Annotated in this window: 43 protein-coding genes and 4 pseudogenes (1 of these 47 only partly in view); 23 read left to right on the forward strand and 24 right to left on the reverse strand. The window is 73.4% G+C overall.

The annotated features are described in order from the left end of the window. The 5 genes from ACH4F2_RS23145 to ACH4F2_RS23165 all read right to left on the reverse strand — a co-directional run. A protein-coding gene (locus tag ACH4F2_RS23145) for a serine/threonine-protein kinase (protein ID WP_398134614.1) crosses the window boundary here: on the reverse strand, window positions 1-712 show its beginning. 893 nt of this gene lie to the left of the window's left edge; only the first 712 of its 1,605 coding nucleotides appear in the window; its start codon is at window positions 710-712; its stop codon lies off the left edge, out of view. A 142-nt stretch (window positions 713-854) separates the two neighbouring features. Next, window positions 855-1,805: a cytochrome c oxidase assembly protein gene (locus tag ACH4F2_RS23150; protein ID WP_398134615.1), complete on the reverse strand. Its 951-nt coding sequence runs from the start codon at window positions 1,803-1,805 to the stop codon at window positions 855-857. 105 nt (window positions 1,806-1,910) lie between these two features. After that, window positions 1,911-2,936 carry a 6-phosphofructokinase gene (locus tag ACH4F2_RS23155; protein WP_398134616.1) on the reverse strand — a complete coding sequence of 342 codons (1,026 nt, stop codon included), beginning with the start codon at window positions 2,934-2,936 and terminating at the stop codon, window positions 1,911-1,913. A gap of 245 nt (window positions 2,937-3,181) precedes the next feature. After that, on the reverse strand, window positions 3,182-3,910 hold the full coding sequence (locus ACH4F2_RS23160) for a type 1 glutamine amidotransferase (RefSeq protein WP_398134617.1): 729 nt from the start codon (window positions 3,908-3,910) through the stop codon (window positions 3,182-3,184). Between the two features lie 23 nt (window positions 3,911-3,933). Then, complete coding sequence (locus ACH4F2_RS23165) at window positions 3,934-5,172, reverse strand: MurT ligase domain-containing protein (RefSeq protein ID WP_398134618.1); 1,239 nt, start codon at window positions 5,170-5,172, stop codon at window positions 3,934-3,936. Between the two features lie 169 nt (window positions 5,173-5,341). Here ACH4F2_RS23165 and def point away from each other — a divergent pair, with 169 nt between their 5' ends. Next, entirely contained in the window at window positions 5,342-5,881 is a 540-nt protein-coding gene (gene def, locus ACH4F2_RS23170; protein ID WP_398134619.1) for a peptide deformylase, read from the forward strand. Between the two features lie 285 nt (window positions 5,882-6,166). Here the strand turns inward: def and ACH4F2_RS23175 are convergent, their stop codons facing one another. Then, window positions 6,167-6,823 carry a TetR family transcriptional regulator gene (locus tag ACH4F2_RS23175; RefSeq protein WP_398134620.1) on the reverse strand — a complete coding sequence of 219 codons (657 nt, stop codon included), beginning with the start codon at window positions 6,821-6,823 and terminating at the stop codon, window positions 6,167-6,169. A gap of 169 nt (window positions 6,824-6,992) precedes the next feature. Here ACH4F2_RS23175 and ACH4F2_RS23180 point away from each other — a divergent pair, with 169 nt between their 5' ends. Next, entirely contained in the window at window positions 6,993-8,219 is a 1,227-nt protein-coding gene (locus tag ACH4F2_RS23180) for an acyl-CoA dehydrogenase family protein (protein ID WP_398134621.1), read from the forward strand. On the opposite strand, the pseudogene ACH4F2_RS23185 reads toward ACH4F2_RS23180, so the two are convergent. The 8 genes and pseudogenes from ACH4F2_RS23185 to ACH4F2_RS23220 all read right to left on the reverse strand — a co-directional run bounded on the left by ACH4F2_RS23185 (window position 8,141) and on the right by ACH4F2_RS23220 (window position 15,507). Beyond that, window positions 8,141-8,747: pseudogene (locus tag ACH4F2_RS23185) on the reverse strand (cupin domain-containing protein). The gene ACH4F2_RS23180 and the pseudogene ACH4F2_RS23185 sit on opposite strands and share 79 nt — an antisense overlap. After that, complete coding sequence (locus ACH4F2_RS23190) at window positions 8,744-9,958, reverse strand: cytochrome P450 (RefSeq protein ID WP_398134663.1); 1,215 nt, start codon at window positions 9,956-9,958, stop codon at window positions 8,744-8,746. Before ACH4F2_RS23190 ends, ACH4F2_RS23185 begins: the two are co-directional and overlap by 4 nt. 219 nt (window positions 9,959-10,177) lie before the next feature. Beyond that, a pseudogene (locus ACH4F2_RS23195) lies at window positions 10,178-10,439 on the reverse strand (type III polyketide synthase); the annotation flags it as partial. A gap of 161 nt (window positions 10,440-10,600) precedes the next feature. After that, entirely contained in the window at window positions 10,601-10,837 is a 237-nt protein-coding gene (locus ACH4F2_RS23200; RefSeq protein ID WP_193776641.1) for a DUF6213 family protein, read from the reverse strand. 25 nt (window positions 10,838-10,862) lie between these two features. Next, complete coding sequence (locus ACH4F2_RS23205; protein WP_398134622.1) at window positions 10,863-12,248, reverse strand: NADP-dependent succinic semialdehyde dehydrogenase; 1,386 nt, start codon at window positions 12,246-12,248, stop codon at window positions 10,863-10,865. A gap of 131 nt (window positions 12,249-12,379) precedes the next feature. Then, the gene (locus ACH4F2_RS23210) at window positions 12,380-12,850 is read right to left on the reverse strand and encodes an NUDIX domain-containing protein (RefSeq protein ID WP_398134623.1); all 471 of its coding nucleotides are present in this window, start codon (window positions 12,848-12,850) and stop codon (window positions 12,380-12,382) included. Beyond that, complete coding sequence (locus ACH4F2_RS23215; RefSeq protein WP_398134624.1) at window positions 12,847-14,385, reverse strand: ATP-dependent DNA ligase; 1,539 nt, start codon at window positions 14,383-14,385, stop codon at window positions 12,847-12,849. Before ACH4F2_RS23215 ends, ACH4F2_RS23210 begins: the two co-directional genes overlap by 4 nt. Before the next feature lie 159 nt (window positions 14,386-14,544). Further along, a complete protein-coding gene (locus ACH4F2_RS23220; protein WP_398134625.1) occupies window positions 14,545-15,507 on the reverse strand; it encodes an NAD(P)/FAD-dependent oxidoreductase in 963 nt (320 codons plus the stop codon). 62 nt (window positions 15,508-15,569) lie between these two features. On the opposite strand from ACH4F2_RS23220, the gene ACH4F2_RS23225 reads away from it, so the two are divergent. From ACH4F2_RS23225 to ACH4F2_RS23250, 6 genes are all read left to right on the forward strand, one after another. Next, on the forward strand, window positions 15,570-16,145 hold the full coding sequence (locus ACH4F2_RS23225; protein ID WP_398134626.1) for a helix-turn-helix domain-containing protein: 576 nt from the start codon (window positions 15,570-15,572) through the stop codon (window positions 16,143-16,145). Between the two features lie 219 nt (window positions 16,146-16,364). Beyond that, the gene (locus ACH4F2_RS23230; RefSeq protein WP_398134627.1) at window positions 16,365-17,345 is read left to right on the forward strand and encodes an NADPH:quinone oxidoreductase family protein; all 981 of its coding nucleotides are present in this window, start codon (window positions 16,365-16,367) and stop codon (window positions 17,343-17,345) included. Next, window positions 17,342-18,523: an acyl-CoA dehydrogenase family protein gene (locus tag ACH4F2_RS23235; RefSeq protein WP_398134628.1), complete on the forward strand. Its 1,182-nt coding sequence runs from the start codon at window positions 17,342-17,344 to the stop codon at window positions 18,521-18,523. The genes ACH4F2_RS23230 and ACH4F2_RS23235 overlap by 4 nt, the downstream gene beginning before the upstream one ends. Further along, the gene (locus ACH4F2_RS23240) at window positions 18,520-19,608 is read left to right on the forward strand and encodes an acyl-CoA dehydrogenase family protein (protein ID WP_398134629.1); all 1,089 of its coding nucleotides are present in this window, start codon (window positions 18,520-18,522) and stop codon (window positions 19,606-19,608) included. Before ACH4F2_RS23235 ends, ACH4F2_RS23240 begins: the two co-directional genes overlap by 4 nt. A 183-nt stretch (window positions 19,609-19,791) precedes the next feature. Continuing rightward, complete coding sequence (locus ACH4F2_RS23245; RefSeq protein ID WP_398134630.1) at window positions 19,792-20,655, forward strand: phosphatidylinositol-specific phospholipase C/glycerophosphodiester phosphodiesterase family protein; 864 nt, start codon at window positions 19,792-19,794, stop codon at window positions 20,653-20,655. A 115-nt stretch (window positions 20,656-20,770) separates the two neighbouring features. Then, a complete protein-coding gene (locus ACH4F2_RS23250) occupies window positions 20,771-20,965 on the forward strand; it encodes a hypothetical protein (RefSeq protein WP_279563426.1) in 195 nt (64 codons plus the stop codon). Here the strand turns inward: ACH4F2_RS23250 and ACH4F2_RS23255 are convergent. After that, window positions 20,955-21,380 carry a DUF779 domain-containing protein gene (locus ACH4F2_RS23255; protein ID WP_398134631.1) on the reverse strand — a complete coding sequence of 142 codons (426 nt, stop codon included), beginning with the start codon at window positions 21,378-21,380 and terminating at the stop codon, window positions 20,955-20,957. The two genes, ACH4F2_RS23250 and ACH4F2_RS23255, sit on opposite strands and share 11 nt — an antisense overlap. Window positions 21,381-21,475: 95 nt before the next feature. On the opposite strand from ACH4F2_RS23255, the gene ACH4F2_RS23260 reads away from it, so the two are divergent. Continuing rightward, window positions 21,476-21,949 carry a MarR family winged helix-turn-helix transcriptional regulator gene (locus ACH4F2_RS23260; RefSeq protein ID WP_398134632.1) on the forward strand — a complete coding sequence of 158 codons (474 nt, stop codon included), beginning with the start codon at window positions 21,476-21,478 and terminating at the stop codon, window positions 21,947-21,949. A 129-nt stretch (window positions 21,950-22,078) separates the two neighbouring features. Then, window positions 22,079-23,668, forward strand: coding sequence for an MFS transporter (locus ACH4F2_RS23265; RefSeq protein ID WP_398134633.1), 1,590 nt, complete (start codon window positions 22,079-22,081; stop codon window positions 23,666-23,668). A gap of 52 nt (window positions 23,669-23,720) precedes the next feature. On the opposite strand, the gene ACH4F2_RS23270 is transcribed toward ACH4F2_RS23265, so the two are convergent. The 8 genes and pseudogenes from ACH4F2_RS23270 to ACH4F2_RS23305 all read right to left on the reverse strand — a co-directional run bounded on the left by ACH4F2_RS23270 (window position 23,721) and on the right by ACH4F2_RS23305 (window position 31,333). Next, window positions 23,721-24,110 carry a luciferase family protein gene (locus ACH4F2_RS23270; RefSeq protein WP_398134634.1) on the reverse strand — a complete coding sequence of 130 codons (390 nt, stop codon included), beginning with the start codon at window positions 24,108-24,110 and terminating at the stop codon, window positions 23,721-23,723. Between the two features lie 137 nt (window positions 24,111-24,247). Continuing rightward, window positions 24,248-25,330, reverse strand: a complete 1,083-nt coding sequence (locus ACH4F2_RS23275; protein WP_398134635.1) for a lytic polysaccharide monooxygenase — start codon at window positions 25,328-25,330, stop codon at window positions 24,248-24,250. A 243-nt stretch (window positions 25,331-25,573) separates the two neighbouring features. Further along, entirely contained in the window at window positions 25,574-26,713 is a 1,140-nt protein-coding gene (locus ACH4F2_RS23280; RefSeq protein WP_398134636.1) for a cellulose binding domain-containing protein, read from the reverse strand. 219 nt (window positions 26,714-26,932) lie between these two features. Continuing rightward, window positions 26,933-27,958 carry a LacI family DNA-binding transcriptional regulator gene (locus tag ACH4F2_RS23285; protein ID WP_398134637.1) on the reverse strand — a complete coding sequence of 342 codons (1,026 nt, stop codon included), beginning with the start codon at window positions 27,956-27,958 and terminating at the stop codon, window positions 26,933-26,935. Between the two features lie 80 nt (window positions 27,959-28,038). Next, on the reverse strand, window positions 28,039-28,863 hold the full coding sequence (locus ACH4F2_RS23290) for a hypothetical protein (RefSeq protein WP_398134638.1): 825 nt from the start codon (window positions 28,861-28,863) through the stop codon (window positions 28,039-28,041). Beyond that, a pseudogene (locus tag ACH4F2_RS23295) lies at window positions 28,800-29,973 on the reverse strand (DUF5682 family protein); the annotation flags it as partial. The pseudogene ACH4F2_RS23295 and the gene ACH4F2_RS23290, both read right to left, overlap by 64 nt. Then, window positions 29,922-30,146 (reverse strand): annotated as a pseudogene (locus ACH4F2_RS23300) (DUF4132 domain-containing protein); the annotation flags it as partial. The pseudogenes ACH4F2_RS23295 and ACH4F2_RS23300, both read right to left, overlap by 52 nt. A 101-nt stretch (window positions 30,147-30,247) precedes the next feature. Next, window positions 30,248-31,333 (reverse strand): MerR family transcriptional regulator, encoded by a 1,086-nt coding sequence (locus ACH4F2_RS23305; RefSeq protein WP_398134639.1) that lies wholly within the window; start codon window positions 31,331-31,333, stop codon window positions 30,248-30,250. Window positions 31,334-31,575: 242 nt separating this feature from the next. Between ACH4F2_RS23305 and ACH4F2_RS23310 the strand changes: the two genes are divergently transcribed. Continuing rightward, window positions 31,576-32,325 carry a YqjF family protein gene (locus ACH4F2_RS23310; RefSeq protein WP_398134640.1) on the forward strand — a complete coding sequence of 250 codons (750 nt, stop codon included), beginning with the start codon at window positions 31,576-31,578 and terminating at the stop codon, window positions 32,323-32,325. 34 nt (window positions 32,326-32,359) lie between these two features. After that, window positions 32,360-32,773 carry an SgcJ/EcaC family oxidoreductase gene (locus tag ACH4F2_RS23315; protein WP_398134641.1) on the forward strand — a complete coding sequence of 138 codons (414 nt, stop codon included), beginning with the start codon at window positions 32,360-32,362 and terminating at the stop codon, window positions 32,771-32,773. Between the two features lie 20 nt (window positions 32,774-32,793). Here the strand turns inward: ACH4F2_RS23315 and ACH4F2_RS23320 are convergent, their stop codons facing one another. Continuing rightward, on the reverse strand, window positions 32,794-33,990 hold the full coding sequence (locus tag ACH4F2_RS23320; RefSeq protein ID WP_398134642.1) for a hypothetical protein: 1,197 nt from the start codon (window positions 33,988-33,990) through the stop codon (window positions 32,794-32,796). A 108-nt stretch (window positions 33,991-34,098) separates the two neighbouring features. Here ACH4F2_RS23320 and ACH4F2_RS23325 point away from each other — a divergent pair, with 108 nt between their 5' ends. The 11 genes from ACH4F2_RS23325 (at window position 34,099) to ACH4F2_RS23375 (ending at window position 46,966) form a co-directional block, all read left to right on the forward strand. Further along, the gene (locus tag ACH4F2_RS23325; protein ID WP_398134643.1) at window positions 34,099-35,079 is read left to right on the forward strand and encodes an ABC transporter substrate-binding protein; all 981 of its coding nucleotides are present in this window, start codon (window positions 34,099-34,101) and stop codon (window positions 35,077-35,079) included. A 158-nt stretch (window positions 35,080-35,237) separates the two neighbouring features. Further along, window positions 35,238-36,254, forward strand: coding sequence for a FecCD family ABC transporter permease (locus ACH4F2_RS23330; protein WP_398134664.1), 1,017 nt, complete (start codon window positions 35,238-35,240; stop codon window positions 36,252-36,254). Window positions 36,255-36,280: 26 nt separating this feature from the next. Beyond that, complete coding sequence (locus ACH4F2_RS23335; RefSeq protein WP_398134644.1) at window positions 36,281-37,288, forward strand: FecCD family ABC transporter permease; 1,008 nt, start codon at window positions 36,281-36,283, stop codon at window positions 37,286-37,288. Window positions 37,289-37,367: 79 nt separating this feature from the next. Next, window positions 37,368-38,198: an ABC transporter ATP-binding protein gene (locus tag ACH4F2_RS23340; RefSeq protein WP_398134645.1), complete on the forward strand. Its 831-nt coding sequence runs from the start codon at window positions 37,368-37,370 to the stop codon at window positions 38,196-38,198. A gap of 56 nt (window positions 38,199-38,254) precedes the next feature. Then, entirely contained in the window at window positions 38,255-38,368 is a 114-nt protein-coding gene (amiA, locus tag ACH4F2_RS23345; RefSeq protein WP_240661371.1) for a streptamidine family RiPP, read from the forward strand. 105 nt (window positions 38,369-38,473) lie between these two features. Continuing rightward, on the forward strand, window positions 38,474-39,451 hold the full coding sequence (locus tag ACH4F2_RS23350; RefSeq protein WP_398134646.1) for a hypothetical protein: 978 nt from the start codon (window positions 38,474-38,476) through the stop codon (window positions 39,449-39,451). Next, entirely contained in the window at window positions 39,448-40,929 is a 1,482-nt protein-coding gene (locus tag ACH4F2_RS23355) for a CocE/NonD family hydrolase (protein WP_398134647.1), read from the forward strand. The genes ACH4F2_RS23350 and ACH4F2_RS23355 overlap by 4 nt, the downstream gene beginning before the upstream one ends. Further along, window positions 40,926-42,305 (forward strand): YcaO-like family protein, encoded by a 1,380-nt coding sequence (locus ACH4F2_RS23360; protein WP_398134648.1) that lies wholly within the window; start codon window positions 40,926-40,928, stop codon window positions 42,303-42,305. Before ACH4F2_RS23355 ends, ACH4F2_RS23360 begins: the two co-directional genes overlap by 4 nt. 10 nt (window positions 42,306-42,315) lie before the next feature. Beyond that, entirely contained in the window at window positions 42,316-43,398 is a 1,083-nt protein-coding gene (locus ACH4F2_RS23365) for a SagB/ThcOx family dehydrogenase (RefSeq protein WP_398134649.1), read from the forward strand. Beyond that, complete coding sequence (locus ACH4F2_RS23370) at window positions 43,395-45,134, forward strand: ABC transporter ATP-binding protein/permease (protein ID WP_398134650.1); 1,740 nt, start codon at window positions 43,395-43,397, stop codon at window positions 45,132-45,134. Before ACH4F2_RS23365 ends, ACH4F2_RS23370 begins: the two co-directional genes overlap by 4 nt. After that, window positions 45,131-46,966: an ABC transporter ATP-binding protein gene (locus ACH4F2_RS23375; RefSeq protein ID WP_398134651.1), complete on the forward strand. Its 1,836-nt coding sequence runs from the start codon at window positions 45,131-45,133 to the stop codon at window positions 46,964-46,966. The genes ACH4F2_RS23370 and ACH4F2_RS23375 overlap by 4 nt, the downstream gene beginning before the upstream one ends. Window positions 46,967-47,459: the final 493 nt, after the last annotated feature.

Genomic DNA, 47,459 nt, shown 5'->3' on the forward strand with positions numbered 1-47,459 from the left:
CGGACCAGGGCGGTTGCGATTCCGGGTCGGTCCGCGGCCGGACGTACGTCTCGGTCTGCGGCGTGACGATCCACGCCAGTTCCGCCTCCGCCTCGGCCACCGTGCCGCGACGCGCCCGGTCCCCGGCGAGGAGCCGCTCCAGCAGGGGCCCGAGCGCACCGGCCCGTACGGGCGGAACGAGCACCTCCCGGTCGGGGGGCTCGCGCCCTTCGACGGCGTAGTGGAGCGTGCGGCCCAGGGCGAGGAGACCGTCACCGTCCCCGGACCGGGCGACGCCGTGCTCCAGGAGCAGGATCCTGCCGTACGGCGCGCCACCGCGGTCCGGGGCCAGCAGGATGTCGGCCGGCTCCACCCGCCGGTGCGGCACACTTCGCTCGGGCCCGGCGGCCGGCGCGGCGAGCACCGCGAGCCCGATCCGGGCGCAGTCGGCCGGGGCCAGCGGACCGCGCCGGGCCACCAGCTCCCCGAGGTCGACGGCGCCCGCCACGTACTCCATGACGATCCACGGCACGCCCTCGTGCTCAGCCACGTCGTGAACGGTCACCACGTGCGGATGGCCGGGCGGCCGTGGCGGGTTCCGGAAATCGGCGCGGGCGGCCTTCAGTGCGACCTCGCGGCTCAGCAGCTGGTCGTGGGCGAGCCACACCCGGCGCGGCCCGCCGTCGCCGAGCGGGCGCAGCAGCAGATACCGGCCGGCGACGACCCGGCCCACTCCCGGCCCCTGTGACTCCGGCCCCTGTGATCCCGGGCCCTGTGATCCCGGCCCCTGTGACTCCGAGAACGCGTGGTGCGCCATACCGCTCCCCCCGGGCGGTTCCCCCGACGCGCCACATGCTACTGAACGGAGCCGCCGTTCAGCCGCCGCGTGTGTTCAGTGAGGCCAGATAGGCGTTGTATGCCTCAAGTTCCTTGTCGCCGTCGCGGTCGGCGGCCCGGTCGCTGCGCCGGGCCTGCCGCTCCTCCGAGGCGTACCACTGGAACAGCAGCGCCAGCAGTACCAGCACGGACGGGACCTCGCTGAAGGCCCAGGCGATGCCGCCGGCCGCGTTCTGGTCGGAGAGCGCGTCGATGCCGAGCGACGCGGGCGGGTTCTCGAACGTCTCGACCATGGGCCCGGACGCCATCATCAGCGCGATGCCGAAGAACGCGTGGAACGGCATGCCCGCGAACAGCTCCAGCATCCGCATCACGTAGCCCGGCCGGTGCGGGCCCGGGTCCACGCCCATGATCGGCCAGAAGAACACCAGCCCGACGGCGAGGAAGTGCACCATCATCCCGATGTGCCCGACCTGGGAGCCCATCAGGAAATCGAAGAGGGGCGTGAAGTACAGCGCGTACAGGCTCGCGATGAACAACGGGATCGTGAACGCGGGATGCGTGATGATCCGCAGGTAGCGGCTGTGCAGCAGCATCAGCAGCACCTCGCGGGGGCCCTTGCGGCCGCGGCCCGCCGTGGGCAGCGCGCGCAGCGTCAGGGTGATCGGCGCGCCGAGCAGCAGCAGGATCGGCGACACCATGCTGATGATCATGTGCTGCACCATGTGCACGCTGAACATGACCATGCCGTAGTCGTTGAGCTTGGTGCACATCATCAGCCCGACGCTCAGCACGCCGGCCACGAAGGACACGGTCCGGCCCACCGGCCACTTGTCGCCGCGCCGGGTCAGCCGGAGGACGCCCCAGCCGTACAGCGCCAGGCCCAGGAGGCAGGCGATCAGGAAGAAGGGGTCCGCCGACCACGCGAGACCTCGCCCCAGCGTGAACGGCGGCAGATCCATCGTCATGCCGTGCCCGCTGTGATCCATCCGCCGGCTCCTGTTTCGTGGGGGTTGAGCGCTGTCTGTCCGCACCAGAGTAGAACCGCCCCCGGTCGCGGCTGCGACCGGGGGCGGCTTGTCGTCGGGTACGCCTCAGAGAACGCACTCCGCCTCGTCGTAGCGCTCCACCGGCACCGTCTTCAGCGTCTTCACGGCCTCGGCCAGCGACACCATCGTGATGTCGGTTCCGCGCAGGGCCGTCATCATCCCGAACTCCCCGCGGTGCACGGCCTCCACCGCGTGCCAGCCGAACCGGGTGGCCAGCACCCGGTCGTACGCCGTCGGCGTGCCGCCGCGCTGGACGTGTCCGAGTATCACCGGCCGGGCCTCCTTGCCGAGGCGCTCCTCCAGCTCGATCGAGAGCTGACGGGCGATCCCGGCGAAGCGCTCGTGGCCGTAGACGTCCTTGCCGCCCTCGTCGAAGTCCATGGTGCCGGCCTTCGGCTTGGCGCCCTCCGCGGCCACCACGATCGCGAACCGCTTGCCCGCCGAGAAGCGCTCGCCGACCTTGGCGGTCAGCTCGTCGATGTCGAAGGGCCGCTCCGGGACGACGACGGCGTGGGCGCCGGCCGCCATGCCCGAGTGCAGCGCGATCCAGCCGGTGTGACGGCCCATGACCTCGACGATCAGCACCCGCTGGTGCGACTCGGCGGTGGTCTTCAGCCGGTCCAGGGCCTCGGTGGCGACGGTGACGGCCGTGTCGAAGCCGAACGTGACGTCCGTGACAGCGATGTCGTTGTCGATGGTCTTCGGCACGCCCACGATCGGCAGGCCGTTGTCGGACAGCAGCCGGGCCGCCTTCAGCGTGCCCTCACCACCGATCGGGATGATCGCGTCCAGACCGAGTTCCTCGACGTGCCCCCGAGCGCGCTCGACGCCGTCCCGCAGATGCTCGGGACGGACCCGGGAGGAGCCGAGGATGGTGCCGCCGCGGGCCAGGATGCCACCGACCGCGTCGAGGTCGAGCTTGAGGTAGTCGCACTCCAGGAGGCCCTTCCAGCCGTCCCGGAAGCCGATGACCTCGTCGCCGTGGTCGACGACGGCGCGGTGCACGACGGACCGTATGACGGCGTTCAGGCCGGGGCAGTCACCGCCGGACGTGAGGACACCAATGCGCATAGCCCGGAATACCTTCTCAAGTGGCACGGGGGCCGGACCGCGCTGTCCGGCTCGATTCCCGCCACCCTAGCGGCATCGGGGGGCGGGACCGAACCACGCGTCCGCCTACTGGACGTGCCCGCTCACCTGTGCGGATGAGTCATCAGACGGGCCGGTCCCGCGGAGCGCGGGCAGGCGACGGCGTGCCGCCGTGTCCGTGCGGGCTGCTGCGCCGCGAGGTCTGCGCGGGCTGCTGCGCCGCGTGTCTACGCGGGCTGCTGCGCCGCCGCGATGCGCTCGTTGCGGAGCGCCTCGTACCAGCGGTCGTCGGTCGGCGGCAGTGCGTTCACGTCGAGGGCCAGCTTCAGCAGCAGGTCCGCGATCAGCGGGTTGCGCGCCAGCACCGGGCCGTGCATGTACGTGCCGAAGACCGTGTCGTTGTACGCGCCCTCCGTGCCGTCGCCCGTGCCGTTGCCGTTGCCGAAGCGGACCTGGGCGAACGGGCGGGCGCCGGGGCCGATGTGGGTGACGCCCTGGTGGTTCTCGAAGCCGGTCAGCGGCGGCAGACCCAGGCGCGGGTCGATGTCGCCGAGGACGTCACCGACGCACCGGGCGCCCTCCCCGCGGGTGGAGACCACGTCGAGCAGGCCGAGGCCCGGTTCGCGCTGGCCCAGGTCGTTGATGAACTCCTGGCCGAGGATCTGGTAGCCGGCGCAGACGGAGAAGACGATCGCGCCGTTCTCCACCGCCCGGTACAGGCCGCCGTCCCGGCGCAGCCGCTCGGCCGCGAGCCGCTGCGGCCGGTCCTCACCGCCGCCGATCAGGTAGATGTCGCCGGAGGTCGGGATCGGCTGGTCGCTGCGCACGTCGAGCCGGGCCACGTCGAGGCCGCGCTGGCGGGCCCGGCGTTCCACGACGAGGGCGTTGCCCTGGTCGCCGTACGTGCTGAGGAGGTCCGGGTAGATCCAGACGATCCGCAGTTGGTTGTCGCTCACGAGAGTCCCCTGAAGTTACGCGGTCAGTTGCCGACGCGGCGGCGCAGGTCCTGGAAGGCGGTGTAGTTCGCGATGACCTCGATGCGTCCCGGCGGGCACAGCTGCACCGCCTGGTCGATGTCCTCGCACACCTGGAACTGCTGGTTCGCGACCTCCAGGCGCACCGCGAGGTCCAGCTTCCGGTCGCCGATGACACAGATCGGGTGGCCGGTCAGCCGGGTGTAGTCCACGTCCCACAGCCAGGAGGTGTCGGTGCCGTCGGCGCCGCGCGCGTTCACCGAGAGGATCACCGGGGTCGGCGGCGGGTCGATCAGGGAGAAGGTCTCCAGCCAGCCCGCCGGGTTCTTGGCGAGCAGCAGACGCAGGTCACGGCCCTGGAACTGCACGACGTCGTAGCGTCCGGCGACCGCCTGCACCTGGTACATGCGCTCCAGGGCGACCTGCGGCGGCACCCCGAACACGGCGGCGACGGCGGCCGAGGAGGCGGCGTTGGCCTTGTTGGCGCGGCCCGGCAGCTGGAGGTGGATCGGCCAGGCGGAGCCGTGCGGGTCGAGGACGTGGTCGCCGGACAGGGCCCAGCTCGGCGTGGGCCGGCGGAAGCCGCACTCGCCGCAGAACCAGTCGTCGCCCGGACGCTGCATCACGCCGCCGCAGGACGGGCAGGACCAGGCGTCGTCCTTCCACATCTGCCCGGCGGCGACCCAGATCACGTTGGGGGAGGAGGACGCGGCCCACACCACCAGCGGGTCGTCGGCGTTGGCGACGATCACGGCCTTCGAACCGGCCAGGCCCTCGCGCCAGTTCTCGGCGAGCATGCGGGTCTCGGCGGCGCGGTCCAGCTGGTCGCGGGAGAGGTTGAGCAGGGCGATGCACTTGGGATCGGTGTCCCGGGCGACGCCGGCGAGGTACTTCTCGTCGACCTCGATGACGCCGTACCGGGCCTCCGAGCCGCCCGCGAGCGCCGACGTGATGCCGGCCGGCATGTTGGCGCCGAGCGCGTTGGACACGACCGGCCCGGCCGCCTTGAGCGCCTCGGCGATGAGCCGGGTGGTGGTGGTCTTGCCGTTGGTCGCCGAGACGAGCGTCACGTCCAGGTGCTGGGCGAGCCGTGCGAGGAGGTCGGGATCGAGTCTCAGCGCGACCTTGCCGCCGATCACCGAACCGCTGCCGCGCCCCGCGGCACGAGATGCCGCCGCGACCGCCTTGCCCGCGGTCACGGCGATCTTGGCCCGGGGCGTGAGCGGGTCCGAGTTGCCTGCCATCAGTTCTCGATCCTCCTTGCGTACGCGCCGCGCCTGAAGCCTGACGGCCACGTGGTGTGGACCTCAGCCTATCGAGATCCGTTCACACTCCCGAATCGCGGCACCGGTCACGGCGTTCCGGCGGTGGGCGCGAGCCGCCGGGGGACACAGGGACCCTACTCTTGCCGCCATGCGACAAGGTTCCATCCCGGGCGCCCGCGGGCGCGTCCGACCCCTCAGTCTCCTCGGCGACCCCGTCCTGCACGCCCCCTGCGAGGAGGTGACGGACTTCGGTCCGGAACTCGCGGCCCTCGTGGAGGACTTGTTCGCGACCATGTACGCCGCGCGGGGCGTGGGTCTGGCCGCGAACCAGATCGGTGAGCCGGTGCGCGTCTTCGTGTACGACTGCCCGGACGACGAGGACGAGCGTCACCTCGGCCACGTGGTGAACCCGCGGCTCGTCGAGGCCGACGGGGTGGTGGTGCGAGGGCCGGAGGGCTGTCTGTCGCTGCCGGGGCTGGAGGCCGGAACCGAGCGTCACGACCACGCGGTCGTGTCGGGCTTCACAGTGACCGGGGAGCCGGTCACCGTGCACGGGACGGGGTTCTTCGCCCGCTGCCTCCAGCACGAGTGCGACCACCTGGAGGGCCGGGTGTACGCCGATCGCCTGGCAGGCAGGCGTCACCGGAAGCTGATGCGGCAGGTGGCGCGGGCGTCCTGGCGCCGCTGAGCGCGTGCCGGCCGGAGCGCGGGAGTGGACCCAGCGGGAGGCTCAGCCGGTCGGGGCGTGGGGCTGCGCCCGGTGGGTGGTTCCGGCGCACGGGGGCGTGGGGTGGTACTCAGCGGGAGGCTCAGCCGGCAGGGGTGTGGGGCTGTGCCCGGTGGGTGGTTCCGGCGTACGGGGCGCGGGGCCGTGTCCAGCGGGAGGCAGCGCCGGTCGGGGGTACGAGGGCGTACCCGGCGGGCGGCTGCGCCGCACGGGCGCGTCCGGTCCACAGGCGTGGCCCGCCGGCCGTCAGAAGCCCGGGCCGCCCGCCTTGTCGCCGGCCGCGGCGAGGCGGCCCCACAACAGGTCGGCGAGGCTGCGTACCAACTCCGCCCGAGGGCAGGGGCGTTCACCCAGCCACCAGTCACCGGCGGCGTGCATCATGCCGACGATGCCGTGGCCCCACACCCGGGCCAGCTGCTGGGTACCCGGTCCGACGTCGAGGCGCTCCTCGATGACCTGGGCCAGTTCCTCGCCCATGCGGCGCAGCAGCGGTGCCGAGTGTTTGCCGACGTCGAAGCCCTGCTCGGCCTGGTCGCCCGGTGGGGTGCTGCCCTCCGCCGGATGCATCAGGAAGCGGTACACCTGCGGGCGCGCCTCGATGGCCGCCAGGTAGGTGTCCAAGGTGGCCTCGACGCGTTCCCGCCGTTCCGCCGGAGCGTCCAGGGCGGCCCGCAGCGAGGAGAGGAGTGCGTCCGTGTGCCGCCTGGCGAGGGCGGCGTAGAGTCCGCTCTTGTCGCCGAAGTGGCGGTAGAGGATCGGCTTGGTGATGCCGGCCTCGGCGGCGATGGCGTTCATCGAGGCCTGTGGGCCGTCGCGCAGCACCACCCGGTCGGCGGCCTCCAGCAGCTCGCGCCGGCGGCGGTCGGCGGACCGCTGTTGATCGGTCCGCTGCGTGGTGTCCATGTGCTCTCCCCACCCGTGCTGTTTCGGTGACGCCTGCGCAAACTAACACCCAGCGGGGACCGGACATCGAACGGGAGGGTGGCGGGGCCTCGGGAGTTGACTTTTCCTACCCGTCGGTAACAGACTCGGGTTACCGTAAGTAACATGCACGTGCGTCACTGGAGGGGACATGGCCGAGTTCACCATGGAGCTGAGCGACGAACAGAAGGAGGTCCGGGACTGGCTGCACGGCTTCGCCGCCGACGTCATCCGTCCCGCCGCCGCCGAATGGGACGAGCGTGAGGAGACTCCCTGGCCGGTCATCCAGGAGGCCGCCAAGGTCGGCATCTACTCCCTCGACTTCTACGCCCAGCAGTACTTCGACTCCACCGGCCTCGGCATCCCCATGGCGATGGAGGAGCTGTTCTGGGGTGACGCCGGCATCGCGCTGTCCATCGTCGGCACCGGTCTGGCCGCCGTCGGCGTCCTCGCCAACGGGACCGAGGAACAGATCGGCACCTGGATCCCCCAGATGTACGGCGACGCCAATGACGTGAAGGTCGCCGCCTTCTGCTCCTCCGAGCCCGACGCCGGCTCGGACGTCGCCTCCATGCGCACGCGTGCCGTGTACGACGAGGCCAAGGACGAGTGGGTGCTCAACGGCACCAAGACCTGGGCGACCAACGGCGGCATCGCGAACGTCCACGTCGTCGTCGCGGTCGTCGACGCGGAGCTGGGCTCCAAGGGGCACGCCTCCTTCATCGTCCCGCCGGACACCCCCGGCCTGTCCCAGGGCCAGAAGTTCAAGAAGCACGGCATCCGCGCCTCGCACACCGCCGAGGTGATCCTCGACAACGTGCGCGTCCCCGGTTCCTGCCTGCTCGGCGGCAAGGAGAAGCTGGACGCCCGGCTGGCCCGTGCCCGGGAGAAGGCCAGGAAGGGCGGCGAGCGCGTGAAGAACGCCGCGATGGCCACGTTCGAGGCATCCCGCCCGGCCGTCGGTGCCATGGCCGTGGGTACGGCCCGTGCCGCCTACGAGGTGGCGCTGGAGTACGCCCAGACGCGCGAGCAGTTCGGCCGCCCGATCATCGACAACCAGGGCGTCGCCTTCCAGCTCGCCGACATGCGGACGTCCATCGACGCGGCGCGGCTGCTGGTGTGGCGGGCCTCGTGGATGGCGATCAACGGCAAGCCGTTCACGGCGGCCGAGGGGTCGATGTCCAAGCTGTTCGCGAGCGAGACGGCCAAGAAGGTGACCGCCCAGGCGATCCAGATCCTGGGCGGCAACGGCTACACGCGGGAGTACCCGGTGGAGCGGATGCACCGGGACTCCGCGATCTACACGATCTTCGAGGGCACGAGTGAGATCCAGCGGCTCGTCATCGCGCGGACGCTGGCGGGGATGCCGATCCGCTGACGGTGCCTGAGCGGCGTCAGCGGATCGATGCCGTACCTGGCCCTCCGTGCTTCGATCGCCTCGTGGTCCGGCGGGCCGCCCTCACCGAGGATCGCCAGGAGCTCCTCGAAGCAGCGCTCGTGGTCCGGGGGCGGGCTCGCCCGGAAGAACATCTTGGCGGGCTCGCCCGCCGGGTTGGCGAAGGCGTGGGGGCAGCCGGGGGTACGACGATGACCGTGCCCGGGGTCGCGCGCACCACCCGGTTGCCCGAAGCCGGCCCCCACGTCTGCCAGTTGTCGGGGTGCGGACCCTCGGTCCGGGGGCGAGCACGTCCAGCTCGCCCCCGAGCACGCGGAACAGCTCCTCGCTGCGGCTGTGGACGTGGGCGCCGATGTCGAAGCCCGGCGGCATGATGACCTCGCAGGTGGAGGCCATGCGCGAGTGCGAACCGGTCACCTTGAAGGTCACGTGCCGGGCGGGCGCCTGCACGACCCTGCCGTGCCCCGGCGGCACCAGCAGCCCCTCCGACGCCGCCGCCAGTCCGTTCACCAGGTCACCGGCAGGGCCTCGGGCCCGCGGATCAGCGCGCCCTTCCTGAACGGCACATCCTCGGGAGGCACCGCGAACTTCAGGCCGGGCACCCGGTCCAGGATCGTGCCGACGAGCAGTTCGCACTCCAGCCGGGCCAGCATGCCGCCGGGGCAGTAGTGCGGGCCGAAGCCGAAGGACACGTGCGGGTTGGGGCTGCGGGCCAAGTCGATCGTGTCCGGGTCGGGGAAGACCCCGGGGTCACGGTTGGCGGCCAGGTACGACACGTAGACCGCGTCGCCCGCCCGCATCCGCACCCCCCTGACCTCCACATCCTCCAGGGCGATCCGGGACAGCCCGACCGCGTTGCGATGGGGAATCCAGCGCAGCAGCTCGTCGATGGCCCGGGGGCGGATCTCCGGTTCGCAGCGCAGGCGTTCGGCGAGTCCGGGCCGGGTCAGCAGCAGGTAGAACATCTGCCCGCTGTTGTTGGTGACCGCCTCACCGCCGATCTGCAGCAGGACGGCGAGCCCGACGGCCTCCTCCAGGGTGATCTCGTCCCGGCCCACCGCGGCGCCCAGCAGCGAGGTGACGTCCTCGCCGGTGCTGTCCGAGCGGAGCCCGACCAGATCGGCGAAGTAGGCGCTCATCTCCTGCTTGGCCCGCTCGCTGACCTCCGCGCCGTGCGACGAGGAGAGGATCAGCCGGGTCCAGGTGTGCATGCTGTGCCGGTCGGTGGCCGGGACACCCATCAGCTCGCAGATCACCGCGATGGGGAAGGGGCTGAGCACGGCCTCGGTGAGGTCGGCGGGCGGGCCGGCCTTCAGCAGGGCGTCGACGAGCCCGTCGAGCATGCCGCGGGACCGCTCGCGCACGCGCTCCACACCCCGGGCCGTGAACGCGGCCGCCACGGAGCGGCGCAGCCGGGTGTGGTCGGGCGGATCCAGGAAGCCGACCGCGCCGCGCGCCGGGACGAAGTGCGGGGCGAGCCGGGTCACCTGCCGGTCCATCACGGCCTCGCGGCCGAACCGGGGGTCGTCGGTGACCATGCGGACGTCGTCGTGGCGGGTCACCAGCCAGGCCCAGCCCTCGCCGTCGGGCAGGGAGACGCGGGTGACGGGCCCTTCGCGCATCAGCTCGGTCAGGACGGGGTCGAAGTCGGTGCCGGGCAGGTCGGGGGCCGGCCATTCCCGGACCGGCGGAGCAGTCCAGGGAAGCGTTTCCTCATTCACGCTTGCCTCACGCCTCGCATCTCGTCCGCGGTCTGCCGGCGGCCCGGGGACATTTCCGCGGTGATGCCGGGACCGCAACCGGCCGGCAGCCCGCGCGCCCGCTCGTGGGCGCCGCCGTCGTCGAAGAGCCTGCGCAGCGCGACCAGGACGACTGCGCCGCCGATGTTGCCGTACTCGGTGAGCGTGGCCCGGCTGACAGGCGGTGCAGAAGTCGTGGGTGGCCCGGTTGATCGCCGTCGGGACGCGGACCTTCGCCTCCCGCTCGCGGACTCGGTTGCGGTCCTCGAGGCCGGGGTGCTTCAGAGTCGTCCTCGACGGGCTGCACGAGGTGCCGGGTGAGCACCCCGGTGTTCTCCGTCAGCCGGAGGGCCGGCGGCAGTTGAGGACGGGCGGTGTGACGCTCGCGCGCCGGCTCCAGCGTCTCCTCCATCGTGATCACGTGCTCTGGGACGGACACCGAGGGGCCGCACAAAGTCGCCATGCACCGTGCCTGCTCTCGCCTCGCGGAAGGCTCTCGCCCCCCGGCTGGAAAGTGGTGCACCTTCTCGGGGTGCTCACCCACGATCACTCACGGGGGCGGCGATCTCTCGCCGGGCTACTCCGTCCCGGGGGCCGGGCGGGTACGGGCGGACACGGGCGGCGTCAGGAGGACTGGCCGCTGCTGTGGGCGATGCAGGCCACGTCGATCCGGTCGGCGAGTTTGGCGAGCTCGATGGTGAGGGCCGCGACCGTGTCCTCGTCCAGGCTCACCTCGCCGGCCTCCACCAGCCGCAGCCAGCGCCCGCCCACCGTGCGCAGCAGCTTGCTCACGTCGGACGCGGCGACCTGCAGCGTGCCGCGGTCGTCGACGATCAGAGGCAGGGTCACTTCGCGGTTCACAATGGGGATCGTAGTCGCGGAAGGCTCACGCTCCGTGCCATACGGTGGTGATGTTGCAGAACTCCCGGATTCCGTGCCCGGACAGCTCACGCCCGTAGCCCGACCGCTTGACCCCGCCGAACGGGAAAGCCGGGTGGGACGCCGTCATCCCGTTGACGTACACGCCGCCCGCCTCCAGGTCCCGTACGAACCGGTCCACGTCGGTGTCGTCGCGAGTCCACACGTTCGAACTGAGTCCGAAGTCCGTGTCGTTGGCGATCAGGACCGCCTCGTCCAGGTCGGCCGCACGGTACAGCGTGGCGACCGGGCCGAAGGCCTCCTCGCGGTGGATGCGCATCCCGCGGGTGACACCGGCCAGCACGGTCGGCGGGTAGTACCAGCCTGGCCCGTCCGGGCGTTCGCCTCCGCACAGTACCGTCGCGCCGCCGCGCACCGCGTCGTCGACCAGCTCCACGAGGTCGTTCACGCCCTGCTCGCTGGAGAGCGGGCCGACCTCGGTCGCCTCGTCCATCGGGTCGCCGACCGTCAGTGCCTTCATGCCGTCGGTGAAGCGTTCGACGAAGGCGTCGTACACGTCCGTGTGCACGATGAACCGCTTGGCGGCGATGCAGGACTGCCCGGCGTTCTGCGTGCGCGCGGTCACCGCCACCTGGGCGGCCCGGTCCACGTCGGCGGACGGCATGACGACGAACGGGTCGCTGCCGCCCAGCTCCAGCACCGTCTTCTTGACCATCTCCCCGGCGGTCGAGGCGACCGCGCGGCCGGCGGGCTCGCTGCCGGTGAGGGTGGCGGCCCGCACCCGCTCGTCGCGAAGGATGTCGTCGACCGCGGCGGAACCGATGAGCAGGGTCTGGAAACAGCCCTCGGGGAAGCCCGCCCGGTGGAACAGGTCCTCCAGGTACAGGGCGGTCTGCGGCACGTTCGAGGCATGCTTGAGCAACCCGACGTTGCCCGCCATCAGCGCGGGCGCGGCGAACCGGATCACCTGCCAGAGCGGGAAGTTCCACGGCATCACCGCGAGCACCGGGCCCAGCGGCCGGTAGCGGACCAGCGCCCGGGAGGCGCCGGAGTCCTTCACGTCCGACTCGGCGGGCTCCTCGTCGGCCAGCAGCTCCGCCGCGTGGTCGGCGTACCAGCGCATCGCCTTGGCGCACTTGGCGGCCTCCGCGCGGGCCTGCTTGACCGGCTTGCCCATCTCCGTGGTGATGACCCTCCCGATCTCCTTCCGGTCGGCCTCCAGCAGGTCGGCGGCCCGGCGCATGAGCCCGGCCCGCTCGTAGAACCCGGTGGTCCGGTAGGTGCGGAAGGTGGCCTCCGCGAGTTCGAGCCGGCGCTCGATCTCCTCCTCGCTCATGGCCTCGTACGTCCTGAGCGTCTCGCCGTTCGCCGGGTTCACCGTCGCGATGGGCATGGCCGACCTCCCTGGTGCGGACTCGTGCTTCGACCTTTGCGCGTGGCGTCAGGCGCCGCAACGCGGGCGGGTCATGTCCCGTACGTCCCGTCCCGTACGTCCCGCCGCTCGTCGCTTGTCGTCGCTTCTCGTCAGTGCGAGTGCTCAGCCAGCCGGTCGAGAAACGCGGCCTGTGCCTTCACGATCACCTCGCGCGCCCGGTCCACCGGGAACCACGCCACCCGGTCCAGTTCGGGGAACTCCTCGATCCGGCCCGACCTCGGCGGCCACTCCATGCGGAAGGTGCCGGGGACGGCCGTCGCCGGGTCGAGGCCGGCCTCGACGGCCCACACCGTGACGACCTTCCCGCCCGCCTGCCGGACCTCGCCGAGCGGCACGGCCTCGCCCTCGGGCGGCGGCAGCCCCAGCTCCTCCTCGAACTCGCGCCGGGCCGCCTCCCAGGCCGGTTCGGCGGGGTCGTACTCGCCCTTGGGGACGGTCCACGCGCCGGCGTCCCGGCGGGCGTAGAACGGGCCGCCCATGTGACCGAGGAGCACCTGGAGATCCCGGCCGGGGCCACGCCCGACGTGCCGGTACAGCAGCAGGCCCGCGCTGCGCCTCACGGGGCCACCTCGGGGTGCGCGGCGAGCAGGGTGTCCACCGTGTCCGCCTCCTCGGGGCGCTTGTCCTCGCGGTAGCGGACCACGCGGGCGAAGCGGAGGGTGACGCCGGCCGGGTAGCGGGTGGAGCGCTGGAGTCCGTCGTAGGCGATCTCGACGACCAGTTCGGGGCGTACGGTCACCCCCCAGGGGTGCTCCTGGACGGCCAGCTCCCGCAGCCGTTCGGTCTGCCAGGCCAGCAGCGCGTCGGTCATGCCCTTGAAGGTCTTGCCGAGCATGGCGAAGGAGCCGTCCGCGGTGCGGGCGCCCAGGTGGAGGTTGGAGAGCCTGCCGGTGCGGCGGCCATGGCCCCACTCGGCGGCCAGGACGACCAGGTCGAGGGTGTGGACGGGCTTCACCTTCAGCCAGGACGCGCCGCGCCGGCCCGCGCTGTAGGCGGCGTCGAGCCCTTTGACCACGACACCCTCGTGACCGCGTTTCAGCGTCTCGGCGAGGAACTCCTCGGCGGCCGTGGTCTCCTGGGGCCCGTGCACCAGCGTGCGCCGCACCCGCGTCGGTTCGGGGACCAGCCGGGCCAGCTCGGCGTGCCGCTCGGCCAGCGGCAGGTCGAGCAGGTCGTGGCCGTCGACGGACAGCGCGTCGAAGAACACGACGGAGACGGGCACCGCCCGCGCGGCGGTGGCCACGTCCGTGCGGGAGCCGACCCGCCCGGCGGTCTCCTGGAAGGAACGAGGGCGTCCGCCCTCGTCGAACGAGATCACCTCGCCGTCCAGAACGAACCGCTCACCGGGCAGTTCGAGGGCCGCCGCGGCGACCTCGGGGAGCCGGTCGGTGATGTCGTCCAGGGTGCGGGTGTAGAGCCGTACGGTGCCTCCGTCCCGGTGCACCTGGACGCGGATGCCGTCCAGTTTCTCCTCGACCGCCGAGGCGCCCAGCCTGCCGACCGCCTCGGCGACCGAGGAGGCGCTGTGGGCGAGCATCGGCAGGACCGGTCGGCCGACGGTGAGCCGGAACCGCCGCAGGGCGCCGGGCCCCTCGGCCAGCAGCACCTCGGCCACCGTCTGCAGCGAGCCCGCGAGCATCACCGCCCGCCGGACCTCCGCCGGGGGCGCGTCGGTCGCCGCGGCCAGGCCCTCAACGGCGGCCGCGTCCAGGGCGCCCTGCCGGACCTCACCGGTGAGCAGCCCGGTCAGGAAGCGCTGCTCGTCGTCGGTGGCCGCGCCCATCAGCTCACCGACCAGCCGGGTCCGCTCGGCCTGCGAACCGGCGCCGGAGACCGCGCCGAGCCGTGTGAGCCGGGCGTCCACCTCGCGCACGGTCAGGCTCGGTCCGGCGGCCGGCGCCACCGGCCGGCTCAGCACCTTCCAGCCGACGCCGATCCGGCCCTGGGGGAGCCGGCCCGCCAGATACGGGATGACGACCGGCACGTCCGCCGCCTCCGCCTCCCGGAACAGCTCCGCGAGCAGGGCGGTCTTCCGGGACCGCGCCGAGGTGGCGGCGATCTCCCGGGACACCTGGGCCAACCGGGCAAGCAGCATGCAGTCAGGGTGCACCGCGGAGGGCGGGGTCACACCTGCGGACGGCCCGCCCGGCCGGACCGCCCGGCGGACGATGCGCCGGCCGGCCGGGAGGGGGGCGCCACGGCCCTCGCGTGAGCGACGCTTCGGGTCGGTATGCCCAGTCCGTGAGAGCCGCGTCTACTCCGCGACGGCCGCGTCCAGATCCGACATGATCAGATCGCCGACGATCGCCGCCGCCGCGCGGTAGCCGCCGCTCGCCGCGTGGACGACCTGCTCGGCGAAACCCATCGCGTTGCCGGCGGTCCACACGCCGGGCACGGTGGTCCGGCCCGTCGGGTCCACCACGGGGTAGGCGCCGAACGGGGTCTCCTGCAGCTCGGCGCCCAGCCGCTCCATCAGACCGGTCCGGGGTACGGCCCTGGGAGCGGTGAACACCACCGAGCGGTCGTGCTCCGTACCGTCCGCGAGCCGGACCCCGGTGAGCCGGTCGTCCTCGACCCGCAGGCCGGCGACCTCGCCCGGCACGACCTTCACCCCGGCCGCGGCGAGCCGGCGCAGGTCGTCGTCGGACAGCTCCTCCTCGGCGACCGTGTGCAGGAAGAGGGTCACGTCGTCGGACCAGCCGGACACCATCAGCGCCTGGTGCACGCTGAGCGGGCTGGTGGCGAGAACACCGAAGCGCTCGTCGCGCACCTCCCAGCCGTGGCAGAACGGGCAGTGCAGCACGTCCCGGCCGAACCGCTCGGCGACGCCGGGCACCGTCGGCAGCTCGTCCTCGAGGCCGGTGGTGACGATCAGCCGGCGAGCGCGCACGGTGCGTCCGCCGGCCAGCTCCACGGCGATGCCCTCGCCCCGGGACACGTCCACGGCCCGGTCGCGGACGAGTTCCACGCCGTACCGTGCGATCTCCTCCCGGCCGAGCGCCAGGAACTCGGCGGGCGCCATGCCGTCCCGGGTCAGGTAGCCCTGCATGTGGTCCGAGGGCGCGTTGCGCGGCTCACCGGCGTCGACGACCAGCGTGCGCAGCCGCGAGCGGCCCAGCACGAGCGCGGCGGAGAGTCCGGCAGCTCCGCCGCCGACGACGACCACGTCGTAGTTCTCGGTCAGGTCCTTGTTCTGGGTCACGGTGACCACCTCCACCCAGAAGGTCGCTCGGACGGTACGGGATTGACAAATACATTTGCCGGTTCTGCAATATGGGCATGACTGCAGACGACGTTCTCGCCGGTGTCGGACCGAGGCTCCGACAGCTTCGCAAGGAGCGGGAGGTGACCCTGGCCGCGCTGTCCGGGACGACGGGCATCTCGGTGAGCACCCTGTCACGGCTGGAATCGGGCCTGCGCAAACCGAGCCTCGAACTGCTGCTCCCGATCGCCCAGGCCCACCAGGTGCCGCTGGACGAACTGGTCGGCGCCCCGCCGGTCGGCGACCCCCGCGTGCGCGCCAAGCCCATCGTGCGCCACGGCCGCACCCACTGGCCCCTCACCCGTCAGCCGGGCGGGCTCCAGGCGTTCAAGGTGCTGGAGCCCCAGCGGGAGGAGGAGCCGGACCCGCGGACCCATGAGGGATACGAGTGGCTCTACGTGCTCTCCGGCCGGCTGCGGCTCGTGCTCGGTGACCACGACGTGGTGCTGTCGGCGGGGGAGGCGGCCGAGTTCGACACCCGGGTGCCGCACTGGTTCGGGTCGACGGGGGAGGGGCCGGTCGAGTTCCTCAGCCTGTTCGGCCCGCAGGGGGAGCGGATGCACGTACGGGCGCGGCCCGCGGCACAGCCGTAAGGGCCCGCCGACCGGCCGTGGCGGCCTGTCCGGTCGTGGCGGCGCGCCCGGCCGGGATGGCCCGCCCGGCAGGGACGGCGCGCCCGGCCGTGACTCGACGACCGTCCCGCGGCCTGTTATTGCCCGCTTACCGCCCGCGATCTGTTCCCTGATCGGCAAGCGACCGCTTAGTATGCGAGAGACCCGGTCGGACGACTCAGTAGTCGGTGGAGGTTGCGCATGCAGGCATGGCAGGTGCACGAGAACGGCGAGCCGGGCGAGGTGATGCGCCTCGTGGACGTGGCGCCGCCGACACCCGGCGACGGCCAGGTCCTGCTGAGGGTCCGGGCCGCCAACATCAACTTCCCGGACGCGCTGCTGTGCCGGGGCCAGTACCAGGTCAGGCCGCCGCTGCCGTTCACGCCGGGCGTGGAGATCTGCGGTGAGACCGAGGACGGGCGCCGCGTCATCGCCAACCCGGCGCTGCCGCACGGCGGCTTCGCCCAGTACGCCGTCGCGGACGCCCGCACCCTGCTGCCCGCACCGGACGCCCTGGACGACGCCGAGGCCGCCGCCCTGCACATCGGCTACCAGACCGGCTGGTTCGGCCTGCACCGCCGGGCCCGCCTGGAAGCCGGCGAGACGCTGCTCGTCCACGCCGCCGCCGGAGGGGTCGGCAGCGCGGCCGTGCAGCTCGGCAAGGCCGCCGGCGCCACCGTCATCGGTGTCGTCGGCGGGCCCGAGAAGGCGGCCGTCGCCCGCGAGCTGGGCTGCGACGTGGTCGTCGACCGGCACGGCGAGGACGTCGTCGCCGCCGTGAAGGAGGCCACCGGCGGCCGGGGCGCCGACGTGATCTACGACCCGGTCGGCGGCCAGGCCTACGCCCAGTCCGCCAAGACCGTCGCCTTCGAGGGCCGGATCGTCGTCGTCGGCTTCGCCAGCGGCACGATCCCCAGCCCCGCGCTGAACCACGCCCTGGTGAAGAACTACGCGATCCTCGGCCTGCACTGGGGCCTGTACAACACCAAGAACCCCAAGCTGGTCCAGCACTGCCACGAACAGCTCACCGAGCTGGCCGCACGGGGCGCGATCAAGCCGCTGGTGAGCGAGCGGGTGCCGCTCGGCGGAGCCGCGGACGCCGTGCAGCGCGTCGCCGACGGCAGGACGACCGGCCGGGTGGCCGTCGTCCCGGAGAAGCTGGAGAAGGGAGCCGTCGCATGACCGACGCAGCGGAACTGCGCCGCCGTACCAAGGAGCTGCTGGCCGCGCATCCACCGGCCACCACCGAACGTCTGGACTTCCTCCGGGCCCGCTTCGACGCCGGACTGGCCTGGGTGCACTATCCGGAGGGCCTCGGCGGACTCGCCGCCCCCCGCTCGCTCCAGGCCGTCGTGGACGCCGAACTCGCGGCCGCGGGCGCCCCCGACAACGACCCCCGGCGCATCGGCATCGGCCTCGGCATGGCCGCCCCGACCATCCTCCAGTACGGCACCGAGGAGCAGAAGCACAGCCTCCTGCGCCCGCTGTGGACCGGCGAGGAGGTCTGGTGCCAGCTGTTCAGCGAGCCGGGCGCCGGCTCCGACCTCGCCGCGCTCGGCACTCGGGCGGTCCGCGAGGGCGAGGACTGGGTGGTCAACGGGCAGAAGGTGTGGACGTCCAGCGCGCACCTCGCCCGCTGGGCCATCCTCATCGCCCGCACCGACCCGGACCTGCCCAAGCACCGGGGCATCACCTACTTCCTGTGCGACATGACCGACCCCGGCGTCGACGTCCGGCCGCTGCGCCAGGTCACCGGCGAGGCCGAGTTCAACGAGGTGTTCCTCACCGACGTCCGCATCCCCGACTCCCGACGCCTCGGCGAGACCGGCGACGGCTGGCGGGTCGCGCAGACCACGCTGAACAACGAACGCGTCGCCATCGGCGGAACCCCGATCCCCCGCGAGGGCGGCATGATCGGCAAGATCGCCGCGACCTGGCGGGAACGCGCCGAACTGCGCACCCACGACCTGCACCAGCGGCTGCTCGGCCTGTGGGTCGAGGCCGAGGTCGCCCGCCTCACCGGCGTACGCCTGCGCCAGCAGCTGGTGGCCGGCCAGCCGGGCCCCGAGGGCGCCGGAATGAAGCTGAACTTCGCCCGCCTCAACCAGGAGATCAGCGGCCTGGAGGTCGAACTCCTCGGCGAGGAGGGCCTGCTCTACGACGACTGGACCATGCGCCGCCCCGAGCACGTGGACTTCACCGGCCGCGACGCCGGGTACCGCTACCTGCGCTCCAAGGGCAACAGCATCGAGGGCGGGACCAGCGAGGTCCTGCTGAACATCGTCGCCGAACGTGTCCTGGGCCTGCCCGCCGAACCGCGCACCGACAAGGACGTCGCATGGAAGGACCTCGCCCGATGAGCGCACAGTCGGAACCCGGCCTTCTCTACTCGGAGGAGGAAGAGGCGCTGCGCGCCGCCGTCCGGGACCTGCTCACCGACCACTGCGACCCGGCGGGCGTCATCACCCGCACCGAGTCGGCCGCCCCGCACGATGTCGCGCTGTGGAAGGCGCTCGCCGACTCGATGGGCCTCGCGGGCCTGCTGATCCCCGAGGAACTGGGCGGTCAGGGCGCCACCCACCGGGAAACCGCCGTGGTCCTCGAGGAGCTCGGGCGTGCGGTCGCACCGGTGCCGTACCTGACGAGCGCCGTCGTCGCCACCGAGGCGCTGCTGGCCTGCGGAGCCGACGACCTGCTCACCGAACTGGCGTCCGCGACGTCCATCGCCGCACTCGCCGTCGGCCTGCACGTCGCACCGGGCGGTGCCGTCCCGCAGGTACGGCTCGAAGAGGGACGCCTGCACGGGGAGTTGGCCGGCATCGCCGACGCGGCCGTCGCCGACGTGCTGCTGGTGCCCGCGGACGACGGGGGACTGTACGCGGTCCGCGCCGCCGACGTGACCGTCACCCCACAGGTGTCCCTGGACCTGACCCGGCCCGTGGCCCGCGTGACCCTGGACGGCGCGTCCGGGCACCGGCTCGGCGACGCCGCTCCCGCCGTACGGCGCGCCCTGCGGGCCGGTGCCGGGCTGCTCGCCTCCGAGCAACTGGGCCTCGCCGACTGGCTGCTGACCGAGACGGTCCGCTACCTCAAGGAACGCAAGCAGTTCAACCGCCAGGTCGGCGGGTTCCAGGCGATCAAGCACCGGCTCGCCGGGCTGTGGCTGGAGGTCGCGGGCCTGCGCGCCGCAGCCCGCAACGCGGCCGACGCGCTGGCGACCGGCGCGGACACCGACGTGGCCGTCGCCGTGGCCCAGGCGTACGCGGGCCGGGTCGCCGTCCACGCCGCCGAGGAGGCCCTGCAACTGCACGGCGGCATCGGCATGACGTGGGAACACCCGGTCCACCTGTACCTGAAGCGGGCCAAGGCCGACTCGATCGCCTACGGCGCGGCGGGCACCCACCGGGAGGCGCTGGCCGAACTGGTGGACCTGCGAGCACCCTGACGCCCGCCCGTCCGTTCCAGTAATGCCCGTCCCACCGGGGGCGGGCATTTTCCGTGTCCGCCGCCGGGACGACATGAACGGCCGGCGGCGGTCCGGCCAACTCCCCGCACGGCTCTGCCCCTCGAAGACAACGGGACCCCATACTCACAGGCGTCCCGTACGGCACTTCCAGGGAGGCAGAGCATGGCCCTCACCACCCGACGCAGAGCCCTCACCACTCTCGGCGCCGCCCTCGCGGGCGCGGTCGCCCTGCCCGCCGGCACCGCACTGGCGAGCGAAGGCAGGCACGGACCGCGCCCGTTGTGGCGCGCCCACGCCCACAACGACTACGAGCATCCCCGCCCCCTCCTCGACGCCCTCGACCACCGCTTCGGCAGCGTCGAGGCCGACATCTACCTGGTCGGCGGCCAGCTCCTCGTCGCCCACGACCCCGAGGACCTCGATCCGTCCCGCACCCTGGAATCCCTCTACCTCGACCCCCTCGCCGCCCGCGTACGCGCCCACCACGGCCGGGTCCACCGGCACGACCGCCGCGCCCTGCAGCTCCTGATCGACATCAAGACCGAGGGATCGTCGACGTACCTCGAACTCGACCGTCATCTGCGCCGCTACAAGCACCTGTTCACCACCTACGCCCACGGCCGGGTGTTCCCCGGCGCGGTCACCGCGGTGATCTCCGGGGACCGGGCGGCCCGCGCGCCCATGGAGGCGCAGCGCACCCGCCGGGCCTTCTACGACGGCCGCCTCACCGACCTCGGCAGCTCCGCACCGGCCTCCTTCGTCCCGCTGATCAGCGACAACTGGACGCTCAACTTCACCTGGCGGGGCGTGGGCGCCTTCCCGGCGGCCGAGCGGCGCAAGCTGCGGGACATCGTCGGCGCGGCGCACTCCCGCGGACAGCGGGTGCGGTTCTGGGCCACACCCGACACGGCGGGCCCCGCGCGGGACGCCGTGTGGACCGAACTGCTCGCCGCCGGCGTCGACCACCTCAACACCGACGACCTCGGCGGTCTGGAGGCGTTCCTCGACGCCCACCCGGACGCGTAGGAGGCCGGCGCAACAGTACTCGTTCGGAGGACAGGTCAGCCGCCCGGACGAACCCTCCGCTACGCCACACTTACGGCCGAACGCCGCGAAGTGGACGTGGCGGAGGAGGTTGACGATGGCCATTTCCATCTCTGTGGTGCTGTTGCTGTCCGTCCTGGCGGTGATCTTCCTGCGCAACGGCGGGCTGAAGGTCTCGCACGCGCTGGTGTGCCTGCTGCTGGGCTTCTATCTGGCCGGCACGAACATCGCTCCGACCATCCACAGCGGTCTGACCGCGACCGCGGACATCGTCGGCAGCCTCAGACCGTAGGCGGCAGACCGCGGCGAGCGGGAGGAACCCGAGGCTCCTGGAGGCGCTGTGCGTCGATGACGCGGGAGCGGATGAGGAAGCGCACCCCTTCGGGCGCCTCCAGGGAGAAGCCGCTGCCCCGGCCCGCGACCACGTCCACGATCAGTCTGGTGTGGCTCCACACCTCGTACTGGCTGCGCGACATCCAGAACGGCACCGGCTCCCCGACGCCCTCGACGACCAGCTCCCCGAGCAGGACGTCCGCGGCTCCGGTGCGGAATTCGCCGTCCGGGTAGCACATGGGTGCGCTGCCGTCGCAGCAGCCGCCGGACTGGTGGAACATCAGCGGGCCGTGCGCCTCACGCAGCCGGCGCAGCAGTGCGGCGGCCTCGGGGGTGAGCTCGACGCGGGGGGTCTCCTCGTATGTGTCGTGCATACCGCGCATACCAGCACGGGGGAGGTTGCGAGAGCGTTGCGCGGGCGGCTTTACCTCTTTTGACATACCTATCTTGTCATATCTATTGTGTCCGGGTGACCGACTCCAGCACCCCTCGCCGGGACATCGACCGTGTGGCCTCCGGCCTCGCGGCGTGCCTTCCCGCGCTGCACCGGGCGCTGGACCGGCAGGTCTCCGCCCAGTACCCGCACCCCAAGCCCCCGGAGAGCCAGCTCGCGCTGCTGCGGTTCGTCGCCCAGCGCGAGGGCGCCACGGTGCGCGAGGCCGCCGAGGCCCTGCTGATGAAGCCGAACAACGTCAGCGCCCTGGTCTCCCAGCTCACCGAGCAGGGCGACCTGGAGCGCAGGCAGGACCACGCCGACAGGCGGGTCGCCCACCTCCACCTCACGGCCACGGCCCGTGAGCGGGTGTCCGAGGTGCGGGAACTGGAGACCGCGTTCATCCGCCAGGCCCTGACCTCCCTCACCGAGGGCCAGCAGGGCGCGCTCGGCTCCGCCCTGGACGCCCTCGACGCGCTGACGCGGCACCTCCACCCCGCCGCCCGCTGACCCGGGCGGGGCCCAGGCATTCCCGCCGGCCGCGGGCACACCGTCGTGCCCGCGGCCGGCCCGCCGTGCGTCCGTGGGCCGCCCCGTCCCCCCGCACCACCCCTTGAACCTGGAAGAGAAGGCTCATCCATGCCGTCCACGTCCGTGGATCACCCCACCACGCCCGCGGCCGAGACCGCCCCACCGGCGGCCGGCCGCCTGCGGTCCAACCCCTGGCTGACCCTCCTCGCCGTCGCGTTCGGACTGTTCATGGTCCAGCTCGACGGCTCCGTCGTCGCCATCGCCAACCCCGAGATCGGCAGCGACCTGCACGCGTCCACCGCCGAACTGCAGTGGGTGACCAACTCCTACCTGCTCGCGCTCGCCGCCACCCTCATCCTGGGCGGCAAGCTCGGTGACCGTTTCGGCCGGCGCACCTACTACCTCGTGGGCGTCGCCGGCTTCACCGTCGCCTCCGTCGCCATCGGCCTGGCCGGGTCGATCGAGGGCGTGGTCGCCTTCCGCGCCCTCCAGGGCGCCTTCGGCGGACTGCTGATGCCCAACACCCTCGGGCTGCTCCGCTCCGTGTTCCCGCCGAAGAAGTTCGGCATGGCCGTGGGCATCTGGGCCATGGTCTCCGCCGTCGCCACGGCTCTCGGACCCATCGTCGGCGGTCTCCTCGTGGAGAGCGTCAACTGGGAGTCCGTCTTCTACATCAACGCCCCCATCGGCGTCATCGCCATCGTCTTCGGCATCCTCGTCCTGCCCGAGAGCCGCAACGCCGCCGGCCGGGAACGCTTCGACATCCCCGGCCTCGGCCTGCTCGCCCTCGGCCTGCTGGCCGTGGTCTTCGGAGTCGTCAAGGGCGAGACCTGGGGCTGGACCTCCGCGGGCACCCTGGGCTCCGTCGCCGCCGGCCTCGTGCTCCTGCTCGTGTTCGGCTGGTACGAGACCCGCGTCGAGCACCCGCTGCTGCCGATGCGCCTGTTCCGCAACCGTGCGCTGACCATCGGCGCGGTCATCACCGCGCTGAACTTCTTCGTCATGCTCGGCGTGATCTTCTTCGTCATGCTCTACCTGCAGAACGTGCGTGGTTTCACGCCGGTCGAGGCGGGCGTGCGGACGCTCCCGCTCAGCCTCGCCTCGCTGGTCGCCTCGCCGCTGGGCGCGGCCCTGACCCAGCGCTTCGGGCCCCGGCTGACCATGCCGCTGGGCATGCTGCTCCAGGCGGCCTCCTGCTTCGGCATGCTCACCTGGCAGACCGACTCCTCCTACGCCACGATGTGGCCGCCGTTCATCGCGCTCGGCCTCGGCGTCGGCATGGTGATGGCGGCCTCCTCCGACGCCATCGTGGGCAACGCCCCCGTCCGGGACGCCGGTGTGGCGGGCGGTCTGCAGGCGACGACCCTGCAGATAGGCGGTGCGCTCGGTACGTCCGTGCTGGTCTCCCTGATCAGCGGCAAGGTCGGTTCCACGCTCACCGGGGAGCTGACCGGGGCCGGCGTGCCCTCGGCCATGGCCCACGGTCTGCAGGAGGCCAAGGACGCCGTGGCGATGGGTGTGGCGCCCGTCTCCGGTGACATGCCTGCCGGTCTGCGGGCCGCCGTGGTGGAGGGCAGCGGGCAGGCGTTCATGAACGGCGTCCACGTGGCCGTGATCGTCACCGGTGTCCTGTGTGTGCTCGGCGCGGTGATCGCCGCGGCCGGCATCCGGCGCAGCGCGGAGCAGCCGGCGCACTGAGGCCCTGAACGGCGGTGCTCCCTCCGGGGCGGAGCACCGCCGTCGGCGTACCTCAGATCTCCCCGGCCGCGGAACGTGGGAGCACCGTGACGCGGTGGAAGTTGCACCTCGAGGGCAGATCCGCCGGGGGCCGTGTCTGATGGGCCTTCAGCGCGATGCTCACCAGGCTCAGCAGCAGGTCGACGTCCGCGTCGCAGTCCAGGTGCACGGTCACCCACCGGGAGCCCGGGACCAGATGGATGGCGCTGGATCCGCCCAGGTCGTACTGGAAACGCTGGATGGCCCGGTGGGTGAGGTGGAGGTCCACGTCCCGGTCCGAATGGAAGTGGACGATCTCGTCACGGACGGAGCGCAGCGCCCGTCCGGTTCCGCAACTGGCCGGACCCGCGGTGAGGTCGGGCCAGGCTTGCAGCCGCTCAAGGGCGCGCTGGGCCAGAGTCATGGCCCCATCGTCGCCCGATCACCGCTCCGCAACCAGAGGTTGAGCGATTTGTAACCGGCACGTGAGGTCGAAGTACGTACCGGAGCCCTGAGGGGAGGCCCCGCGCCTGTGCGCGCGACGCCTCCCCCCGAGGCGCGCTACGGCGCCACGCAGCCGATCGTCCCCACGGGGAAGTCGTTGCCCGTGGACGTGGCGGTGAAGCCGAAGGACACGCTGCCGTCCGGTGGGATGACGCGGTTGTGGTCCACGTTCCGGACCGTCACCGTGCCGTCGGTCCCGCCGGACAGCGAGCCGTTCCACACGCCGCCGAGGGTGGTCCCGCTGCCAGGCTGCCACCGCACGGCCCAGCCGTTCAACGGCTCCGTCCCGTGGTTCATCACCTCGACGGAGCCCTGGAAGCCGCCGCTCCAGGAGTTCTCCACGGAGTAGACGGCCATGCAGGAACCGGAGTGCGTGGGCGGCGGGGTCGTCGGCGGCGGAGTCGGTGTCGGGGTGCTGCCCGAGCCGCCGATGCCGGTCACCTCGCCGTTGCCGCCGTCGAAGACGACGTCGGAGCAGGAGAAGAAGTTCTCCTGGCTGTCCGAACGCACCCACTGCATGAAGATCAGCGCGTCACCCGAGCGGCCCGAGGGCAGCGCCAGATCCCAGTAGTAGTGGCCCCCGTCGGCACCCGCAGAGCCCTGCTGGGGCGGGTCGGTCACCGTCTCGATGAGCTCCAGGTCGTCCCAGCCCAGTTCGGACGTGGGCGACCAGCCGGGCTTGGTCAGGTAGACCCGGAAGTCACCCGGGTGGGCCGCCCAGTTGCTGTAGTTCACCTGGATCGTCGAGCCGGACGTCAGATGCGTCCGGGGCCAGTCGGCGCGGGCGGCGTTGTAGGCGGAGAAGTCGTACGGCGACCGGTCGCCGGCGCTGCACAGGGTGCCGTCCGGCACGTAACCGGCGCCGCGTCCGCCCGCGTTGGAGTCGAGCACGGCGAACCAGTTGTACAGCGCCGTCGCGCCGCTCTGGTCGAGGGCGCTCTGACAGGCCGGGTTCGTCGGGTCCAGGGCGCCGGTGCCGGTCTTGGCGTCCAACTGGCAGAGGTAGGTGCGTGAGCCGGGCATCATCGCCACGCCGTGCGCGTCGGCTCGCCCCTGCCCGAACAGGAAGGTCAGGCCGAGCGCGCCGAGCAGGGTGGCCAGTACCGCCGCGAGGGAGATGTATCTGCTGCGTAGAGCCATAGGGGTCTCCTGTTTCCGGTTGCCGGGTCTTGCGGTCGTCGAGTCGATGATCAGTCCATGACAATCAAGATCTGGTGGTCAGGGCTCGGTGATCAGGGCTTGGCGATCAGGGCCTGGTGATCCAGAGGGGGGCTGGTGGTCACGGGAGGCCTGGTCATCTGGAGGGGCGCGCCATGGAACCCTCGCCCGTCCGGGGAGAGCGCTTCGACCGGACGGGCGAGGGGGACGGGGTGTGCGTGGCCGCTACGCCGTGGTGCAGGCGGTGTCGTTCAGGCGGAAGCCGTCCGGCTCGGCGAAGGCGCCGCTGTAGGTGCCCTGGAAACCGAATGCCAGGCTGCCGCCGGGGGCGATCCGGGCGTTGTGACCCACACCGGTCGCCGTGACGGACCCTGTGGGGGGAGTGACGGAGGTGTTCCAGGCGTTGGTGATCCGTTGGCCGGAGGGCAGGGTGAAGGCGAGCTGCCAGCCGTCGACGGGGGTCGTGCCGGTGTTGGTGACGGTGACGTCCGCGGTGAAGCCGTCCTGCCAGACGTTGGTGCCGTACGTCACCTTGCACGCCGCCGGGCCGCCGGGGCCGCCCGGGTCGGGGGTGCCCGTGCCGTCGCCGGTCGAGACCGTGGAGGAGAAGGAGTTCACGGCCAGCCCGGCGCCGCCCTGCCACGGTTCGAAGCCGGCCTGGACACTCGTCAGGTACCAGTCGTCCTCGGCGAGTCCGCGTGAGACGGTGGCCCGGACGAAGTCCATGACGTCGAAGCTCCAGTCGGTGATCGCCGACGGGGCGACGAAGGACAGTACGTCGTTGGCGCCGTTGCTGCCGGTCCACACCTCCCAGGTCCGTCCGCCCACCGCGGCCGTACCGACCTGGGAACCGATGGGCTGGATCGGGCCGACCCTGTTGAACCAGATCATGATCTCGGTCCGGTTCACCCCGTCGGTCCGGGGAGTCGGGTCCAGCCAGATGTCGTACGAGGCGTTGTAGACGGCGTCGCCGACGAACCCGTACGAGATGCTGGAGGGCGCCTCGGAGACGGTGTCGAGCCGGGCGGGGAGATCGGTGCCCGGTGAACAGGTCGTGTAATGACAGCCGTTGAAGACCGAGGGGTACGACTTCGGTGCCCCGTTGGTGGGCGCGGAACCGTCGGCCTGGCTGACCCGGAAGCCGGCGTCGGTCGCGGTGACGCACTGGGTGGCGCTGGAGCCCCAGCGGTTGTTCTGGACGACGTAGCGTCCCTGGATCGTCGTCGTGCCGAACGGTTCACAGATCGTGGTGTCCGCCTGGGCCGGAGCCGCCGCGGTCATCAGTGACGCGACGACCGCGAGGGCTGCGATCAGTGCGCCTGGCAGCCCGCGCAGAACGCGGACTCGGAGCCGTAACGGTCGCATGGGGGCCTCTCCGGGAGGGTGCTGGGGGAAGGAGGGGGGCCGGTGCGGGAGCGCTCCCGACTCCCCACTGATGGGAGCGCTCCCACTTACCGGTTGACTGGGGACTGTAGAAGCCGTTCATGTTCCTGACAAGGCTGTGTGCGTCGGGATTGTCGAAGAGATTTCGAAGCCCCAGGTGAGAGAGGCGCCGCACGGGAGCGCTCCCGTGCGGTCTCTCGGTCAGGCGGAATCCCGGAGCACCAGTTCCGTGCGGAGGATGACGTGCCGCCAGGCGACGGCGGATTCCTCCATCTCCTCCAGCAGCAGCCGCACCATCGTGTGCCCGATCTCCTCCAGCGGCTGCCGGACCGTTGTCAGCGGCGGGTCCGTGGGCCGGGCCGGCTGGAAGTCGTCGAAGCCGATCACCGCGACGTCCTGCGGCACCCGTCGGCCCGCCGCGCGCAAGGCGTTCAGCGCCCCCGCGGCCATGGTGTCCGAGGCGGCGAACACCGCGTCGAGCTCCGGGTGGCGGGAGATCAGGTCGGTCATCGCCCGGCGCCCGCTCTCCTCCGTGAAGTCGGCGCACTCGACGACCAGCGAAGGCCTCATCGCCACGTCCGCCAGTTCCAGGGCCTCCCGGTATCCTCGCAGCCGGCACTGGGCGACGTACATGTCGAGCGGTCCGCTGATCGCCCCGATCGTGGTCCGGCCGCCGTCCAGCAGGTGCGTGACCGCACCGCGCGCGCCGCCGGTGTTGTCGGCGTCGACGTAGGTGACGCTCTCGTCGCCGGAACGCCGCCCCAGCATGACGGTGGGCAGTCCCGCCTTGGCGAGCATGTCCGGCAGCGGGTCCTCGGCGCGCACGGACATCAGCAGCACGCCGTCGACCCGGCCGCCGCGCGCGTACTCCACGAAGCGCTGCCGCTCGGTGTCCGTTCGGACCAGGGTGAGCAGCAACTGCACCGGGGTGTCGGTGAGGGCGTCGCCGACGGCGTGGACGATCTCGGTGAAGAACGGCTCCCCGAACAGCCGCCAGTCCGTCTCCGTCATGACCAGTGCGACGGCGTCCGCGCGGTGGCCGGCCAGGGAACGGGCCGCGAGATTGGGGACGTATCCCAGCTCGGCGATGGCCTGCTGCACGGCGCGGCGCGTGGAATCCCGTACGCCGGCCGCGTTGTTGACGACCCTCGAGACGGTGCCGCGGCCCACACCGGCGAGGGCGGCCACCTCCTCCAGCGTCGGCGTACCGGGACGCTGCCTGCCCATGCCCGCCTCCCCCTACGAGATCATCCGATACTACGGTCACCCGCCCGGCTTGGTGGGCCGATCGCCGGGCGTCCAGGGCCTCACGTGACGGGGGCCGTCGCATGGACGGGTGCTGCCGGGGCGGCGGGGGCCACCGGGTCGGCGGGGGCTGCGGGGTCGGCGGGGTCGGCGGGGGCCGCCGGGTCGGTGGCAGCTGTGAGGTCCGCGCCCCACGCGGCGGCGCACAGGATGCGGTCGAGTTCCTCGGTGTGGACGGCGGCGCCGAGCCAGGCGCGGGCGAAGCGGCCGGTGTCGGCCGGGAGCAGCCGGCCGAAGGGGTCGCGTGCGCGGTCCGCGGCGGCGGCACGGAGCTCGGTGAGGAGTTCGCCGGCGGTGGCGAGGCCGTGCCGGCGAAGACGCGTGCCCTCGGTGTCCCCGTTCCCGGGGAAGGCGAGCACACGGCGGCCTCCGGAGGCGGCCTGGTGGACCCGGCGCCGCAGCAGATGCACGGGCGCCTCGTCGACGGCGGGCACGGCCGGAGCACCGCTGGGCGTCGGTGCGGCGGGCAGGTCCGCGCGCCGGAGCCGGTCGACGCCGAGATCGATCCGGAGGCGCGGATCGGTGGGGTGGCTGACGGCCAGGAGCAGAGCGCGGGGTTGCGGGGCCGGCGTGAGCCGGGCGACGACGCGCAGCCGGGCGCCCCGGGCGGACGCCAGAAGGCGGAGGTTCTCGCGGTCGGGCAGCGCGGGATCGTCATGGGCGGCGGCGAGTCGGAGGGGCCGGCCGCCGCAGTCGGCGACCAGACACTCGCCCGCCGCCTCGCGGACCGTGCCGATGAGCGTGACGTCGAGGAACAGCAGGTCGCGGCCGCCAGGACCTCCTCGCGGATGCCCGGCCCGAACAGCATCGCCAGTTCCTCGGACCACTCACGCACACCCGGATAGGAGGCCTCCCGGCCACCGCCTCCGCCGCTGCGGCCGGGCCCGGTCAGGTGCCCGCGGCTGCCTTCGCCGCGCCCGCTGCCGTACAGCTCGTCCAACGCGGTGGCCAACGGGGCTGCCGACGGGGGCAGCCGGTCGGTACGGCGGCCGAGCACGAGACGCCGACGGTCGGCGGGGGCGAGACGGTGACCGCCGGCGGCGGGTGGCGCGTCGGGGGCCGTGGCGGGGGCTGTGGCGGCGGGCTCGGGCGTGCCGGCCTCACCGGCAGGGGGCGGGGGCAGTAGCCCGAGTCCGCCGAGAGTCGCCCGGGCCGTGAGGTCCGCGCGGGTCCACAGGGCGAGGGCGTCGGGGTCCAACCCGTCTGTGTCGGCCAGTCGGCCGACGTCCAGACGTTCCTCGACGGCGGAGAGGAGCCGGTCGCGGGCGGCCGGGCTGAGCGTGTCGAAGCCGCCGCGCAGCGCCGGCAGCCGGTCGAGGAAGTCCCGGTCGGACAGCTCGCAGACGCGGTCGAGCAGCGGCTCCAGCGCGGGCGCCGCGGACTCCAGCAGTGGGCCGGCGGCCGTCAGCAGGCCGGTCAGCCGGGCGGTGAGCGCGGACCGGGACGCGCGGTCGCTCGCCGCGTCGACCCAGGAGGCGACGCGGCCGCCGAGGACCTTTGCGTTCTCGTGCCCGAGGAGCACCCGGACGGCTCCGGCCGCGCCGCGCATCAGGGGCGAGCCGTCGTGCGCCAGCCGGGCCAGGGCGTCGGTCAGACGGACGCCGCCGAGGATGTCCGCCCGGTGGGCGAGCTCCAGCAGGGCGTGCGCGTCCGCCGGGTCCCTCTGCCCCGGTGAGACCGTCCACCTGGCGAACCGCGGCGGAGGTGAGGAGTTCGGCCACGGTGGCGGCCCGCACTGCACGGTCCTGGTCGGTGCCGAGCGCCGCGATGTGGCCCGCGCGCAACCGGTCCAGCAGACCCAGGCCGGTGAGGAGTTCGGGCAGCGCGGCGGCGCCCGGCAGCACCTCGGCGGCCTCCGCGCGCCGTGCGTCCGTCAGCTCCGGCAGGCCGCACTCACGGGCAGTGACCGCACCATCCACCGCTCCACGTCGGTCAGGCACCGGCGTTCGTGCCGCTCCAGCCACTCGGTGAGCTGGCGCAGTCCCACCACGGCGGGGTCGTCCGCGAGTTTGGCCGGCACCGACTTGAGCCGTCGACCGGCGGCGTTGCGGCACACCACCTTCCCGTCGTCCAGGGACACCTCGTAGTCCCCGGCCGTCACCCACCCCATGAGTGCCTCCCCGCACCGCAGTGATCAAGTGCTGAAAACTGTAGGCCAGCCCACTGACAACGCGGCGGGCGCGGGGACGGCCGTGGGCCGGCGCCCCGCCGTCAGTCGTCCAGGCGGACCGGCATCAGCAAGGAGAAGGCCGTCTCGTCGTCCGTCCGGCGGATGGCGAGGGGGGCCGTGGGGGCACCGAACTCGAGGGTCAGCCGGTCCCGGCCCGCGGCGGCGAGCGCGTCCAGCAGGAACCCGCGGTTCACGGCGACGTTGTTCTGGTCGTCGTCACCGTCGTCGCAGACGGTCACCGTGCCGTCGTCGGCCGCCCTGAGCACACTGAGTTCGTGCGACGCACCGTCCCGCTCGTGGACCCCGCTCGCGCGGACGGGGCCGGTCTCCAGTGCCTCGCGGAACGCCGGCACCTCGACGAGGGCCTTCCGGCCGGAGGGCAGTTGGACGAGGCGGCGGTAGTCAGGGAAGTCGTACGCGAGGCACTGCCCGGCCGCCTGACGGTCCCCGGCCTCCAGCGTCACGCGGTCGCCTTCCACGGCGAGGGTGACGGGTTCTTCACCGCCGAGCAGCGCGCGCATCGCGTCGGCCAGCGGGACGGGCACGATGACCTGCACGCGCGGTCCGCCGTGTCCGGCGGTACCGGTGCGCGCGACGGCCATCCGGTACCGGTCGGTGGCCACGAGGCGGAGCGCGTCACCCTCCACGTCGAACAGGATTCCGCCGAGCATGGGCAGTTCGGGGTCGACACCGGTGGCGAAGCGGACCGAGTCCAGCGCGGCGGCCAGTTCGGGGGCGGAGACGGACAGCCGGACGGTCGCGGTGCGCGGTGCAGCGGTCATGGGGTTCTCCCTGTGGTCGAGTAGTGCTCGGAGTGTGGAGAACTCGCTGCGGGCATCGGCCAGCCCCAGTTCGAGACGGCGCAGGTGAGCCTGGAGGAGCCCGCGCACCAGGTCGGTGTCCGCACTGGACCAGCCGGCCAGGACGAGCCGGATGTCGGCCAACGGCATACCGGCCCGTCTCAGCCGGGCGAGCAGTCGGGCCTCGTCGAGCTGCTCGGGGGTGTACCAGCGGTAGCCACTGACCGGATCCACCCAGGCGGGGACCAGCACACCGGCACGGTCGTAGAACCGCAGGGCGCTCACGCCCAGTCCGCTGTCGCGGGCCGTCTCCCCAATGCTGCGCATCTCGCTCTCCACGTCCGCAACCCTGAGCCCTTGACCAGGTCGAGGGTCAATCCCGGCCCGCCCGGGCCCACCCCTGGCCCGCCCGGGCCCACCCCTGGCCCGGCGTGTGGCCCTGCCGAGTGTGCTCCCGGCCTCGGCCGGCGAGCGGTCCCGCGCGGGGTCCTCCCCGGCGCCCCGGCCGTCGAGCGGTGCCGCGGAGCGCCCCGGCCCGGTACGCAACCGCCGTCTGCCATTCTTGCGCCGTGCACAAGCCCACCGCCGTCACGCCCGACGCGCCCGCAACGATACGGACGCCGCTGCTCACCCAGGAGTGGCTCGACCTCGCGTTCATCCACTGGGCCGTCGAGCCCGCCGCTGTGGCGGGGCTCATGCCGCGCGGCACCGTTCCCGACACGCACGAGGGGCTCACGTACGTGGGGCTCGTCGCCTTCCGGATGCACCGGGTCGGGTGGCTGGGGCTGCCCGGGGTGCCGTACTTCGGTTCGTTCCCGGAGACCAACGTGCGGCTGTACTCGGTCGACGCGCACGGGCGGCGCGGTGTGGTCTTCCGGTCGATGGACGCCTCACGGCTCATGCCGGTGGTGATGGGCCGTGTCGGCTTCCGGCTGCCCTACCTGTGGTCCCGCATGACCGTCCGCACCGTCGGCGACACCGTGACCTACACCAGCTCCCGCCGCTGGCCCGGCCCGCGCGGCGCGTACAGCCGCATCACCGTACGGCCCGGCGAACGCATCCACGAGCCCACCGGGCTGGAGCACTTCCTCACCGCCCGCTGGGGCATGCACAACGCGTTCTTCGGTGGCGCGGCGTATCTGCCCAACCACCATCCCCGCTGGCCCCTGCACCGTGCCGAGCTCCTCACCTGCGACGAGGACCTGGTCGCGAACGCCGGGGTCCCGGCCCCCACCGAGGCCCCGGTCAGCGTCCTGTACTCGCCGGGCGTCCCGGTCCGTCTCGGCCGCCCTGCCGGGTCCGTGCGCCTCGGCCCTTGACCTCAAGCGCGCTTGAGGCAACAGCCTGGTCCGCATGAACACCGACACCGCGAACAGTCCGGCCGACACCGCGGCCATCAAGGCCGTCGAACAGGTGGTTGCCACCGTCGAGCGCACCCAGCGCGCCAGGGACGCCGAGGGGTTCCTCGCTCTCTTCCACCCTGACGCGCTCTGGACGACCGGCCACGGCAGAGTCCTCCTCGGCTTCGACACGATCGCCGAGTTCACTCGTGCCGTGCTCCCGGGCGCCGTCTGGGACGGTGACGTCACCTACGAGGCGGTTCACATCCAGTTCCTGCGACCCGACGTGGCGGCCGTCAAGGTCCGGCAGGTATACCACTCGGCGCAGGGAGACACCGAGGGCACACCGCTGTACGTCATGACCAGGCAGGACGACGGACGCTGGCTGTTGCACGCCTGCCAGAACACCGAGGTCCGCGGTGGCTAGCAGAAGCCCCGGGCAACCGGTCACCGGCCCACCGGGTCCCCCTCGGCGCCGTCGTCCTGGCCGCGCAGCATCGCGTGGCCGCCGTGGTGCAAGGGTGTGTCCAGCCGCAGGCGGGTCGCTTCGGACGCCGTTCGGGCGTCGAAGACGTGCACTTCGCCGTGGCCACCTCGGGTGACGGCGATCCAGTCGGCACCCGGTGAGGCGGCCACCGCGCGGCGCTGGACGCCTTCCCAGGGGGTGCCACCGCGGCGGGGAGCGCCGTCCATCGCGGGGAGGGGGACACGGCGTACGGCCCCACCGGCGTCCAGCAGGACCAGTTCGTCACCGTCCGGGTGGACGCGGGTGAACGCGGTGCGGTCCTTCGCCAGGGCCAGCCGGAAGACGAGCCCCGGGCCCAGCTCCGTCAGGACCGTGCTCCCCGTGTCCAGGTCATGGCGCCACGCCTGATTCGTCCACTCCGGCCAGCGCAGCGGATCGGCGGGGCCGCCGCGCAGGGTCGACCACAGTGCCCGTCGCCGGGGGTCGAACCGCAGGTACCAGCCCCGGGCGGACGAACCCCAGGGGATCGTCGGTTCCGCCACGAGCGCGTCACCTTCGCGACGGGCCCGGTGCACGCCCTCGCCCGTCGCCGCGAACACGTGCCCGAGACAAGGAGCTTGGGCGTCACCGTGCCCGTCGGCCGGCAGGGGGAGGTGCGTGTGGGGCGTGACCCGCGGGCAGCCGGGCGGTGCGCCGAGCAGGTCGGCGAACCGGTGGACGGCGAGCGCACCGGGCTCCCGGTGCCGCAGGACGACCAGGGGCTCGTCGCCTCCCAGCACGGTGACGCCCGGTTCGCCGACGCGGGTGCGGACCCGGGCGGCGTCCGAGGTGGCCAGGTCGACGACCGTCAGCAGATCCGACCACGGACCGCTGTTCCTCCCCAGACCCGTCGTGACCGCCGCCCACCGGCCGGACGGGTCGCAGGCGAGGTGCTCGGCCGGCACGGCGACCGGTACGGCGGCCGCCACCAGCTCGGGACCGAACGGGTCGAGCACCAGCAGCTCGCCCCTCCGGTCGTCGACGCAGGCCACCCGCCCGCCCGGCAGCGGCAGAAGACCCGCGTGCTCGGACAGATGGCGGCCGGTGAGACGGTGCGCCTCCACACCGCCCGGAACGGTCAGCACGTGGACGGATCCGCCCACGTGGTCGCAGACGAGCAGCAGTGGGCCGGGACTCATGGAGGAACCCTCTTCCGTGACAGTACTTCCGACAGAACTATGATGAAAATGATTATCATCGTGTAGCTTGCCTCGTGTTCAGAACCATGAGAAGAAGCGAGGGCATCGATGCCGGCCTCACCGTCGAGATTCATCCGAAGCTGGATCACCGCGGCGATAGTGGGTTCCGTCCTGGTCGGATGCGGCACATCCACCGAACCCGCGGGTGGTGACACGGCCGCTCAGGCCGACGCCAGGACCGACGTCACGGTGGAACCCATCAAGGCGACACGGCAGTTGACCGACGCGAACGGCGTCAGGATCTCGCTGGAGCGGGAACCGAAGCGGATCGTCTGCCTGTTCGGGCTCTGCGACGACATCCTGACCGAGCTGGGTATCGTCCCCACCGCGACGAACAGCGCTCTCCTGGCCCACCCCGACTTCCTGGGGAAGGAACGGGCGGCCGAGGTCGACGTCATTCCCGGCGGGTTCATCGCCCCCGAGGTGGAGGCGATCCTCTCCCACAAGCCCGATCTCGTGATCGGCCTCGAGGACACCCACGGCAAGCTGGCCCCCGCCCTGAAGGGCGCCACCACGTTCTGGGCCATGCAGCCCGAGAAGTGGCAGGACAGCGTCGGCTATCTGCGCGACGTCGCCGCGCTCACCGGCCGCACCGCCGAGGGCGAGAAGGCCGAGAGGACCTTCCGCGCCAAGCTCGCCGGCGCCGAGCGGGCCAAGAGCGACAAGACCGCGCTCGTCATCTTCGGCAGCGACGAGAACTTCGGCGTCGCCACCCCCGGGACGGACGTGACCGCCGGACTCTTCCCCAAGCTGGCCGGCTACCCCTGGACCTCGCGTGGTGTGGAGGGCAGCTACAGCCTCGAAGAGATCCTCGCGCGCGACGTCGACGTGCTCTTCGTCGAGACGATCAGCTTCGGCGAGCCGGACGGCAAGCTGTCGCAGAAGCTGGCGAAGAACCCCCTGTGGGGCAGGATCCCGGCCGTGCGGAACGGGGACGTCCACGAGGTCGACTCCGAGGTGTGGGCCAAGGGACGGGGCACCCGCTCGCTCGGCATCGTCCTCGACGAGGCCACGGCCGCGCTGCGATGAGGGCACCGACCGCGCCCCGGACCGCGGCCGGGGGCGCGACGTCGGACGGGCGGTCCGTACGGTCCCCGCGCGACCCGCACGCGAGCAGGGCGGGCAGGACCAGCAGGCGGTGGCGACTCCTCGTCGTGAGCGTGCTGTTGGCCGCGGCGTCCGTGTGCATGCTGAGCCTGGGCACGCCCTACGTCCCGCTGCACCGCCTCCCCGGAGCACTGCGGGACGCGGACGGCACGCTCGCCGGGGTCGTCGTGACCGAGCTGCGCGTACCCCGGCTGGTGCTGGCGCTGCTCGCCGGCGCCTGCCTGGGCGCGGCGGGCCTCGTGCTGCAGGAGGCGCTGCGCAACCCTCTCGCCGTTCCCGAGATGCTGGGCGTGTCCTCCGGGGCAGCGCTCGGGGTCGCCGCGCCCCTGGTGCTGGCGGTGTCCGTCCCCGCGGTCGCCCAGCCGCTGTTGGCCATCGGCGGGGCCGCGCTCGGCGGCGCGCTCACGCTGCTGGCCGCCGGGCTGGGGCGCAGCCCGTCCGCGGTACTGCTCACCGGGGCCGCCGTCGCCGCCGCCCTGCAGGCCGCGCTGCTCGTGCTCATGGTCATGGCCGATCAGATGGACCTCCAGCTGATCTACCGGTACCTGCTCGGCTCGCTCTCCGCCCGCACCTGGGACGACGTCACCGGGCTGTGGCCGTGGCTGCTGGTCGCGGTGCCCGCCCTGGTGCTGTGCGCGCCGGTGCTCTCGGTACTGCGGCTGGGGGACGAGGACGCCGAGGCGCTGGGCGTGCGCGTGCACCGGGCCCGGTTCGCGGCGCTGGCGATCGCGGTCCTGCTGATAGCGCCCGTGACGGCCGTGTGCGGTCCGGTGGCGTGGGTCGGTTTCCTCGCCCCGCATCTGGCCCGGCGGCTCGACCCGGCGGCGGACGCCGTGCGCTGGCTGCCCTGGTCGGCCGCGTGGGGTGCCGTGGTGGTGGCCGTCGCCGACGTACCGGCCCGGCTGGCGCTGGCACCGGTGGAGACACCGGTCGGCGCCTGGACGTCCCTGGTCGGCGTGCCCGTAGGTGTCGCTCTGCTCCGGTCGGGGAAGCGGAGGCCGAAGGCTCCCGGTCCGGCGGCGGGCTCCGAGGCCGCCCGCCCGGATCGGCGGGTCGCACCGGCCGCGTCGGAGGAGTCAGAGGAGGGCGCCCGGTGAGCCGGCGTCTGGCAGGAGAGGGCTTGGTGAGCCGGCGTTTCGGAGTGCTCCTCCTGCTTCTCGTCGTGTGTGCCTGCGGTGGACTGCTGGCCGGCCGAGGCATGTCCCCGGCCGTGGTACGGGAGGTCCTCGGCGGGGGCGGTGACGCGACGGAGCGGCACATCCTGCTGCAACTCCGCCTGCCCCGCCTGCTGGTGTCCCTCGGTGCGGGGGCCTGCCTCGGCGTGGCGGGCCTGATCCTCCAGTCCGCCCTGCGCAACCCGCTCGCCGGGCCGGAGGTCACGGGGGTGACCCCGGGCGCGGTACTGGGTGCCGTCACCGCGACCGGTCTCGGGCTGGCGGGCTGGGAATCTCCCCTCGCCGTCGTCGTCGCCGCGTGTCTGGGCGGGTTCGCCGGGGCCGCGCTGACGTGGCTGCTCGCGGGCCGTGGCGGGGGCGACCCCGCGCAGACCGCCGTGCACGGGGTGCTGGTGTCGGCGGTGCTCGGCGGGCTCACCGCCATGGTGCTGCTGGTCGCGCCGGGGCAGCTCGGCAGTGTCGTGCAGTGGCTCGTCGGCACGACCGAGGGGCGGGTGTGGCAGCACTGGCACCTGCTGTGGCCGTGGGCGCTGGCCTGGGGCGTACTGGCCTGGCTGCTGGCGGGGCCGCTGACCCTGCTGCGCTGCGGCGACGAGATCGCCGGTGCGGCCGGGCTGTCCGCCGCGCGTGCCCGGACCCTCGCCCTGGTGTGCGCCGTGGCGCTGACGGCGAGTGCGGTGGCCGCGGTGGGGGCGCTGGGTTTCGTCGGGCTGCTCGTACCGCACCTCGCGCTGGCCGTGTTCGGCGCCGACCTGCGGGTGACGCTGCCCGGTGCCGCCCTCCTGGGGGCGGCCGTGGTGAGCGGTGCGGACGCGGCGGCCCAGCTGCTGTCGCGGCTGCTGGCCGTCGTGCTGGACACCGAACGGCTCACGCTGCCGGTCGGGGCGCTCACCACGTGCTTCGGAGCCGTGCTGCTGCTGGTCGTCGTACGCCGGGCACCGAGCCGAACGTTCTGATGACGAACGCTCTGGTGACGAACGCTCTGGTGACGAACGCTCTGATGCCGAACGTTCCGATGTCGACGAAGGACAGAACATGACCGAACCCGTGGGTATCCGCGCCGAGGGAGTCCACTTCGGCTACCCCGGCCGTCCCGTGCTGCGCGGTGTCGACGTGACCGTCGAACCCGGCGAGCTGACCGCCCTCATCGGCCTCAACGGCTGCGGCAAGTCGACCCTGCTGCGGCTGGCCGCCGGCCTGCTGCGGCCGGCCGAGGGGCGTGTCCTGCTCGGCGGCGACGACGTCGCCGGCCTCTCCCGGCGCGCCACCGCCCGGCGGGTCGCGCTGCTGCACCAGGCGGCCCCGGCCGTCCCCGGTATGACCGTCAGGCACCTCGTCCGGCAGGGGAGGTACGCGGCGCGCGGCCCGCTCGGCATGCTGCGCGAGGGCGACGATCCCGTCGTACGACGGGCGCTCGGCGACGTCGGGGTGGAGGAGTGGGCCGACCGGGACGTGGACGCGCTGTCGGGCGGTGAACGGCAGCGGGTCCGGCTCGCGATGGCGCTCGCCCAGGACACCCGCGTCCTGCTGCTCGACGAGCCGACCACCTACCTGGACCTGCACCACCAACTCGACGTGCTGCAGACCGTGGTGCGCCTGCGCGAGGAGCGCGGGCTCACCGTGGTGATGGTGCTGCACGACCTGGCCCACGCGGCACGGTTCGCCGAGCGGATCGTCGCCCTGCGGGACGGCCGCGTGGTGGCGGACGGGACTCCGAAGGAGGTCGTCACCCCGGGGCTGCTCGCCGATGTGCTCAACGTGGCGGGCCGGGTCGGCCAGGACCCCGAGGGCGGCTGGCCGGTGTGTTACCCAGATCACCCTCTCTCGGACCGCCCAGGCCTAGAATATGAAAATCATATTCATTAGATTGTGGTGCGGCGCTCAACGGAACGCCGCACTTCCCTTGCGACGAAGGAGAGTTCATGGACAACGAGCAGGTCTTCGCGCCGATCGCCGACCCGGGCCAGCTGGCTCACGACTCGGCCTCCCACTCCAACGCGCTCGTCGAGAACCCGTTCGACGACACCGAGGAGTAAGCGGGGCCAAGCACCCCGACCGTGGGCCCGCCCGTCACCGTGCGGGCGGGCCCACGCCCGCTTCGCCCGCGTCCGCTCAGAAACCTTGCCGACAGGAGAACCGACGTGCCCCGCAAACAGCTCGCAGCCGGTGTCGACGTAGTCGCCGTACCCGGTCGAGGGCTCGCCGTCCGCACGGCCGACGGGGAGTTCCTCAGCGTACGGACGGGCGAAGCGGACGAGGGCGCGCTGCTCTCCCGGCTCTCCGGCGGCTCCACCGCCGAACCGGACGCCGTACTCGACCGGCTCGTGCGGGCCTTCGACGGCGCCGGATACCTGACGGGTGAGCCGGAGCGCGGCGAATGGCCCGCCGAGCGCCGGGACGTCCTGCTCCTGGGCGCCCCCGCCCTGACCGAACCGCTGGCCGCCCTCCTGCGGGCCTCGGGCGCCAGGCCGCGATCGGGGGAGCCCCAAGACATGGCGGCAGCGGATCCGGTGGTGTCCGGCGATGCGGGGGTTGCGCTTCCGGCGGTGTCCGGCGACGCGGTGGGCGCGGCCGCCCTGACGCCCGGCGACGTGGTACGCGCGCATCCGGCAGCACCGGACGCGGGGCCCGCCGCCGTCGTCTGGTGTCTCGACGGCCCCGTTCCCGACGGGCTGTGGGACGCCGCCGACCGGCTGCCCGGGCGCGGCACCGCCTGGCTGCGCTGTCACCGCGAGGGCCGGCAGGTCTGGCTGGAGCCCCTCGCGGCCGCTCCGGGGGACGTCACCTCGGCCCACGTCCGTGCCCGCCGGCTCGCCGCCACGCCCGCGCACCGCGAACTGGCCGCCTACTGGAACGGGCCTCGCACCTCCGGCGAGCCCGTGCACCTCACCGCACCCGCGGCCGCGTTGGTCGCGGCCCTGCTCGCCGCCGACCTCACCCGGTGGGCCACCGACGCCCCCCACCTCGGCGGACTGCCCGCGCGGCGCCGCCTCCGGTGCGTCGACCTGCGTACGCTGGCCGTCACCGAGCACCCCGTACTGCCCGTCCCCGAGGTCGCCCGGACGCCGGTGCCCGGTTCCGTCCCCGACGTGGACCCGATACCGGGGAACGCCGGATGACGGCGTTCACCGCAGCCGTCGAGGGCCTCGCCACCGACGTCCGCCTCCCGGACGCGGACGGCCCCTTCCCCGCCGTCCTCATCCGCACGCCCTACGACCGGAGCCGTCACGGGGCCGAGCTACGGGGCTGGGCCCGGCGCGGGTTCGCCGCACTGGTCCAGGACGTACGCGGCCGGCACTCCTCGCCCGGGGAGTGGCACCCGTACGCCAACGAGGCCGCCGACGGCGCGGTGACCGCCCGCTGGACACGCCGGCAGCCCTGGAGCGACGGGCGTCTCGTGGCGGTCGGTGCCTCCTACGCCGCCCACTGCGCCGTCGCCCTCGCTCTCGACGCGCCCGAGGACGCCCGCCCCGACGCCGTCATCGCCGCCGTACCCGCGCTGGGCGCCGCCGAGACGGCCCGCGAACCCTCCGGCGCGGAACGGCTGGCGGCCCGTGCGGGGTGGTGGGCCGCCCACGGCGACCGGCGCGGCTCCGACACGGACGCCCTCACGAAAGCCCTGGCCACGGATCCGGACCTGTTCACCCACCTGCCGCTGACCCACCTCCCCGCGCGACTCGGCCGAGACCTCCCCTCCTGGCCGGGCCTGTGGCGGCACCGCGAGCGCGGCCGGCTCGGAGCGAGGGCCGGACGCGCCGGGATGCCCCTGCTCGCGGTGGGCGGCCACCACGACCACTTCACCGAGGACACCGTCGCGCTGTGGCACCGCTGGGGAGGTTCCTCGGCACGCCTGCTTCTGGGGCCCTGGGGGCACGGCCTGCTCTCCGCGCCAGGCGGCGACGCCCGGCCCACGCACCGGGTGAACCTCGGCGACCTCTACGCCCGCTGGGCCCGGCTCGCCCTCACCGGAGGCCTCGCGCCCGGACACGGCGGCGCGATCGCGCTGGGCGACAGCCCCCTGTGGGTGCCCGCCGGGACGCTGGGGGAGCCGCGCACCCAGCCCGTACGGGAGCTGCGCGGGGCCGCCTTCACGGCCGACCCCGAACGGCCCGCCCGGTCCGACGAGTTGACCGTGCCCGCACAGGGCACGCCCGACCGCGGCCTGTTCGTCACACCGCCCCTGCCGCGCCCCCTGGACGTGATCGGCCCCGCCGAGGTCCGGATACGCGCGGCCGCCGACACCCCGTCCGCGGACTGGGCGGCACGGCTCGTCGCGATCACCCCCGACGGAACGGCCGAGCGGCTCGCCGTCGGAGTCGCCCGGCGCACGGAACCACCGGGGCGGGCGGCCGAGTTCACCGTGGGACTCGGCCGGCTCGCCCGGCGGCTGACCGCGGGCACCCGGCTCCGCCTGGAGATCGCCGGCCACCACTTCCCGGCCCACGCCCGCAACCCGCACACCGGCGACGACCCGGTCACGGCCACCCGGCTCCTCGCCTCCCGGCGCGAGGTCGACCCCGGGCACGTGGCGCTCCGGCTGCCCGTGCTCCGCTCCCGCCCCACCCCCACCGATCCCGTACAGGAGATCCTGCGATGACGGCCCTGCCGCTGGAAGCCCTGGTCGACCCCGTGTGCGGCATCGTCCGCAAGGTCAAGCCCGTCGAGCACCCCGTGGGAGCGCCACCCCGCTACACCGCGCTCACCGCCGAGATCTCCGACGCCCGCAGGCTCGGCCTGTGGCCCGCCGACCGGGTGTCGCTCGGTACCACCTTCGGCGACCCCGAGGGCGCCCGGATCGCCGCGATAGCCGAGGGCGTCGAGCGGTACTGCGGCAACCGCGTACCCCCGCCCGGACACCCCGACGCCCCGCTGCGCGCCACGGCCGCCGAACTGGTGGAGAAGGGCCTGCGGCTGTACGGCCCCGACGAGGTGCCCGCCTACGCCGACTGGCAGTACGCCCGCGAGAAGTTCCCCTACCGCCGCCTCACCCCCGACACCCCGTCCCTGTGGACGCGCGGCGAGGAACGGCTGGCCGGCGGCGAGCGGGCCGAGGTCTGGGCACCGGTCGCGCTCACCCACCTCAACTGGCGGCAGGGCGAGCTGCGTTCGCTGCCCCGCACCCACCACCTCAACTACGCGGGCATCGCCACCGGACAGGGTTTCGACGACGCCGTCGAACGCGGCCTCCTGGAGACGGTCGAACGCGACGCCCTCGAACTGTGGTGGCACCTCGACGGCCCGACCCGGGGCATCGACCCCGCCAGCGTCCCCGGCCTCGCCGACGACCTCGCCGGATCCGGCCTCGACGTCCATCTCGCCGAAATACCCTCCGAGTTCGCCCCCTGCGTGGCCGCGCTCGTCCACGACCCCAGGCTCGGCCTGTACGCCGCCGGGTTCGCCTGCAAGTACGACCCGGCCGAGGCCGCCCGCAAGGCCGTACTGGAGGCCGTCCACACCTGGGTCTTCACCCAGGGCCTCACCGGTCCCGACGGCTGGGTGTTCCAGGCCGTCGAGGCGGGACTGCTCGCCCGCGGCCTCTACCTGGACCACCGACCGGACCGCCGCTACCTCGACGCGTGCGGCGAGGACTTCGCACACGTACGGGACCTGGGCGCGCACGTACAGGTGTGGCTCGACGAGCGGATGACGCCCGAGGCCCGGCGGTTCACCGACCCGGCGCACGGGACCGTGCCCGTCGACGCGCTCACCCCCGGCAGCCGGGACCGGCTGGAGCGTGCGCTGCACGACGGGGGCCACCGGGTCATGACCTTCGATCTCACCACCGAGGACGTGGCCCACACGGCGCTGCGCGTCGCCCGGGTCCTCGTCTCCGGCCTCATACCCAACGCACCGGCCGCTTTCGGGTACTTCGGCTCCCCGCGGCTCGCCGACGCGGCCGTCGCCCGCGGCTGGCGCACGACCGCGCCGAGCGCACCGGAGGACTTCACGCTCGCTCCTCCGCCCCACATGTGAGGACCGCCCCGTGGATCTCGTCACCGCCCTCGCCCGAGCCCGCGGCCCGCAGGCGCCCGGACCGGACTCGCCCGCCGGGCCCGCCGTCCGGCCGTGGCCCGGACCCGCGCGTCCCCTGCCGGACGCCGGCGCCGGTCAGCTCGACCTGGGCCGGCTGCTCCGCCTCTCCCTGGCCGCCTCGGACGCCTCCGGACGACTGCGGCCCGCCCCGTCCGCGGGCGCGCTGCACCCGGTGGACGCCCGGCTCGTCGTGGGCACCGACTGCCCGCTGCCACCCGGGTACTACGGCTACGACCCGTTGCGCCACCTCGTGCACCGTCTGGGCCCGGCACCCGACGACCCGCGACCCGGCGCGACCGTCGAACTCACCGTCACCGCGCGGCGCACGATCTCCCACTACGGCCACCGTGCCTGGCCGCTGCTGCTGCTGGACACCGGGCACGCCGCCGCGGCGCTGTGGCTCGCGGCGCGCTCCCTGGGCGTGGGGCACGCGACAGCCGACCTCGACGGGCGCAGCGAAAGCCCCCTCGCCGCAGTGCGCTTCGTGCCGCCCGACACGCCACGAAGCGTCGCCGGCGCCCCCGCGCCCGGCGACCTGACGGCCCGCCGCAGCGCCCGGCCCCCGCTCGGGGGCGCCCCACCCCGGGGGCTCCTGCGGACGGTGCTGGCCGCCGCCGTGGAGGCGAGCGCCGGTGAGCTCGCCTGGTGCGCCGCCGTCGGGCCGCCACACCCGGGACTCGTCGAGCCGGCGGCCGACGGCACACTGCGGCGCCTCGCCGCGGGGGACGCCCGGCCCGCACTCGCCGCCTGGGCCGCCGGCCAGTCGTGGATCGCGGACACGGGCGCCGTGCTCCTCGGCCACGGCTGCCCGTCGGACGCCGAAGCCCCGCGGATCCGCCGCGCCCACCTGCGCGCCGGCTTCGCCGTCCACATGGCTCACGTGACCGCCGGCCGGCACGGCCTGGCGAGCCGCCCCGTCGGCTCCTGGCAGCAGGCCGACCTCGGTGCCGCACTGGGCGCCGCACCGGGCGGGGACTGGATCGTCCACGGCCTGGCCCTCGGCACCACCCACTCCGGAGAGGGAACCCCGTGATCGTCCACCCCGAGCTGCGGCGCGCCGCACGGCACGCGCAGCGCCCCCTCCTCGCGGCCACTGCCCTGCAGGGAGCCGTCACCCTCGCCCACCTCGCGCAGGCCGTGCTGCTCGCGATCGCCCTCGCCGACGTCGCCCGGGGTGACACGGACCGGCTCCCGCCGCTCCTCGGGGCAGTGCTGGGCGTCGTCGCCGCCCGTGCGGGGCTCGGTCACTGGCAACGGCGCACCGCCACCCGTGCCGGGGCCCGGGTCAGGGTGCGGCTGCGGGACGAACTCCTCGCCCACCTCGGACGGCTCGGCCCGGCACACCTGACCACCGCGCGCGCCGGGGCCGTACGCGCCACCCTCGTCGACGGAGTCGAGGGCGTCGACGCCTACGTCTCCCGTTACCTGCCGCAGCTCCTCGTGACCGTCGCCGTGCCGCCCCTGCTCCTCGCCACCCTGGCCGCCGTCGAACCGGCCGCCCTGCTCGGCCTCGTACCCGCCCTGCTGCTCGGCCTGCTCGGGCCACGCGCCTGGGACCGGCTCCTCGCCGAGCGCGGCAAGGAACACTGGGACACCTACGAGGGACTGGGCGCCGACTACCTCGAAGCACTGCAGGGCATGCCCGCGCTGCGGGCCGCGGGCGCCGTCGGACGCACCCGCGAGCGACTGGAGGAACGCTCGGCGGCGCTGCACCGGGCGACCGTCGCCAAGCTCCGCGTGTCACTGGTCGACACCGGCCTCACGGACCTTGCCGTCCAGGGCGGCACCGTGGCCGCCGCGCTGCTCGCCTGCTGGTCGGCCGTCACCGGTTCCACCACACCCACCGGCACCTACCTGGTGCTGCTCCTGGCCTCCGAGTGCTTCAGGCCCGTACGCGACCTGGCCCGCGAATGGCACGCCGGATACCTGGGAGCGTCGGCGGCGGACGGACTCGCCGCACTGCGCACCGCCGACCCGGAGGTCCCCGACCCGGCGACGGAGCGGGCGCACTGGCCGGATGCCCCGCACATACGCTTCGACCACGTCGAGTTCGGATACGGCGGAGCCGACGGCCCTGTCCTGCGCGATGTCAGCTTCACCGCCGAGGCGGGACGCACCACCGCCGTCGTCGGCCCTTCCGGTGCCGGCAAATCCACGCTGCTCGCCCTGCTCCTGCGCCACCACGACCCGCAGCGCGGCCGGATCACCGTCGACGGCCGCGACGTGGCCGCGTACGGACTCGACTCGCTGCGGCAGGGCATCGCCGTCGTCTCGCAGGAGACCTACCTCTTCCACGCCACCATCGCCGACAACCTGCGCCTGGCACGGCCGGACGCCACGGACGAGGAAATGGCCGACGCGACACGGGCGGCCGGCATCCACGACGAGATCACCGCCCTCCCCGACGGCTACGCCACCGTGCTCGGCGAACGGGGCGCCACCCTGTCCGGCGGACAACGCCAGCGGCTCGCCCTCGCCCGGGCCCTGCTGGCCGACGCCCGGGTACTCGTCCTCGACGAGGCCACGAGCGCGGTCGACGAACGCCGGGAGGCCCGCATCGTCCGGGAACTGCTCGACGCCGCCGGAGACCGGACCGTCCTGCTGGTCGCCCACCGGATCGCCGCCGTCCGGCACGCCGACCGCATCGTCGTCCTCGACGGCGGCCGCGTGGACGCCGTCGGGGAACACGCCGCCCTCGTGGCTGCCTCAGGCGTCTACGCGGAGCTCGTCAAGGCCGGTCGCACCGAGGAAGAGGGGCTCGCCGCATGAGCAGCACCATCGACACCCGCACCACCGCGGCGACGCCGGGCGGCACCACCGACCCGTCCGTGGCCCGCGGCACCACCGACGCCCCCGTGGCCCGCGGCACCACCGACCCTTCCGTGCCCCCGCGGGGCTCACTGCGCGCCCTGCTGCCCGCGCTCACCGGACACCGCCTCATGGCGGCCCGCACCTGCGCCGCCGCACTCGCCGAACAGGGTTCACTGGTTGCGCTGCTGACGATGACCGCGCACAGCGTCGGGACCGCCGTCATCGAGGAGCGGGCCCCCTCGGCCGGCACGGTCACCGTGCTGACCGCGCTCGTCCTCGTACGCGCCCTGATGACCTGGCGCGAGATGGATCTCTCGCACGACCTGGCCTACCGGGTGCTGGCCGAGCTGCGCGTGCGGGTCTTCGACGGGCTCGCCCGCAGTGCCCCCGCCCGCGTGGCCGGCCGACGCAGTGGGGACCTGGCCGCCACCGCGCTGGCCGACGTGGAGGCGCTGGAGTTCTTCTACGCTCACACCACGGCCCAACTCCTCGCCTCCGGCGTGGTGTTCTCCGGCGGGGCGGTCGTGCTGGCCACGGTGGAGCCGTGGCTGCTGGCGGCGGTGCTGCCCTGCGCCGTGCTCCTGGCCGCGGCTCCGTTCGCCGACGCCCGTGGACGGGCCACGCGCGGGGCCCGCACCAGGGCGGAGGCCGCGAAGCTCTCGGCCGACACCGTGGAGACCGTCGACGGCCTGCGTGAACTGCTCGCCTTCGGAAGGCTCGCCGAGCGGCGCCGTCACCTCGCCGAGCAGGGCCGGCGGCTGGGTGCGGCACAGCGGGCCGAGGCCACCTGGGAGGCCATGGCCGCGGCCGTCCGTGATCTGCTCATCGTGCTCGCGGTCCTCGGCGTAGTGGTCGCGGCCGCGCAGTCCGTGACCTCGGGGCGGCTGCACGGCGCGTGGGCTCCGGCCGCCATGGCGCTGGCGCTGTCGGTACTGGGTCCGGTCGCCGAGTCGGCCAGGTCGCTGAGCCAGGCGGTGGCACTGCGCGCCGCGGCCGCCCGCGTCGACGCGGCCGTGAAGGCCCCCGCGCCCGCCCCGCCGCCCGCCGCCGCGCGCCGGCTTCCCCCGGGCCCGCTGGGTGTCCGACTGCGCGGGGTGGGGTTCGACTACGGGGGCGGGCCCGTGCTCGACGGAGTCGACCTGACGGTGCCCGCCGGGCAGACGCTCGCCCTGGTCGGTGTCTCGGGGGCAGGCAAGTCGACCTGCGCCCACCTGCTGGCCCGCTTCTGGGACCCGACCGTGGGATCCGTTCAGCTGGTTCCCCCTGACGGTGACCCCGTCGACCTCCGCGACGTGGCCGACACCGAACTGCGCCGTGCCGTCGCCGTCGTGGGGCAGGAGACGCCCCTCTTCCACGGCACCCTCGCGGAGAACCTGCGCCTCGCCGCACCGGACGCGGACGACGAGGCCCTCGCCGAAACCGCCCGGGTGTGCGGCGTGGACGGGATCGCCCCCCTGGACGCACTCGTCGGGGAGCGCGGCTCCACCCTCTCCGGCGGCCAGCGGGCCCGTGTCGCTCTCGCCCGCGCCCTGCTGGCCGAGCCCAGGGTCCTCGTGCTGGACGAGACCACGGCCCACCTGGACAACGCCGGCGACGCCCGGCTCGCCACCGCGCTCGCCGGAGGCGGGCGCACGACCGTCGTCATCGCCCACCGCCCCGCCACCATCCGCCGCGCGGACCGGATCGCCGTCCTGGAATCCGGCCGCGTCGTGGAGGAGGGCACCTGGGACGACCTGACCACCCGGCCGGGAGGCGCCCTCAACCGGGTGCTGACGGTCAGGCCGTCCTGAGCTCCCCGTCCGCGGGGAGCGCCCCGGTACAGCCGTTGACTCCACGATCCGCCGGGCGGCTTACGCAGTACGGGTGAATGAACCGATGGTTCCGTTCGGGGTGGTGCCTGGTCTTTTACGGTTTCCGAATGGATCCGGGGGTTGTGAGGGAGTCCCTTCGGGCGGAGGACCGGGGGGAAGGCCACCTGATGTCGGGGCTGGGGAAGTCGCCGGATGTGCTCGGGCCCCGGGAGGGTCGCTGCCGTCGGAGCTGGGCAGGGACCTGGGGTGCGGTCGGCGTGGCATGTCTCGTGGGAACGGTGCTGGCGTTGGGCGGGTTGTGGGCCGCCGGTGGCGGGGTGGTGGGGATGGTGTTCTTGGGGCCGGCCGCCGGTTGCTGGGGGTTGGCGGCCTCCCTGTTGTTCCGTGTGAGAGGCGCGAGCGGACGGGTGCGGACGCGTCTTCTGCTGCTCGGGGCTTCCGCGGTGGCTGGAGGTGTGTACCGGGGAGCGGT

The sequence above is a fragment of the Streptomyces sp. NPDC017890 genome (assembly GCF_044328675.1).
Lineage (GTDB): Bacteria > Actinomycetota > Actinomycetes > Streptomycetales > Streptomycetaceae > Streptomyces.

What these genes read in the sequence shown, in the direction of transcription:
- ACH4F2_RS23340 (WP_398134645.1), top strand. Translation starts at nt 37,368, where the DNA reads ATGACCGAACCCGTGGGTATCCGCGCCGAGGGAGTCCACTTCGGCTAC.
- ACH4F2_RS23255 (WP_398134631.1), bottom strand. Translation starts at nt 21,380, where the DNA reads ATGCACGACACATACGAGGAGACCCCCCGCGTCGAGCTCACCCCCGAG.
- ACH4F2_RS23150 (WP_398134615.1), bottom strand. Translation starts at nt 1,805, where the DNA reads ATGGATCACAGCGGGCACGGCATGACGATGGATCTGCCGCCGTTCACG.
- ACH4F2_RS23360 (WP_398134648.1), top strand. Translation starts at nt 40,926, where the DNA reads ATGACGGCCCTGCCGCTGGAAGCCCTGGTCGACCCCGTGTGCGGCATC.
- ACH4F2_RS23225 (WP_398134626.1), top strand. Translation starts at nt 15,570, where the DNA reads ATGACTGCAGACGACGTTCTCGCCGGTGTCGGACCGAGGCTCCGACAG.
- ACH4F2_RS23165 (WP_398134618.1), bottom strand. Translation starts at nt 5,172, where the DNA reads ATGGCAGGCAACTCGGACCCGCTCACGCCCCGGGCCAAGATCGCCGTG.
- ACH4F2_RS23330 (WP_398134664.1), top strand. Translation starts at nt 35,238, where the DNA reads ATGCTGAGCCTGGGCACGCCCTACGTCCCGCTGCACCGCCTCCCCGGA.
- ACH4F2_RS23375 (WP_398134651.1), top strand. Translation starts at nt 45,131, where the DNA reads ATGAGCAGCACCATCGACACCCGCACCACCGCGGCGACGCCGGGCGGC.
- ACH4F2_RS23230 (WP_398134627.1), top strand. Translation starts at nt 16,365, where the DNA reads ATGCAGGCATGGCAGGTGCACGAGAACGGCGAGCCGGGCGAGGTGATG.
- ACH4F2_RS23305 (WP_398134639.1), bottom strand. Translation starts at nt 31,333, where the DNA reads ATGCGCAGCATTGGGGAGACGGCCCGCGACAGCGGACTGGGCGTGAGC.
- ACH4F2_RS23265 (WP_398134633.1), top strand. Translation starts at nt 22,079, where the DNA reads ATGCCGTCCACGTCCGTGGATCACCCCACCACGCCCGCGGCCGAGACC.
- ACH4F2_RS23250 (WP_279563426.1), top strand. Translation starts at nt 20,771, where the DNA reads ATGGCCATTTCCATCTCTGTGGTGCTGTTGCTGTCCGTCCTGGCGGTG.
- ACH4F2_RS23320 (WP_398134642.1), bottom strand. Translation starts at nt 33,990, where the DNA reads ATGAGTCCCGGCCCACTGCTGCTCGTCTGCGACCACGTGGGCGGATCC.
- ACH4F2_RS23315 (WP_398134641.1), top strand. Translation starts at nt 32,360, where the DNA reads ATGAACACCGACACCGCGAACAGTCCGGCCGACACCGCGGCCATCAAG.
- ACH4F2_RS23155 (WP_398134616.1), bottom strand. Translation starts at nt 2,936, where the DNA reads ATGCGCATTGGTGTCCTCACGTCCGGCGGTGACTGCCCCGGCCTGAAC.
- ACH4F2_RS23325 (WP_398134643.1), top strand. Translation starts at nt 34,099, where the DNA reads ATGCCGGCCTCACCGTCGAGATTCATCCGAAGCTGGATCACCGCGGCG.
- amiA (WP_240661371.1), top strand. Translation starts at nt 38,255, where the DNA reads ATGGACAACGAGCAGGTCTTCGCGCCGATCGCCGACCCGGGCCAGCTG.
- ACH4F2_RS23245 (WP_398134630.1), top strand. Translation starts at nt 19,792, where the DNA reads ATGGCCCTCACCACCCGACGCAGAGCCCTCACCACTCTCGGCGCCGCC.
- ACH4F2_RS23355 (WP_398134647.1), top strand. Translation starts at nt 39,448, where the DNA reads ATGACGGCGTTCACCGCAGCCGTCGAGGGCCTCGCCACCGACGTCCGC.
- ACH4F2_RS23175 (WP_398134620.1), bottom strand. Translation starts at nt 6,823, where the DNA reads ATGGACACCACGCAGCGGACCGATCAACAGCGGTCCGCCGACCGCCGC.
- ACH4F2_RS23215 (WP_398134624.1), bottom strand. Translation starts at nt 14,385, where the DNA reads ATGCTGCTTGCCCGGTTGGCCCAGGTGTCCCGGGAGATCGCCGCCACC.
- ACH4F2_RS23285 (WP_398134637.1), bottom strand. Translation starts at nt 27,958, where the DNA reads ATGGGCAGGCAGCGTCCCGGTACGCCGACGCTGGAGGAGGTGGCCGCC.
- ACH4F2_RS23205 (WP_398134622.1), bottom strand. Translation starts at nt 12,248, where the DNA reads ATGCCCATCGCGACGGTGAACCCGGCGAACGGCGAGACGCTCAGGACG.
- def (WP_398134619.1), top strand. Translation starts at nt 5,342, where the DNA reads ATGCGACAAGGTTCCATCCCGGGCGCCCGCGGGCGCGTCCGACCCCTC.
- ACH4F2_RS23275 (WP_398134635.1), bottom strand. Translation starts at nt 25,330, where the DNA reads ATGGCTCTACGCAGCAGATACATCTCCCTCGCGGCGGTACTGGCCACC.
- ACH4F2_RS23235 (WP_398134628.1), top strand. Translation starts at nt 17,342, where the DNA reads ATGACCGACGCAGCGGAACTGCGCCGCCGTACCAAGGAGCTGCTGGCC.
- ACH4F2_RS23270 (WP_398134634.1), bottom strand. Translation starts at nt 24,110, where the DNA reads ATGACTCTGGCCCAGCGCGCCCTTGAGCGGCTGCAAGCCTGGCCCGAC.
- ACH4F2_RS23280 (WP_398134636.1), bottom strand. Translation starts at nt 26,713, where the DNA reads ATGCGACCGTTACGGCTCCGAGTCCGCGTTCTGCGCGGGCTGCCAGGC.
- ACH4F2_RS23180 (WP_398134621.1), top strand. Translation starts at nt 6,993, where the DNA reads ATGGCCGAGTTCACCATGGAGCTGAGCGACGAACAGAAGGAGGTCCGG.
- ACH4F2_RS23240 (WP_398134629.1), top strand. Translation starts at nt 18,520, where the DNA reads ATGAGCGCACAGTCGGAACCCGGCCTTCTCTACTCGGAGGAGGAAGAG.